This window comes from Mycoplasmopsis verecunda (genome assembly GCF_033546915.1).
GTDB lineage: Bacteria > Bacillota_I > Bacilli_A > Mycoplasmatales > Metamycoplasmataceae > Mycoplasmopsis > Mycoplasmopsis verecunda.
The window spans coordinates 1-57,671 of sequence record NZ_CP137850.1 but is presented as its reverse complement, the minus strand read 5'-3'; the positions used below and the strand labels follow the sequence as shown (position 1 = coordinate 57,671).

The 57,671-nt window shown below is 26.5% G+C and carries 43 protein-coding genes and 1 rRNA gene (1 of these 44 running past the window's edge); 19 read left to right on the top strand and 25 right to left on the bottom strand.

Annotation, left to right across the window (positions count from 1 at the left end; translation table 4 throughout):
• Nucleotides 1–1,640 carry the 5' portion of a hypothetical protein gene (locus tag SAM46_RS00220; RefSeq protein WP_318635598.1) on the bottom strand. Its footprint begins 319 nt before the window's first position, so 1,640 of the gene's 1,959 nt are visible here — the first part of the coding sequence; its start codon is at nucleotides 1,638–1,640; the stop codon falls past the left edge of the window.
• A 173-nt stretch (nucleotides 1,641–1,813) separates the two neighbouring features.
• Here SAM46_RS00220 and SAM46_RS00215 point away from each other — a divergent pair, with 173 nt between their 5' ends.
• The 4 genes from SAM46_RS00215 (at nucleotide 1,814) to SAM46_RS00200 (ending at nucleotide 6,044) form a co-directional block, all read left to right on the top strand.
• Nucleotides 1,814–2,740 (top strand): RluA family pseudouridine synthase, encoded by a 927-nt coding sequence (locus tag SAM46_RS00215; RefSeq protein WP_078747237.1) that lies wholly within the window; start codon nucleotides 1,814–1,816, stop codon nucleotides 2,738–2,740.
• An 8-nt stretch (nucleotides 2,741–2,748) separates the two neighbouring features.
• Nucleotides 2,749–3,783, top strand: a complete 1,035-nt coding sequence (locus SAM46_RS00210) for a hypothetical protein (RefSeq protein WP_078747236.1) — start codon at nucleotides 2,749–2,751, stop codon at nucleotides 3,781–3,783.
• Between the two features lie 44 nt (nucleotides 3,784–3,827).
• Nucleotides 3,828–4,628 carry a YgjP-like metallopeptidase domain-containing protein gene (locus SAM46_RS00205; protein WP_078747235.1) on the top strand — a complete coding sequence of 267 codons (801 nt, stop codon included), beginning with the start codon at nucleotides 3,828–3,830 and terminating at the stop codon, nucleotides 4,626–4,628.
• A 99-nt stretch (nucleotides 4,629–4,727) separates the two neighbouring features.
• Complete coding sequence (locus SAM46_RS00200; RefSeq protein ID WP_078747234.1) at nucleotides 4,728–6,044, top strand: aldehyde dehydrogenase family protein; 1,317 nt, start codon at nucleotides 4,728–4,730, stop codon at nucleotides 6,042–6,044.
• Nucleotides 6,045–6,215: 171 nt separating this feature from the next.
• Here SAM46_RS00200 and SAM46_RS00195 read toward each other — a convergent pair whose 3' ends face one another.
• Both SAM46_RS00195 and SAM46_RS00190 read right to left on the bottom strand, forming a co-directional pair.
• Complete coding sequence (locus SAM46_RS00195) at nucleotides 6,216–7,862, bottom strand: IS1634 family transposase (protein WP_318635597.1); 1,647 nt, start codon at nucleotides 7,860–7,862, stop codon at nucleotides 6,216–6,218.
• 200 nt (nucleotides 7,863–8,062) lie between these two features.
• Complete coding sequence (locus SAM46_RS00190) at nucleotides 8,063–10,447, bottom strand: phosphoketolase family protein (protein WP_078747267.1); 2,385 nt, start codon at nucleotides 10,445–10,447, stop codon at nucleotides 8,063–8,065.
• 234 nt (nucleotides 10,448–10,681) lie between these two features.
• On the opposite strand from SAM46_RS00190, the gene SAM46_RS00185 reads away from it, so the two are divergent.
• From SAM46_RS00185 to SAM46_RS00170, 4 genes are all read left to right on the top strand, one after another.
• Nucleotides 10,682–11,521, top strand: coding sequence for an HAD hydrolase family protein (locus SAM46_RS00185; RefSeq protein WP_078747268.1), 840 nt, complete (start codon nucleotides 10,682–10,684; stop codon nucleotides 11,519–11,521).
• Between the two features lie 100 nt (nucleotides 11,522–11,621).
• Nucleotides 11,622–12,038, top strand: coding sequence for a Dps family protein (locus SAM46_RS00180; RefSeq protein ID WP_159442412.1), 417 nt, complete (start codon nucleotides 11,622–11,624; stop codon nucleotides 12,036–12,038).
• Between the two features lie 107 nt (nucleotides 12,039–12,145).
• Nucleotides 12,146–14,437 (top strand): S8 family serine peptidase, encoded by a 2,292-nt coding sequence (locus tag SAM46_RS00175; protein WP_078747270.1) that lies wholly within the window; start codon nucleotides 12,146–12,148, stop codon nucleotides 14,435–14,437.
• Nucleotides 14,437–16,227 carry a hypothetical protein gene (locus SAM46_RS00170; RefSeq protein WP_078747271.1) on the top strand — a complete coding sequence of 597 codons (1,791 nt, stop codon included), beginning with the start codon at nucleotides 14,437–14,439 and terminating at the stop codon, nucleotides 16,225–16,227. The genes SAM46_RS00175 and SAM46_RS00170 overlap by 1 nt, the downstream gene beginning before the upstream one ends.
• A 31-nt stretch (nucleotides 16,228–16,258) precedes the next feature.
• Here the strand turns inward: SAM46_RS00170 and SAM46_RS00165 are convergent, their stop codons facing one another.
• Nucleotides 16,259–16,927, bottom strand: a complete 669-nt coding sequence (locus tag SAM46_RS00165; RefSeq protein WP_078747272.1) for a DUF402 domain-containing protein — start codon at nucleotides 16,925–16,927, stop codon at nucleotides 16,259–16,261.
• 17 nt (nucleotides 16,928–16,944) lie between these two features.
• Complete coding sequence (locus tag SAM46_RS00160; RefSeq protein WP_078747273.1) at nucleotides 16,945–19,143, bottom strand: MYPU_1760 family metalloprotease; 2,199 nt, start codon at nucleotides 19,141–19,143, stop codon at nucleotides 16,945–16,947.
• Between the two features lie 175 nt (nucleotides 19,144–19,318).
• Between SAM46_RS00160 and SAM46_RS00155 the strand changes: the two genes are divergently transcribed.
• Nucleotides 19,319–19,534: an MAG6790 family protein gene (locus SAM46_RS00155; protein WP_078747274.1), complete on the top strand. Its 216-nt coding sequence runs from the start codon at nucleotides 19,319–19,321 to the stop codon at nucleotides 19,532–19,534.
• 41 nt (nucleotides 19,535–19,575) lie between these two features.
• Here the strand turns inward: SAM46_RS00155 and SAM46_RS00150 are convergent, their stop codons facing one another.
• From SAM46_RS00150 to SAM46_RS00140, 3 genes are all read right to left on the bottom strand, one after another.
• Complete coding sequence (locus SAM46_RS00150; protein ID WP_078747275.1) at nucleotides 19,576–21,258, bottom strand: hypothetical protein; 1,683 nt, start codon at nucleotides 21,256–21,258, stop codon at nucleotides 19,576–19,578.
• 113 nt (nucleotides 21,259–21,371) lie between these two features.
• Complete coding sequence (locus SAM46_RS00145) at nucleotides 21,372–23,279, bottom strand: M13 family metallopeptidase (RefSeq protein WP_318635596.1); 1,908 nt, start codon at nucleotides 23,277–23,279, stop codon at nucleotides 21,372–21,374.
• A 136-nt stretch (nucleotides 23,280–23,415) separates the two neighbouring features.
• Entirely contained in the window at nucleotides 23,416–24,396 is a 981-nt protein-coding gene (locus SAM46_RS00140) for a hypothetical protein (RefSeq protein ID WP_078747380.1), read from the bottom strand.
• A 210-nt stretch (nucleotides 24,397–24,606) separates the two neighbouring features.
• On the opposite strand from SAM46_RS00140, the gene SAM46_RS00135 reads away from it, so the two are divergent.
• A complete protein-coding gene (locus tag SAM46_RS00135; protein WP_078747381.1) occupies nucleotides 24,607–25,506 on the top strand; it encodes a hypothetical protein in 900 nt (299 codons plus the stop codon).
• A 303-nt stretch (nucleotides 25,507–25,809) separates the two neighbouring features.
• Here the strand turns inward: SAM46_RS00135 and SAM46_RS00130 are convergent, their stop codons facing one another.
• Entirely contained in the window at nucleotides 25,810–26,841 is a 1,032-nt protein-coding gene (locus tag SAM46_RS00130; RefSeq protein WP_318635595.1) for an IS30 family transposase, read from the bottom strand.
• Nucleotides 26,842–27,098: 257 nt separating this feature from the next.
• Between SAM46_RS00130 and SAM46_RS00125 the strand changes: the two genes are divergently transcribed.
• Together SAM46_RS00125 and eno are read left to right on the top strand one after the other, a co-directional pair.
• Entirely contained in the window at nucleotides 27,099–27,929 is an 831-nt protein-coding gene (locus SAM46_RS00125; RefSeq protein WP_078747244.1) for a hypothetical protein, read from the top strand.
• Between the two features lie 1,804 nt (nucleotides 27,930–29,733).
• Entirely contained in the window at nucleotides 29,734–31,095 is a 1,362-nt protein-coding gene (gene eno, locus SAM46_RS00120) for a phosphopyruvate hydratase (RefSeq protein ID WP_078747247.1), read from the top strand.
• 94 nt (nucleotides 31,096–31,189) lie between these two features.
• Here the strand turns inward: eno and plsY are convergent, their stop codons facing one another.
• Nucleotides 31,190–32,068 carry a glycerol-3-phosphate 1-O-acyltransferase PlsY gene (gene plsY, locus SAM46_RS00115; RefSeq protein WP_078747248.1) on the bottom strand — a complete coding sequence of 293 codons (879 nt, stop codon included), beginning with the start codon at nucleotides 32,066–32,068 and terminating at the stop codon, nucleotides 31,190–31,192.
• A gap of 64 nt (nucleotides 32,069–32,132) precedes the next feature.
• On the opposite strand from plsY, the gene def reads away from it, so the two are divergent.
• Genes def through SAM46_RS00095 form a run of 4 tightly spaced genes read left to right on the top strand, consistent with a single transcriptional unit; the run spans nucleotide 32,133 to nucleotide 35,396 of the window.
• On the top strand, nucleotides 32,133–32,690 hold the full coding sequence (def, locus tag SAM46_RS00110; protein ID WP_078747249.1) for a peptide deformylase: 558 nt from the start codon (nucleotides 32,133–32,135) through the stop codon (nucleotides 32,688–32,690).
• Nucleotides 32,690–33,928, top strand: a complete 1,239-nt coding sequence (locus tag SAM46_RS00105) for an EI24 domain-containing protein (RefSeq protein WP_078747250.1) — start codon at nucleotides 32,690–32,692, stop codon at nucleotides 33,926–33,928. Before def ends, SAM46_RS00105 begins: the two co-directional genes overlap by 1 nt.
• Before the next feature lie 8 nt (nucleotides 33,929–33,936).
• On the top strand, nucleotides 33,937–34,830 hold the full coding sequence (locus SAM46_RS00100) for an MSC_0882 family membrane protein (RefSeq protein WP_078747251.1): 894 nt from the start codon (nucleotides 33,937–33,939) through the stop codon (nucleotides 34,828–34,830).
• Nucleotides 34,830–35,396 carry a DJ-1/PfpI family protein gene (locus SAM46_RS00095; RefSeq protein ID WP_235645898.1) on the top strand — a complete coding sequence of 189 codons (567 nt, stop codon included), beginning with the start codon at nucleotides 34,830–34,832 and terminating at the stop codon, nucleotides 35,394–35,396. The genes SAM46_RS00100 and SAM46_RS00095 overlap by 1 nt, the downstream gene beginning before the upstream one ends.
• Nucleotides 35,397–35,460: 64 nt before the next feature.
• Here the strand turns inward: SAM46_RS00095 and SAM46_RS00090 are convergent, their stop codons facing one another.
• The 5 genes from SAM46_RS00090 to SAM46_RS00070 all read right to left on the bottom strand — a co-directional run bounded on the left by SAM46_RS00090 (nucleotide 35,461) and on the right by SAM46_RS00070 (nucleotide 41,445).
• On the bottom strand, nucleotides 35,461–36,276 hold the full coding sequence (locus tag SAM46_RS00090; RefSeq protein ID WP_078747252.1) for a PQ-loop domain-containing transporter: 816 nt from the start codon (nucleotides 36,274–36,276) through the stop codon (nucleotides 35,461–35,463).
• A 98-nt stretch (nucleotides 36,277–36,374) separates the two neighbouring features.
• Nucleotides 36,375–37,214 (bottom strand): Cof-type HAD-IIB family hydrolase, encoded by an 840-nt coding sequence (locus SAM46_RS00085; protein ID WP_078747253.1) that lies wholly within the window; start codon nucleotides 37,212–37,214, stop codon nucleotides 36,375–36,377.
• Between the two features lie 420 nt (nucleotides 37,215–37,634).
• Nucleotides 37,635–37,955, bottom strand: a complete 321-nt coding sequence (gene hinT / locus SAM46_RS00080) for a histidine triad protein HinT (protein ID WP_078747254.1) — start codon at nucleotides 37,953–37,955, stop codon at nucleotides 37,635–37,637.
• Nucleotides 37,955–39,226, bottom strand: a complete 1,272-nt coding sequence (locus SAM46_RS00075; protein ID WP_078747255.1) for a HinT-interacting membrane complex lipoprotein P60 — start codon at nucleotides 39,224–39,226, stop codon at nucleotides 37,955–37,957. The genes hinT and SAM46_RS00075 overlap by 1 nt, the downstream gene beginning before the upstream one ends.
• Entirely contained in the window at nucleotides 39,226–41,445 is a 2,220-nt protein-coding gene (locus tag SAM46_RS00070) for a HinT-interacting membrane complex protein P80 (protein WP_078747256.1), read from the bottom strand. Before SAM46_RS00070 ends, SAM46_RS00075 begins: the two co-directional genes overlap by 1 nt.
• A 69-nt stretch (nucleotides 41,446–41,514) precedes the next feature.
• Between SAM46_RS00070 and SAM46_RS00065 the strand changes: the two genes are divergently transcribed.
• The gene (locus tag SAM46_RS00065) at nucleotides 41,515–42,051 is read left to right on the top strand and encodes a hypothetical protein (RefSeq protein ID WP_078747372.1); all 537 of its coding nucleotides are present in this window, start codon (nucleotides 41,515–41,517) and stop codon (nucleotides 42,049–42,051) included.
• Nucleotides 42,052–42,108: 57 nt separating this feature from the next.
• Here the strand turns inward: SAM46_RS00065 and rrf are convergent.
• The 7 genes from rrf to rpmH form a co-directional block, all read right to left on the bottom strand.
• Nucleotides 42,109–42,214 (bottom strand): 5S ribosomal RNA (gene rrf / locus SAM46_RS00060).
• Between the two features lie 133 nt (nucleotides 42,215–42,347).
• Nucleotides 42,348–45,812, bottom strand: coding sequence for a type I restriction endonuclease subunit R (locus SAM46_RS00055; RefSeq protein ID WP_078747373.1), 3,465 nt, complete (start codon nucleotides 45,810–45,812; stop codon nucleotides 42,348–42,350).
• Between the two features lie 95 nt (nucleotides 45,813–45,907).
• On the bottom strand, nucleotides 45,908–47,086 hold the full coding sequence (locus SAM46_RS00050; protein ID WP_318635594.1) for a restriction endonuclease subunit S: 1,179 nt from the start codon (nucleotides 47,084–47,086) through the stop codon (nucleotides 45,908–45,910).
• A gap of 2 nt (nucleotides 47,087–47,088) precedes the next feature.
• Nucleotides 47,089–48,660, bottom strand: coding sequence for a type I restriction-modification system subunit M (locus SAM46_RS00045; protein ID WP_078747233.1), 1,572 nt, complete (start codon nucleotides 48,658–48,660; stop codon nucleotides 47,089–47,091).
• A 154-nt stretch (nucleotides 48,661–48,814) separates the two neighbouring features.
• Nucleotides 48,815–50,938 carry a membrane protein insertase YidC gene (gene yidC, locus SAM46_RS00040; protein WP_078747232.1) on the bottom strand — a complete coding sequence of 708 codons (2,124 nt, stop codon included), beginning with the start codon at nucleotides 50,936–50,938 and terminating at the stop codon, nucleotides 48,815–48,817.
• Nucleotides 50,925–51,263: a ribonuclease P protein component gene (gene rnpA, locus SAM46_RS00035; protein ID WP_078747231.1), complete on the bottom strand. Its 339-nt coding sequence runs from the start codon at nucleotides 51,261–51,263 to the stop codon at nucleotides 50,925–50,927. Before rnpA ends, yidC begins: the two co-directional genes overlap by 14 nt.
• An 8-nt stretch (nucleotides 51,264–51,271) precedes the next feature.
• Entirely contained in the window at nucleotides 51,272–51,418 is a 147-nt protein-coding gene (gene rpmH, locus SAM46_RS00030) for a 50S ribosomal protein L34 (RefSeq protein ID WP_078747230.1), read from the bottom strand.
• 317 nt (nucleotides 51,419–51,735) lie between these two features.
• Between rpmH and serS the strand changes: the two genes are divergently transcribed.
• On the top strand, nucleotides 51,736–53,001 hold the full coding sequence (serS, locus tag SAM46_RS00025) for a serine--tRNA ligase (RefSeq protein ID WP_078747229.1): 1,266 nt from the start codon (nucleotides 51,736–51,738) through the stop codon (nucleotides 52,999–53,001).
• Between the two features lie 224 nt (nucleotides 53,002–53,225).
• Complete coding sequence (locus SAM46_RS00020; protein WP_078747228.1) at nucleotides 53,226–54,545, top strand: HAD family acid phosphatase; 1,320 nt, start codon at nucleotides 53,226–53,228, stop codon at nucleotides 54,543–54,545.
• 78 nt (nucleotides 54,546–54,623) lie between these two features.
• Here the strand turns inward: SAM46_RS00020 and SAM46_RS00015 are convergent, their stop codons facing one another.
• The 3 genes from SAM46_RS00015 to dnaA all read right to left on the bottom strand — a co-directional run bounded on the left by SAM46_RS00015 (nucleotide 54,624) and on the right by dnaA (nucleotide 57,504).
• Entirely contained in the window at nucleotides 54,624–54,845 is a 222-nt protein-coding gene (locus SAM46_RS00015) for an RNA-binding S4 domain-containing protein (RefSeq protein WP_078747227.1), read from the bottom strand.
• Nucleotides 54,845–55,966, bottom strand: coding sequence for a DNA polymerase III subunit beta family protein (locus SAM46_RS00010; protein WP_078747226.1), 1,122 nt, complete (start codon nucleotides 55,964–55,966; stop codon nucleotides 54,845–54,847). Before SAM46_RS00010 ends, SAM46_RS00015 begins: the two co-directional genes overlap by 1 nt.
• Before the next feature lie 134 nt (nucleotides 55,967–56,100).
• Complete coding sequence (dnaA, locus tag SAM46_RS00005; protein WP_078747225.1) at nucleotides 56,101–57,504, bottom strand: chromosomal replication initiator protein DnaA; 1,404 nt, start codon at nucleotides 57,502–57,504, stop codon at nucleotides 56,101–56,103.
• Nucleotides 57,505–57,671: the final 167 nt, after the last annotated feature.

Sequence of the window (57,671 nt, the reverse complement as noted above, 5' to 3'; positions counted from 1 at the left end):
GCACCGTATTTACCATATGCTTTACCTTCTTTTAATAAAGTTTCTTCAGCATTTTTTAATTCATCAGCACTTAATTTAACTTCAACATTAAGTTTGTCAGCTTTGTCTTCCATGAATTTATCCATTTCATTTACATAAACTGACTTTTTAAGATTATTTACTTCAAATGAAAATCTTCCAACTTTATTAGTATCATCTAATATTGAACCATATTGTCCATTGGCTAAAATATAATTGTAAACATTTTTATCATTAGCATTTTGTTTTAATGAAATTTCAACATTTACAATAGCTTTTTCTTTATCATTTTCTTCAGCTGCTACTAAGTCAACAGAAGTAACTTTTAAATTGTATAAATCACTGAATTTATTTTCTTTAAAGTTATAAAATAATGAACCTTTCTTAATAGAAGCACTATTAGATAATTCCATTGTTTGTTGAACAATTGCAGGTGTTAAGTCTTTCCCTTCGAGATCACCCATAGAACTTTTACCGGTTGCTTTTAGTACTTTTTCTTCATTAAGATCTAAAGCATGTTGCATATTTAAAAATGTAGGGAATGCTAAAGGCGATATTAGTACTTTAGGTAAATTAGAGATTGTAAATTCTTCAGCACCTTTTGGATCTTGTACAGGATTAGGACTAAGTTCCAATTCATTTTTCCCTTTATACATTAAATATGGTACATTACTTTGTGGGAATTTAAATGAAACACCAAAATTTACTCTTACTGAGTTATTATTTCTATCAACTTGTTTAACAGACATTGCTCAATCTAAGTTTTGATTATGTATGTTAATGTTAATATAACCATCATCAGCTAATTTGTTGTAATCATAATCTCATCTTAATAATGAATCAAAAGTAGCATTTGTCTTTTGTTCAAGATATAGAACACCATTTTCATAAGGTTTTGTTGTATCTACCTTAAATGTTTTAAGTTCCTCAGCAAATGTCTTTTTAATATCTTCAAGCTTCATTAATTCAGATACTTCAAAGTCTACTTCAAAATCTTTACCAATTGTTGGATATAAACTTTGTTGAATTCTTAAAGTTGCATGAACTTTAGTTTTCCCTTCTTCTACATAAGCCTTTTCATTCTTTGATGAACCATAGGATTTTGCATATTTTGCATAAGGTTTTTCGACTCTAAACCCTTGTGGTTTAACAATAATTTCTGTAACATCATCTACTTTAATATGATCAAAATCTTCAGGCATTAATGTTTCAGGTATTAATTTTCCTTTTTGTTGATTTTTAATCATCGGATTGTGGTTTTTTAAATAAGTTGTTTTAAATGATTCTAAAGTTAAAGCATTAATTGCTTTTCTGCTTGAAATTAATTCCTTAATATGTTCAAGAAATTCCTTATTCGCCTTATTTTGTGAATTAATTGCATCTTCTGGAACATCTTTACTCTCTAATAATGCTTTTGATGTAGCAATATATTTATCTAAATTAGCTTTGTATTCTGTAGCATCTTTTACATCATTTTCAGTTGCTAATTTAACCATTTGCTCATATTGTTTAGTTAATGTTTTTGTTCCATCTTCATGCCCACATTGTGCAGCCACAAGTGGAGCAGTAGTTAATAATATTGTTCCTGTTGTTAAAAGAAACATAGATTTTTTCAATTTCATATTCGTTCTCCTTTTTATTCGATGATGTTATTATAAATATTTTTTTGTCTTGAAAATAAAATTTCTAAAATAGACAAAATTTTTGATTTTGCGTAAAATTTATTCTTTATCTTTCTTTTTTATAGATAAATATCAATCTTTATAAAATAACAAAAAACTATATAATTCATTTTATGAAAGAAATAGAAGTAAAATATAGCGAAAGATTAGATAAATATGTATCTAATAATTCCGATATATCTCGTAATGATATCAAGACGCTTGTCGAACAACATTGTGTTTATGTTGATGATATCTTGGTTAATAAACCAAAATTCACAGTTCGTGAAGGACAAATAATTAAAATTACCAAAATTCTTGATAAAGAAATCAAGATTGAACCAAAGGAAATGGAGCTTGAAATTCTTTATGATGATGAATATTTATGTGTAATTAATAAACCTAGTGGATTAACTGTTCACCCTGCGCCCGGTCATTATGATGATACATTGGTTAATGGTCTTCTTTACCATTTTAAAAATAATTTATCAAATGAAAATGGATTATTAAGACCTGGAATTGTGCATAGAATTGATAAGGATACTAGTGGATTATTAGTTATTGCAAAAACTAATGAAGCACATAATTTACTTGCTGATATGTTTGCAACTCATAGTATTAAAAGATCTTATTTAGCAATATGTGATGGAATAATTGAAAATTCAAAATTAAAATTAATTCTTCCAATCGGACGTTCAGCTAAAGATAGATTAAAAATGGAAGTTACAAATCATAATTCCAAACCAGCAGTTACTTATGTCACATTACTAAAAGGGTTTTATATTGATGGATTACCAAAATCACTTGTTAAATGTGAATTAGAAACTGGAAGAACACACCAAATCAGAGTTCATATGGCACATATTAAAAATCCTGTTTACGGTGATCCTGTTTATAATAAAGCAATTGATGATAAGGGTCAAAGATTGCATGCTTACAAATTAACTTTTAAACACCCAGTTACAGGAAAAGAAATGTTATTCTTTTCAAAACCGCCAAAAGAATTTAATGTTGCAGATTTCGATTTTGATGCATTCATTAAATCAGAAAGTCAAAATTAGGAGGTAATATGTTTGTTGATAAGAAAAATATAAATTTAAATAATTTCTCATCTCAAGAATCAATATTTGATAAATATAAAAAACAATTTACATTTTGAGTTTGAGTATGATTTGCTTCACTTTTATTAGTATTACTATTACAATTAAGTGTATTTATTCTTTATGGTGTATTTTCTAAACCATATGTAACAGAAGGAATATATGTAAAAGGTTCTCCTACTTATACAGCTATTCATTCCCAATTACACGGGGCTGGAGCTTCTGCTTCTGCAATTGATGGTTATAGACAAGGTATGCTAATATGAAATATGCTTTATAATGCAATATTTATTGTTATATTCGTATATATGTTAGTTATGCTTGTTAAAGCATTTATTAATATTTCTAAGAAAAAAGACTTCACAACATTCCCGCTTGCTTTGAATACTTGAACATTCTTTTTAGGCTTATTCAGTATTTTCTCATTATTCCAATATGCTACAGAAAACAATAGTGCGGTGCAAGATTATGTAAAATCTTACTTAGCAATCTTTATTATCAATATTATTTTTGCTACTTTAAACATTGTTATTTGAATCATTCCTGCTAGACAAGTTAAAGCATTAATTACCATTTCAGCTAGATATGCTAATCATAAATTTATGATGGAATTTCAAGAAAGATACTCACAAATGCTTAAAAGTGGAATTAATCCTTTTGAAGCTTTAAGTGCAGCTGCAGGTGCTGGTTCAATGGCTGATGGATTCGGTATGAATCAAAGCGATCAACAACCTTTATATGAATCTCATCAAGAATCAAAAAATAAAAATGAGACATTAAAAGAACAAGTTTCAAATGCTGATTTAGAAAAACAAAAATACATTGATCAATTAATGCAAATGCCAAATTCTCAATTATTCCAAATGGCTCAAATCTTAAACATTTCTGGATATGAAGATATGTCTAAACAAGAATTAGTTTCATTAATATATAATTACACAAAGCAAGCAGAAAAAGCTTACAAAACTGTTCAAGACGATTTAAATAAAGAAGAAAATAAGTAGTTTAAAAAGCTACTTTTTTATTCCGATTTCGTTAAAATATCTATATGCCTATTCAAATAGATAATAATAAGATATATAAAATTACAGTTAATGATAAAGATTTCTTTTATAGATTAAAGGATGCAGATACAATTCATTTCAAAAATCCTAATAAATCTTTTTATCTCTTAACAACAAATAACTTTGAAAATATACCTGTTTACATTAGACCTTCTAAATTTAATTCATTAGAAGAAGTAGAACAATGCTTAAAAGAATATATTTTAAAGAACTATCCACACTTTTATACTTTGGAAGATTGAAAAAACTGGTTTTATTATTTAGGTCAAAAATTATATTTTACATATAAAAGCTCTGGTACTGTAATAATTAGACTTTCAGACAATGATAAGATATTTGATATTTTCAATTGCTTACCAAATAAACAAGATGATAATCAATATATTTGTAAACAAGTTAGATCTTTTCTGAGCAAAAAATTTTTAGAATTAATTAAAGAAATATCAAAAGAAATTTCTCAATTTTATAATACTGAATATATAGTTCCATCAATAAAATTAAATATTTCTAGCTATTTAGGAATTTGTAAATATCGTACAGATTCTGGCGAATGTGATATTAATTATAATTTTGATTTATCCGTTTTTCCAATTCATGTTGTCTCTTATGTTGTTGCACACGAGATATCACACTCAATTACTATAGGACAAAAACATAATAAAGTATTTTGAAATACAGTTGCTAAATATTGTCCTAATTACTTAATTTATAAAGATTCATTGAAAACACTAGATAAATGATTTAATCTTATTACATCGCAAAATGATGATAATCATTCAAAATAATAATTAAGTCTACTAATAGACTTTTTTTATTAATTTTGTCCCTTTATAATGAAAAATAAAAATATATCTTTTATTAATTGATAATATATAATTTTTATTATGAAAACAAAAGTAATAAAAAACACACTAAAAAAACTAAAAAATGAAATTTTTGCAAAAAAAGAAGAGATTTATAAAGCTTTAGCTCAAGACTTAAATAAGTCAATTAATGAAGTTGAACTAACAGAAATTTTACCTATTATAAATGAAATTAATTACTATCTTCGAAATCTAAATAAATGAGCTAAACCTAAAAAAGTCTCAACACCTTTATCTTTAGCATTTGGTAAATCATATATTTATCATAAACCTTACGGAACAGTTGTAATACTAACACCTTGAAATTATCCATTTAATCTTTCTTTTATTCCGATTATTAATGCTTATGGTGCTGGTAATAATGTATTAATTAAATTGCCTGAAAGAGTTCCTAATACATCTCAAGTAATATCTAATATTATTAAATCAGTATTCCAAAATAATGAAGTAGATATTATAAATGGTGGTGTAGAAGAAATTAATCAAGCGATAGATAATAAAGCTGATTTTGTTTTTTTCACAGGTTCTCAACGTGTAGGAAATTTAGTATATCAAAGAGCTTCTAAAAAAATGATACCTTGCATTCTTGAATTAGGAGGAAAAAATCCAACCATTATTACCAGTACAGCTAATATTAAATCTGCTGCATGAAATATTCTATTTTCTAAAATTATGAATGCTGGCCAAACTTGCTTAGCACCTGATCATTTATATATTCACTCATCTATTAAAGAACAATTTATCAAGGAAATAAATGAATCTTTAAATTTACTATTATCAAAAAATCTAGATGAAAAACAACTAGCAAGAGTTGTAGATGGTTCAATGGAACAAAGACTTATTAATTTTAATTCTAATTTATTCAGCCCAGAAGTACTTCAAAAATTATCTATTATTGAAATAAATGAAAATGATAAATTAATGAGCGAAGAGATATTTGGTCCAATATTACCTTATATGATATTTGATGATCTTGATAAATTAGTTGAACAAAAATTAATGGATAAAGAAAAACCACTAGCTATTTATTTATATAGTAACAATAAAAAGGATTTTGAATTAATTCAAAATACTCTTGATACAGGAAGTTTAATAATTAATTCAAATTCTAAATTTATTTACAATAGTAAGTTGCCTTTTGGTGGGATTAAACAAAGTGGTATTGGAAGATATCATGGTAAAACGGGATTTGAAACATTTTCGTATGAACAAATAGTTTATAAAGGTTCTAAAATTCAATTTATATCTTCTGAAAAAATGACAGATATTCTGATTAGTAAAGAACCACACTGAATTATTAAGCTTATAAATAAATTAAAAAAATCTTTTAATCATTAAAACTAATATAAACACTCACTCTAACATTATTAGAGTGAGTATATTTTATTTAATTTATTTATCTGTGTATAGCTTTACATTTGAATAATTTTCCTGAGTTTCCAAGTTAAATAATATTAAAAATCATACAATCCTACAAAATAGAGCTGTATGATTTTTTAATCATAAAAATTACATACATAAAATATTATTTAATGCTTTGTTTACAATTTCATAATCTGATTTATTATCAGAGCTTTTATTTATAAATGTTTTTCTAACAATTTGATTATTTACCAATTCTTCAACCATAACAGCTGATTTTATTGATTCAATTAATCTATTATTTGTAAATTTATCAATTACTCCATATTTATGTAAATATTCATTAACTTTATATAAAGAGTATTTTAAAACTACTAGAGCTAAAAAACATAATACAAAGTGTCCTCGAATATGTTTATCGTTTCACACATAAATTGGTCTAACATCAAGTGAGCTTTTTAATGTTCTGAAGTTTTCTTCTATTTGTCATTGTTTATGATAAATATTTTTTATTTCCTCAGGTGATAAGTCCATTCTTGAAGTTTCATATACATAAATACCATCAAATTTCTTATCTTGTTCAATCTTTTCATAATTAAGAACAAAATTTATAGAGTCATTTGTTTTAAAGAACTTATATTTTTTAATTCCTATTAAATCTTCACCTTTAACAACACCATTTTTGTTTTGTTTTTTAATGAAGTTATTAATTAAAACATCTCTGTCAGCTTTATCTTTTTTAGCTCTTTTTTCACTGAAAGTTACAATTCTTCTTCTTTTATGTCCATTTAATCTCTTTTTATTTCACATTGACGCATATTCTTGTTCTTTATATTTAAATTCACCATTTTCAATTCAATCACTTTCATTAAAAATATATTCTTTAAATTGATTTGAGCCAGCTTTTGCACAATATGAAATTATAAAATCAATTCCTAATTGCTCTAAAAATCTGATGTTTCTGTTTGAAGACATACCTCTATCAGCTATGATGGTGATATTTTTAACATCATAAGTTTGAGTCATTTTAATGATAAATGGAATCATAGTTGAAGCATCCATTGTATTACCTTTGAAAAGCTCAAAATGTATAGGAATACCATTTGAATTGTTGCCATGCCTAATACAACTTAATCCTCTTTGATTTTTTCCATCTTTAGAATAACCCGGAAATCTTAAACCATCTCTTTTGAAAGTTTCAAAATATACAGTTGATGAATCATAAAATACTAATTCAATTTCTCTTTTTGTCTTTTCAGAAATAACTTTGTTAACTCTTTTTAAAATGTCGACTTTATAATCATCGAGTAAATCTAAAACATTATAAAAAACTACTTTTTTTAAGCTTGATTTCACTGATGAAATCATCTTTTTATTGAATGTCTGAATAATGCTGTCAGCTTGTATGATTCTTGAGGAAATAAAATATTCCAATAATTGTTCTAGCTGTTTATGCTTGGTTTTAGGTAGTGAATTAAATATTTCTAATTCTTTTATAATTGAATATAAGTTTTGAATGCCATAGTTAACTAATCTATTTTCAAAATATCCATTATTTAAAGAATTAATTAATTGTTCTTTTACATATTCTTTTTCAGAGTCAATCGGAATCACCTTTGCATTTTGCTTTAATATATCCAATGCATTAGGATTTAATTTCTCAAGTTCTTCCAAATATCCTAAACCAACAATTCTTTTATATCCTTTTCCAAAACCTAAAGTTTTACAAACTGATAAATATATTTTGTCTTTGTTTTTACTTTTCATTATATGTAACTTAGCTTTGCTTTCCATATAATTATTATACCACTTTATGAATGTAATGAATATATAAAAAGTAAAAATTTTTTTGTTGTTTTATACTATGTATAAAAGGCGTCGAAAATTAAATAAAAAGAGCTTCCAACTTGGAAACTCAGGTCTGTGTATAGCTTTACATTTGAATAATTTTTATAAAAAACCTAACCCGTAGGTTAGGTAATAATAGAAATTAATTATTTATTAAGTCCTTCTCATTTTCAGAATCTAACTTCGTCAATATCAATTCCAACTTCTTTAATGTATCTGTTGTGGTATGCAATTTTTTCTTCCATTAAAGCTACAAAGTCGTGTGCTTTATCTTGTCCATATACTGCATTAGCTGCTGTAATTGACATGTGGAATCTATCCATTTCAGACATTAAACGAATATCGAATGATGTTGTAATATCTCCGTTTTCTCTGTAACCGTGAACAAATAAGTTGTGGTTTTTACGTGAGAAGAAGATATCACGAATTAATCCTTCAAATCCGTGGAAAGCAAATAGAACTGGTTTGTTTTCAGTGAAGATTGTATTGAATTCTTCATCACTTAATCCACGTGGATCAATACTTGGGTGACGTAGTCTTAATAAGTCAACTACATTAACAAATCTAATTTTTAGATCTGGGTAGTATTTATTAAGTATTGAAATTGTAGCAAGTGCTTCTAAGTTTGGTTCTGTACCTGAAGCAACTACAACAAGATCTGGTTCTTGACCTTCTTTAACTGTTGATGCTCAATCAATAACTTTAAGTCCTTTATCAACTAATTCTTGAGCTTCATCCATGTTGTAGAATTGATCTCTTGGTTGTTTTGAAGCAACGATTAAGTTAATAACATCTCTTTCAGCGAATGCTTTATCTAAAACTGCAAGTAATGAGTTTGAATCAGCTGGTAAGTATTCACGAATTAATTCAGGTTTCTTGTCAGCTAAGTGTCCTAAAATACCTGGGTCTTGGTGTGTATAACCGTTGTGGTCTTGTTGGAATGCTGTAGATGTAGCAATAACATTAAGAGATGGGTAATCTTTTCTTCATGAAATTTTACGTGCTTTAGCAACTCATTTCATGTGTTGTGTTAACATTGAGTCAACAACTCTTAAGAATGATTCATATGATGCAAAGAATCCGTGACGTCCTGTAAGAACATATCCTTCTAAGAATCCTTCTGCTTGGTGTTCTGAAAGTTGTGAGTCAATAACTCTTCCAACGGGTCCAACAGCTTCATCTAATTCAGCATCAACTCTTTCAAGTCATTGTCTGTTTGTTAATTTAAGTACTGCATATAATCTATTTGATTTTGTTTCATCTGGTCCAAATACTCTGAAGTTATCTGGGTTTCTCTTAATAACATCAGCAAATCATTTACCAGCGTTAACCATATCTTGGTCTTTTACTTCACCTGGTTTGTTAATTTCTAATCCAAATTCTCTTCAGTTTGGTAAGTTAAGAGCTCTAGGGTTTACACCACCATTTGTAATTGGTTGCATTGCCATTCTCATATCACCTTTTGGTGCAATTTCAGCATATTCAGCTTTGAATTTACCATTTGCATCAAATAATTCATGTGGACGATATGATTCTAATCATTGTTGTAATTCACCTAATAATTTTGGATTTTCTGATGTAACAGGAAGTGGAACTTGGTGTGATCTAAAGCTTCCTTCAAATGTTTCACCGTTAATTTGGTGTGGACATGTTCATCCTTTAGGTGTACGAACTACAAGTGCTGGTCAAATAGGTCTTGTTGCAACTTCAGCTGGTTTTTTTCTAGCTTCTGCTTGGATTTCTAAAATCTTTTCAACAGCTTTGTCAAATGCTTCAGCCATGATTGTATGAATACCTTCTTGGTCAAATACATTAGCTTCAACAAAGATAGCTTCTCATCCGTATCCTTTTAACATTGCAGAAATTTCTTCATCTGTTTTACGAGACATAATTGTTGGGTTTGAAATTTTTCCACCATTAATGTGAATAATTGGTAAAACAGCACCATCGTTTACAGGGTTAATAAATGATGTTGAGAATCATCCTGCTGCAAGAGGACCTGTTTCAGCTTCACCATCACCGATAACTGCAGCAGCAATTATGTTAGGGTTATCTAAAATAGCACCTGTTGCATGTGAAAGTGAGTAACCTAATTCACCACCTTCGTGAATTGAACCAGGTGTTTCAGGAGCAGCGTGAGAGGCTGTTCCACCAGGGAATGAGAATCTTTTACACATTTTTCTAATTCCATCTTCATCTTGTGTGATTTCTGGGAATAATTCTGTGTAACTTCCGTCTAGATATGAGTTTGAAATCATAACTTGTCCACCGTGTCCTGGTCCTTCAATGTAAAACATGTTTACACCGTATTTGTTAATTACCCGGTTTAAGTGAGCATAAATTAAGTTTTGTCCTGGGATTGTTCCTCAGTGACCGATTGGGTACATTTTAACGTCTTCAGCTTTTAAACCATCTTTCATAAGAGGGTTATTTCTTAAGTAGATTTGTGCTACTGAAAGATAGTTTGCTGCACGCCATCAAGCATGTACTTTATCTAAATATTGTTTTTCATCAAATAAAGTCTTTTTCATAATTTTCCTTTTAAAATTTCGTAATTTAACACATTAAGTTTAATGTACAAAAATTCCAACTCAATATGTAGCTATATTTTACATTTTTTTAATATTTTATACACTTAAAAAATAGTGCTTTTTATATTGCTAAAATAAGCATTTTAGCTAGAAAAAATGAATATATTTATTAATAAATATAGTTAAATTATTACTTTTCATTAGTATAATTTACACATAAATAAAGGAGTTTATATGAAAAAACCTGAAATTATTTTTATTGACCTTGATGGTACAACTTTAGATACACCTGAAAAAAAATTCTATGAACGTTCAGCTACTGCATATACTAAACAAGTTTTAACTGAATTAAATAAAAGTGTTCCAGTAGTTATAGCTACTGGTCGTGGTGTTTCAGAAAAAACTTCAGCTTTAGTTAAAGATTTAACGGGAACTGATACATATATTGCTTGAAACGGAACTAAAACTGTAGAAAATGGTGTAATTGTTAATGAAGAAATTATGGATAAAGAAGTTGCTCAAGAATTATTCAGCACCTTAGCCAAACATTTCTGTTTTATGATTTATAACTCAAATGTAAAAGAACAAGCATTTGTTAAAAACAGATTATTTAGATGATTTATGAATGGAAATGGAAAGTATTCTGCTAAATCATATAAAGAATACAAAAATGATTTTCCTGTATACAAAGTATTAGTATGAACATTAACTGGACACAAAATCAGAAGATTAGCTAAAAAATGAGAAAAAGAATTTGCTGGTAAATTAGAAATTGCTTTAACTGGCTCAAAAAATAATATTCTTGAAATTACAAAAGCAAATGTTTCTAAAGGCACAGAAGAAGTTCGTTACTGTTTATCAAAAGGAATTGACCCTAAAAATGCAATGCATATTGGAGACTCTTTAAATGATGCTTCAACTAAAGGAAAAATCGGAACTTTAGTAGCAATGAAAAACTCAGTTGATGAATTAAAAGCAATGGCTGATGATGTAACTGAATTCAATTGCAGCGAAAGCGGACTCGCTAAATACTTAGAACAATTTTTACCCGAAAAATCTCAAGATAATAAATAAGACAAAATACAAAAAAATTATTTTTATATGATTTTTGCATATATTAATAACTTTGATATGGTTTTTGTAAAATGATAAAATTATTATGAAAGAAGGTGTTATGAATAACAAACAAGATTTATTAAAATTACAAGCAAGTTTCTTAATATTACAAACTAAGGTTAAAAATTTTCACTGAAATCTAAAAGATAAAAACTTTTTTGAAATTCACGAACAATTAGACAAATTCTATGATGATGTATCTGAACAGCTAGATGCTTTAGCAGAAAAATTACTAATGCTTGATCACAATGCATTAGGAAGCTATAAAGATTCATTAGATTTATCATTAATACAAGAAGCTGAAACACAATATTATTCTGCTGCTCAAGTTTTCGAAGCTGTTGTTTATGATTTAGAAAAAATATTAGATTTTATCGGTAATATGAAAGATATTTCTTTCAGAGTGCAACCATTAATTGACGAAGTAGTTATTATGGTTGATACTTGACTATGAAAATTTAAAAAATCAATGTAATTGATTAGTTTATAATGAAATTCATTCGCTATTTCAACTTATAAAAATCTAATTGAAACCAACTTTTAATTTAATAAAATTAAAGTATAGAGATATATGGAGATATTATGAAAAAAATAGTGAAATGACTCTCATTATTATTTGCTTCGGTAACTGTACCATTTTTTGGTGCAGTTTTTATTTCTGCAAATATTAATAATAATGAAACAAAAATTAAATTAAATCCAAAACAAGATATTTACTTATCTAAGTATGAATATGATATTTTAAAAAGTTTTTATAGCCATTACTATGATAAGTTAGGTTTAAAATATCATTTGAATGATACAAGCAATGGAATATTAGATCAAAATTCCCCATATAATAGAGTCGGAATTGTTGAAATTAATAAAAATAAGTATTTAGATTTTATACCTTCACAATTAAAAAATTTTAGTCTTAATATACACAATGTAGATAGTGAAGAAGATTCACATGGAGAAGCAGTTTCATCTATTATTGGTGGTGACACAGGAATTAATAAAAAAGCTAATATGTTTTATTCTGTTTTAGGTAATGACAGCATTTCTTCCGAATCGCAAATAAGACGTTCTATCGAATATATGATTAAAAATAATGTAAGAATCATAAACTTTAGTTTAGGTGGAGCAGATATTTTTAATTTGAAACGTTTTGGCGGGAATTATGTAGAGAAATTTGAAAGTAAATTTGGTGTTCCTTTATTCCAAGAAAAAGTTCATTTGGCTCGTCGTCAATATAATCAGGAAACTAAAACTTATAGTATTGATTACTCATACAAAATTTTAGATTGAGTTAATATTAAACCATATGATGAAAATAATTATTATTATAAATTAAATCTGAATGATGATTGGTTTATCAAAGGTTTAACTTCATGATTACTTACTTATTATTTTATTAAAGGTAATGAATCGAATTATGAAGACTTGATAATAAATTCATACTTTGATGACTTGTTAACTAGAGTTATTGATGAATACTCAATTAAAAATGATTTAATTTTTGTTATGTCTGCTGGTAACGGTCGCAGATATTTAAATTATTTTGAAAGATATGGATCATCAATTCTTTATAATTTTGAAGATTTTATGTCCTACTTTATACACTTATATAATAAAAGATTTCAATCTTCTGTTCGAAAGCAATTAGAATTTATTCATAGAAATAATGTGTTATTGAGCAAGATGTTTAATGAATGACACCAAACAAATGGCAATCATTATGCAAATGCAGATAAATTCATAGAACAATTTTTCAATAAAAGAGCTTCTAAGAATGCAATTTATGTAGGAGCTGCCGACTACAATAATCAACCTACTGCTTTTTCAAGTTATAATTTTTATCCTAATACAATAAGTCCGCTTATAAGTGCATATGGAAATCATCGTAATGAAGATGATTTAATTATTAAAAGAATGACTAATAATGATAAGTTGACCAGAACTTATAAATTGAATCAATTAAGTCATTATAAATCTAACACTAAATTCTATGAATATTTAGAATTTATTAATGATTTTGACGGCACCAGTATGGCTGCTCCGATGATTACTGGTTTAATATCTTTATTACATACTCAATTTCAAAGAAATTTCTCTGTTAGCGAAATAAAAAATTTATTAGTTAGTTCTAGTACATATGCGAATACTGATACTATTAAATATTCTTGACATCACTATCCATATGATTATCAAGATGTTTGAAGAAAAAATAGATCTAAATCAAAAACTGGTTTCGGAATTCCAAAATATTTTAAAATGGTCCAACTAGTTAAAGATAATAAATTAAAGCAATTTAAAAAGCATAGAGAACCTGCAGAGAAATATCATGAAAGCGATATATTATTATCAATGGGTCAAAACATTTATTCACAAAAAAATATAATTCAACATATAACTACAACTGTTTCATTTAAATACATTGACACATATTCTGTTATAAAAGATTATTTAAAGCAAAGTGCCAATAATATGAATGATTATGTCAAAATGGAAGTTTTATCTAAAATGCTAGATAAAGCTGAGAGACTTATTCCTAATATTAAAGATGAATTTACAACAAATATAATTGATACTTTTAGTTATATTTATGATGATAATTGATCTAGATTAAGACAAAGCCAATCACCTGACGCTTCTGTAGAAAGAACTTATTTTGGTAGTCATAAGCGAAAATATCTTGAACATAATGTATATGTAGACTTAAAACAATTAGTTGATATAAAGGACTTTTTCAATCGCTTTAAAGATAAAATAAACGATTGAAATATATTACCTAATTGGCTAACTATAGAACATATACAAGAAGCAATAAGCAGAGTTTATCATAATTTTATCGATAGACATTTAAATCTTCTTTACTACAATGAGGTAATATAATGAAATTTAATGAATGAAAATTTATGTTTGGTTGTGTTGTAATGACACCTTTATCATTAACAATATCTTGCAATAATAAAACAACTCAAGATGATAATAAATATAATATAGAAAATGTATATGCTAAATTTAAACACAAAATTAATGTACTTTCAGACATAAAGAAAGACAAAAATAATGTTTTGATAAACGAAATTAATAATTCAGCATTTGTTAAAGAAAAATATAAAAAACTTCTAAATTTAGATATTGAAAATCTATTGAATCAAGATGCTTTATATTTGTACGATTTTAATCTAATTAATTTGTTTATCGCTGAATTGCAAAAAATATGGAACGGTTATCTTACAAGATTTGATGTATTTAATAAAAAACACGATATAAATAATCGTTTTATTAAACCTACTCTGACAGAAGAATATTTTGAGCCAAGTGTAAAAGAAAATGACATTACTTGAATTTTTACAAAGTTATTTCTTGATACATTGAAAAAATATCATTTCATCACAAGTGATGAATATAAAAAATCTAATAATAAGACAGATATATATCACGAAATCAGTTTATTTAATAGTTATGTTTCATATTTATTTGCAAAATATAAAGAATATTATTATGGAGAAATAGTAAATAAACAAAGAAATGAGTTAATTTCTAGAAATTCACTTCCGCTAAATAAAGTCTATTACAAAGAAATATTTAAATATTATGGATATTCACCTTCAATAGTAAAAGAGCAATCAATGATTGAAAATTATTATGATGGTTATCATTCTAATGAATTAATGAGTCAAAACTATTTCATGAGTTCGAATTTAGCTAACAAATTATCTTTTATCGAAATTGTTAATCCCTTAATTTATAGTTTTGAATCAACTAACGATAAACAAATGCTTCCGTTTAGTAAAGATGAATATAAAATGTTTGTGATGGGATCAGAATTTGATAATTCATATAATAATGTTACAAATCTTGATAGTATTAATGGATTAAATTTTTATAGCAATCTTTCTACCAATGAAAATAAGTTTATTAAAAAAATTTATTATGATCGTGTGTCAGAGTCCCATTATTATGACTCAATCGGAGCAGATCCCGAAGTATGATCTAAACATTATGATACATTTGATCATATATTTTGAATAAATTTTGATGGAAACATAGCAAAAAATGATAAGCAATTAATTAAAAGAGAATTAATTGAAAAATCTCATTCGGAGTTTGATTTATTTCTTAACAATGAGCAAGAAAAAGAATGAGAGAAATATATCAATCAAGGTGATTGAAACAATTCTTTTGTAGTTGAAGATATAGAAAAACTTCTATCTTATAGTGAATTTAAAATTGAATATACTCCATTAATTAATGCTTTTTCTAAGTATGCTGAAAGCATTATGCGGCCATATTATGTAAATACAAAGACAATAGAAGAAAATCAGAAAAAAAGATATACTGAATGAAATATAAATGATGATATGAAAACTAATAAAATTAAGGAATTCATTTATTATGTTAATGATTTTTCAGAATTGGAAAATAATATCAAGAAACAATACAAAGAGCTATTGAAAAAAGACAATTATAAATGAATAACCCTCAATAGCAATAATATTAACGGATTCAAAGAAAAACATTCAAAAATTCAAATCAAAACTCAACATTTTCTTCAAGTTCCTTGAACAAATGAATTAATCTCATTCAAAATAGTTGATCCAGATTATAAAACAAAATTTTATGTTTATAATGATAGTCGTCGTGAAAATCCTGATTACTATAAAACATCTCGCTAATTGCGGGATTTTTATACAAAAATCGTCCTTTTTATGGACGATGTTTGTAGTGATAATTACCTTTTCTAGCAATTTGTCTAAACATATCACCTTCTTCAGAAAAATGTTTCTTTTGACTTATTCTAGTGTATTTTTCTGCAGCTTTATCTGTTATTAATTTATCGGCTCTTAAAACTTCTAAATAGTAATTAATAATTTCTGAATTAAAGAAATATTTATATTCACTATAAAGTTGCATAATATTTTTTAGCTCTTCATAAATCATTGATTTTAGTTCATTTGGATATTGCATTTCTTTAGCATGCAAGTTAAATTCATCTCTATCAACAACTTGTAATTCTTTATCAGGATAACATTTAACATCTAAATCATAATCAATAAATTTGATTGTATTATCTTCAAAAATTGGTCTTGATGACATATTTATATAGTAATAAGGTCCAGATTCCTTTAATAACACAATAGCATTATACATTGCATCTTTAGGTATAAATCAAATGGCATTTTCATTATATCTTCAACCATTTACATCTTTTTCGTATTCGGCAACTTTTGTGTTTTTTAGAAATAACACAATATGTCTTTTATTATGAAAAACAACTTTTGCTGAATTTCATTGACGATATAAATAACCATTGTGTTTATATCCTTGGACATTTATCATTGAACCAACTTTTAGTTTAGTAAAATCTCATTCCATTGTTATCCTCCTTTATTTTAAATTATACCATTTAGCTTTTTATCATTTCATTGAATTCTAGTTTTATCACCATCTTTATATACTTTGTATCAATTAATTGGATTTTCTGCTCTATATGTTGTTACTCATCTTTGAGTTGGTAAAGTAATTTCTTTTTCCTTGTTAATTTCATTTTCTTGCACTAATCCGTCGTTATTCAAATCACTTCATAAATAAATTAATGAAGCTCCTTGCACATTAACGTAATCTGTTTTATAAGCCACATTGAAATCATTAGGATAAATACGATTATCTAATTGAGCTTGTCTTTCAGTATTAACTTGATTATCTAGACTATATAATCTAGCTCCTTTATCAAAATCCTTATGCCCAAAGAAATTAAAGACATCTAGATATTGAATATTTGTTTTAGCTATCACATTACCATTATCATTAAGAAACACAAATCCAGTATAATCTTTATTATCTAAATACCCACTTAGAGATATTTTCATAGCATTCTCATCATCTTTTGAAACAGAATCAAACTTTGTATTTTTTCATTGTCAACCTTCATTATCATAATAAATTTGAGAAATTGTTTTTCCATACCCCATAGTATCTAAAAATAAGTTATAAAAATCATTTGATTTATTAGTAATAATATTTTGATATTGAGATTTAGTTAAATTATTCGATTGTGTTTGATATGAAGGTAATGCAAATGGAGTTGCAGGAATCATTATAGAATTTCCTGTAATCATTGTTGGTTTACCGAACGGAAAATCTGGCGACGATATTTCAGGTCCGTTATTTTCTGTAATATATCATCCACTTCTATCAAGAGAATCAAAGTTGTTCATAAATACTTTACCGTAATCATCGGCAATAGAACTAGGTCTAATTTCTGTAGTTAGTAATACGGCATTTTTATATCTAAATTTCATATCACCAAAAAATCCAGATGAAAAATCTTTTTTATTATTAATTGCTATTCTAGCTGGATTTGGTTCGTTTATATTGTAATATGATTCAAATCCATATTTTAAATATTCTCTAGGTACTAATTCAGTTAATGAATAATAGTATCTTAAATCACCTTTATTCAAACTAAATTTTTCACTAGGTGAAAATCATACGCTATCTGGTGCATTATTTCATAATCTATTAAGGCTAGGAGATAATCTAGTATTGTTTGATACATTTCACAAGTCAGCAGGCGAATAATTATAATATAAGGCATCAGAAACATCTAAGTATTCATCAGAATAAACAGGGTAATATCTTGCTCTCAGTAATTGCAAGATTTCAGGTTTTATATAAGATTTTGCTTGTACATCATAATTTAACAATGTTCTAAATTTGGAAGCAAAGTAACCGTTTCAATATTGTTGAGCTCCATGATTATGATAGTTATCCCCATATTCATCTGTAGAAGAAGGTTGATAATATCTAATATAAGCAACCTGTTTAGCATTAATATCACTTTGTTTCCAATTTTCTTTAGGATTAATTATATTATCTGATTTAGAAGCAATTTCTGCATAATTATTTGCTCAATGATGCATGTATTCATGAAATAGAGTTTGCATTATTGTTGCAATAATATCATAAATACTTGCATCCGTCTCGCACAAGAAAGCTGCATTAATATAAATATTTTTTACTGATGGTATATATAGCCCATTAGCTGTTTGCGGAATAATTTTAAAATCATTAACATTTATTCCTTCTAAGTCAAAAATTTCAGGTCCAAAAGGTACTTTTCTTTTAAATTCTTGAGCTAAATATGCTAATCCAACGGTTCCTAATAAATATCTATTATTTTCAGGATTTTCATTATCAATATAATATGCATAATCTTTATATTCTACCTTAGTATAAGGATCAACATATTTTACATATGTGCCTTGTGAATTTTGATATTGAGTATTATCTAATTCCCCCACTTGATTAATAGCTTGTAATGCTTTTGTCTTATTATCTTCATTTAAATCAGGAGATAATAACATTTCTCTTTCAGATAAATTAATCCAATGATTTTTGTTTATGCTAGTTTGTCATTTAGGTGGAGTGAAATCGGGATTAATTTTTATCGTTCCATTATCAGTACTATTATTATCTTTATTAAACAAAGAATTAATAGCAAAATATGTACCAGCTACTACTGATGCACTGGCTAAAACTGTTACTGTTCCGATTAAAGCATATAATCAATTTCTTGTACTCTTTTTCATATTAATATTAATTTTAATACTTTTTTAATAAAGGTGGTAAATTATAATTTTGAGCCTTAAAAATAGTGATTTTAATCTATTTTTTTAAATGTGGAAAAATATGAAAATATTTTTATTTTTTGGTTTTTGACATGTAATTAGATTATAATATTAATGTAATAAATGGAGGTCATTTATGTATAAATACAAAGCAAAATTAGTCGCAAATGGCGAAGTAGTTGCTCAAGCAAACACAATCGAAGAACTTGAAGGACTAATTAAGGGATACCGTCGTGGACAAAAATACGGTGTTCACACAAAAAGCAATGAAAAAATAGAAATAATCTCTGTTGAAAGAGACCACTTAAGAGGTAAAGAAGCTTCTAAAGAAGTAAAAATTAAAGTGGTATAAATTTGATATAAAAATTGAGAGACAGTAATGTCTCTCTTTTCTTATTTACTTCTTAAAATAGAATACATATGTGCTGTTCCTGGTACAGAAATAGTTTGAGTAGATTGTGATCAGGAAGTTGCATTATTTATTTCTATTTCTAAATCATAATTTCAATTAAAATCAACTCTTGTTTTATCATCCGAAATTGAAGTGAAATTGTTTAAACTTGTAGTATTTAACATTATTCTGTCAACTTGAAAACCATTATCCCCTACAGTTCTTTGATTTGCGTCAACTTCTTGAGCAAAAGGGGTTCCATTAAATAATAAATCTACATCTTGAGCAAAATCTTTTTCAGCATTATCTGATGGAATGATTACTGGATCAATTATTAGTTCATTTTTTTCATCAGTATACGCAATTCTTAATGAAGGAGCATATTTGGCACCTAAAATCATTTTTGCTTCATCTGGTGTGTATGATAAAGTCTTTTGTTGTTCTTTATCTAGTGAATTATATTTAGTAACTAACTTTTGATAATATTTTTTAACATTAAATGCTGCTGGATATGGTACAAAGGTAAATTGTTGCTTTAATGTATCTTCATTTAAAGTTTTAAATCCTGTTATTTCTTTATTTATATAATCTGATGTTATTGGAACATCTGAATAAGTTTCATTATCATATGAAATTTGAGCCGATAAATATAAAGTACCAGTTAAATCATTTGAATAATATTCAACATTCATACTTAGTGGAATCTTATTGTAATTCTCATATTTATCATTAATTTTGAAAATTAGATTTCACATATCTATTTTTGCTTGTTTTCTTCCTGTAAAGTACGATGCATAATAATTTGAAGCAGCTTGGTTATTCATTACAACTTCTACTTGATTATTTAATACATAATTTAAATAATCTCGGTCACTATAAACAAGATTTGTTGGGTTTTCCATAACTCTATTAAAAACTGTATATGTAGAAGTTGGTTGTTGTAATACACCATTTTTCATCGATAATTCTTTTGCTTGCACCAAGATATTTAAGTTATATTTTTTATTATATTTTGTTGAATTATCACTTATAGAGAAATTAGTAATTTCAAATGCAGGATTATTTAATATAGATATAGTCATATTATCAATTGATATTTCAAAATTATTGATATATTTTTTCACTACATCAAAAGGTTTGTCCACAAGATTACTTGCCGTAATTTGTTCTTCCATCATTTTATTAGTATTAAACTCTAATTTAGCTAATGTACTACTATGTGGTATTGTCTTAGCAAACCCTGTAACTTTAAATACATCTTCTCATAATGTTTTATCTTTATAATTCCCAATTACTTGGAATGTCATTTCTGATTTAGCATCATCAAAATCAGTTACTATTACTTGGCTTATATTATAATTAGCATTTTTAAATGATTTTCGGTCAATAGCATAATAATTGAATGAAGCAGGCATATTACTATTTAAATTAAGCAATTGAATTATTCCCTTATACTTATTTATTTTTAATCCATTTAATTCTCCACCTTTTTCTTCGTCTACAATTGGTTGCGGTTCTTTAGGTCGCTGTGGTTGTGTAATAGGCGGTGTTGGCACGGGTGTTGGTTGACTAACAGGATCTTGTGGGGTGCTTTTTGTATCATTATTACATGCTATTGCAATAATAGGGGTTCCTAATAAACTTGTTGATGAATATTTAATTCATTTTTTGACACTTTTTCTCATTTATATCTCCTTAAATATTTAGTTTTTATTTCTATATTTAAATATTATTAAATTTTATTGCTATTTTATATCAAAATTTTGAACAAAAAACTGGCTATATAACCATTTTCTCATTATCAAATTTTTATTCTTTTGTCTGGTGCTAAATACATTTTATCAGTTTCTTTTAATTCATATGTATCGGCAAATAAATCTAGATTCATCATTAGAACATTTCCACGTTCTTTCGCAGGTGAATGCACATCTGTTTCTAATAATCTTCTAATATATCCTTCTCCAGCTTTCATTCTTCAAACTCTTACTCAGTTTTCAAAGAATTTTTCAGCATCAAAATCTTTTTCTTTTTGAGCAGCTTCTAATGCACATGCAACTCCACCAATATCTGCTATATTTTCAGATACAGTCAATTTACCATTAACTTTTCCAAATGGTGTTTCTCGAGTACTGTATAACTCAATAACAGCTTGAGTTTTTTCTGCAAATTTTTCTCTATCGTGATCTGTTCATCAATTTACCATTGAACCGTTTTCATCAAATTGTGAACCATTATTATCAAATGCATGTGAAATTTCATGAGCAATTACTGCACCAATTCCACCGTAGTTAGCTGATGAAGATTGATGAATATCATAGTATGGAGCTTGTAAGATTGCAGCAGGGAACACTATGTGGTTAGCAAATGGGTTGAAATAAGCATTAATAGTTGCAGGTGACATTGATCAATATTTTGGATTTACATTTTGTAAATATTGTGACATTTCATATTTATAAATAATTGAATCAAAATTTAATATATTTTCATAAACATTTGATCCTTCTTCATATGTCTTAGTAATAAATTGTGCATAATATGGCTTAATTTCTTCAGGATATCCAACCATAACACCTAATTTAGAAAGTTTTAAGATTGCTTTATCTTTAGTTTGTTGTGTTAACCAGGTATTTTCTTCTAAACGTTGTTTATAGACATCTATCATGCTTGCTACCATGTGCTCTACATCTTTTTTAGCTTTTTCTCCGAAATATTCTTTAGCATAATACATTCCTAAAGGCATAGAGAAGTATTTTGTAGCTGTATCATATGCATATAATTCTAATTCACGTGGTTTAGCAATAGAATATAATACATTTCTAAAATGTGAAGCTTTTAATCTAATTGTTTCGCTCATGAAGTTTGCTGCATGTAATAAGTTTTTAATGAATAATAAAGCTCTATAAGCTTCAAAATTATCTTCATTATAAATTCTGTCAATATTTTCAACAAATCTTGGATTTGAACACGAAATTTCTTTAACTTCTTTATTAACTAATGATTCAGCAATTTTCTTAATATCAAAACCTTTTACTTTTTCTTTATATCATTCAACATCTTTTAAGTTATATAAAGATGTATAGTCAGCTTTTTCTTCATTTGAAAGTACAAATTCTACTAAGAAATTATCAAATTCTAATGCTTGTTGCACAAGTCTATTAGCTTGTTCTGTAGTCTTACCATATGAAATTAATAAATCAAAAGTCATTTCTTTTCATGCGGTAATTAATTTTTCTTTTTGAATAGGATTACCATAAGTTTCTTTGGAACCTAAGATTAATCTTGGATCTTCTAATCATAAAATATATTTTTTGTTATCTATGAAATCCTCACCAATGCTAAATGGTAAAGGTAATGATGAATAAGAAGTATCTAATTGAGCATAATTTTCAGCCAATTCATTAAAACTTGTAATTTCAAATATTTTATCAAGATGTTTTCTAGCTGGTTCTCAACCTAATTCTGCTCTTTTATCAGCATTTATTAACATTTGATAAAGTTTGACATATTCATGAATCATTTTATCAGTAGGTAATGGCTTTTTCCCACTTGCTCAATCTGCTGTAAGTCCTTTAAGTAATTTTTCTAATTTAATATCAAGCTCACCAAAGCATGAAATTGAGGGACGATCAGCAGGAATTTCGGTATCTTTTAATCATTCGAAATTCACGTATTCATAAAAGTCATCTTGTAATCTTGGTTTGTTCATTTTTCTCCTTAAATATATTGATATACAATAGTATATTAATTATACTTTACTTTCGGTATTAATTTAATATAGTGTTGTGTCTATAATAATTAATGTTTAACTATCTTTATCACATGTAAACTACTTTCTATTATGATTATTCATCATTTACATCAGCTAAAATTGTTAGCAGCTTATATAAGTTGATGCAATACTTACCATCAATATATTCTAAAATTTTTGTTGCTTCATTTCTTTTGTTTTCTTTTAGTATTGTCATTCGTGAAATAATAAATGATAATGCACGAAATGTTTGGTTTGTATTGTTGTATCAATAATAGTAAGCATATCTATGTATGTTAGAAGAGTTAAATTTACTCTTATAAATTGTTAAATAAACTATGAATTCTTTTTTTAATTGAAACATTGTATCTATAGTTTTAATTGTATCTTTTACAAAATTGTTATTAATTAGTTTTCTTATGGTTTTCAATACAATGTCTAAATCATTGGCTAATTTGTTATCATCAATAGTCTTTTCTAAATAATCAATAAATGCACTTTCAAGTAAACTATTATATGGATTATCATTGTATATATACATTTCATACGATACATTTAAAAAGATTGATATTTTAACTACTTCTACTAAATCATTGATATTTATATCTCCATATCAATCTAAAATTAATTTTAAATCTAATAAACAATTAATTATTTTTTGCATTCTAGGATTAGTTTTGTTTATAACATAGCTTGTTAGAAGCTGACAAATTTTAAATCCTATCATCAAATTTACTTTAACTATCTTTATTCCATCAATTTCTTCGATATATTTTGATGGTACTGTTTTAAATTTCATACATTCTAAGTTAATATTGTTATTGTCTACTTTTATATCAACAGAATTATAAAATTCATGATTAGTAAATTCGTTAATTATCTCATAATTGCTTTTACACTTTTCTCAGTGTTCATTTCGTTGAAACAAATTACCTTTAGTGGATAATAAAATATCTATGTCATTAGGCAGTCTTTTTATAATATCTCTTACATATAGTGAATAACTGCCTTGTAATATATAACTATTATCTCAATGTTTTATGGTACTTAACAAATTAACTATTTTACTATTCATTTTTTATAACCGCCACTCTTTTAATAGAACATATTCTATATATTATTATATATGCCTAATAATAAAGCTTTTTATTATTTAACTACTATATATTTATTAATTAAATTAATTTATGGAAATATATGTGGAACAGTTATTTTTCAATCACACTTATATAGCTTTTAATATAATTTTAAGTAGTGAAAAATAAAATAAAAGAGGAATTTATATATGAAAAATGATTTATTAAATGCAGTTGTTGCAATAAGTAACACAGCTAATGCTATTAACCCGTTAAATAACGGTAATATTCAAAATAATGAAGAATTATTAAAATGAATCAAACCATTAATTGATACATTTAGTGAATATGATAAAAATATTATATTAACATATTACGATACTATAGACAAAGTTACAAGTAATAACTTCTTGAAAAATTCATGATTATACAAATTAATCGAATCTACTTTATCATCCGAGAGATATCATTTTATTTCTAAAACACTACAAGATAGCGATTTAGATGATGTAGAAATGTTGAAACATTTATCTGAGAAATTAAATAATATACTTATAAATAAAGCTATTGAATACAATAATATAGGAAATAAAAAAATAAAAGATGAAAAAATAACACTGGCCGCAGGTAATGCTGGTGCTGGATTATTAGGTGCGTTCTTATTTTTTGCTCCTTATATTGCTGCTGCAGCCGCTATTGCCGCTAATACAGCTGGCGGACTATTAATTTCAGAAGGAAAAGAACTGAAAACAAAAGCTGCTGATTTGGAAATTCAAGTTTCATCAATGAAAAACGATTTTTCTAAGTTAGCCAATAATTTTTCAAATGCTTTTACTTATTCAACAATATTAGATTTATCACAAAAAGAAAAAAATGATTTTAAGAATGTGCTACATAAAATCATTGATAATTGTGACTCAATTCTTCAAAAAATATTAACTATTTCGAATAATATTGACGACAAGTATCTTATTAACCAAATTAATAATGTCAAAAATGTTATAAATCGTTTAAGAAATTCTATTATTATTGAGTTATCAATACTAAATAATAACAAAGATAATACAACTAATAAAGATGAATTTGATAACTATGCCGGTATTAATTAAAAAGTTGAAAGTCCACCTAAGTGGTAAATTGAGTAGTTCCTCAATATTGCTGTATAAATTTTACAAAAATGTTCCAAAAGCGTGAAGAAAAATAAAGCCTAAGCTTAAAATTCTTTGTTATTTAGACGAAACTGTTGAAATATTTAGAAGTTTTTAACCTGATTATTCTGCCTGTTTTATCATCAATAAAATCACGATATTGATCATTTATTGCGTTGAACATTTGTGAAATATATTCAAAATTAACATATCTCGGAAACTTGCCTTTTGGTAGAAAGTTTCTGATTTTTTTATGAGCATTTTCTATGCTTCCTTTTGTAATGATGAATATGTATCGCACTTGTAAATAACAGGAATTTCTCTTATTTCATTTAACTTCACATTTTCCGAACCATTGTCTATGGTTAGAGATAAAATGGTTAAATTGTGATGATTAATCAATTTAAGAAGTGATTCTTTTATTGAATCTGCATCTCGCCGAGTTAATATCCCAAATAACATTCTTGTCTTTCTTTCTAGCAAGGTAAGAATGCAATATTTAGCTCTTAAATTAAGAATTACTGTGTCCATTTCATAATGTCCAAATTCTTCTCTGTTTCTAATTGTTAATGGTGCGAGATGAATAGAAATACCAAAGTTAATTTTCTTAGATTGCACTCCTTTAGGCTTTTTTCTTCTTGCCACGTAGTTTATCTCAATTAGATTTTGAAATACCTCTTTTGATTTCAAAATAAAAATAGAGAAATCAACATCTTTAAATATTCTTAATCCATAAAAGTAATAAAAAGCTTGTGGCGTAGGTATAAAAGCATTTTTATCCTTCAATTGTTCTTTATAGTAATCCAAGAATGTCGTTACTGATATTAGTGGTTCAAATTTCTTTTCATTATCTGAAAGTAAAATACCTTTAGATAATTTTCTCTTAACGATTCTGTGTTGTTTACTTCAAAACCTTCAGAAGCGAACAATATCATCTCATTTTGAAATTGTGTTTTCATGAATTTGTTGAACTGGATTTTGAACATTTTGCATTTTGAGCTGAACTCATTCACGATGTGAAACTTTAAAAATTGTTGTTAGTCTATTTTTTACAATTACTGCAAAATTTGTATGAGTCTTCTGCTGTGTAATTCACATAGCTAGTTTTAAATTTTGCTTGAGAACTTTAGCTGATACGTTCATTGTTTTTGAAATATCATTCAGTGTTTCATGTGTTGCGAAATTTTTAAACATAATAGCTAGCTTTTCGATGTTGAAATGAGTTATATTTTGCTCTCTGAGTTTGTTTATGTCCTTATGGATTTTGTTTATTTCGTTATCATTTAGTGAATCCATTATTGCAAAATGATAATATGCTTCTCTTTGAGTTTTTGATATAACCGTTTGATATACTTTTTCCTCAATTTTTATGCAAAATACTCTTTTTTGTTATACTTCAAATCTATTAACATTATAATTAAGTTAGTTCCTTCCTTTAGATTTGCAATTTTATTATACAAGGATACAAAAAAAGCTGTTAGCTCACGATTAGGTGGATTGACAGCTTTTTAATTTATAGATAACTATGCCGGATATTAATAAAGTGAGGGTTTATGATAGTTTATACAAATGATACAAATTACAAAAAAAGTACTGATCAAGATAACTATTTAATTTATTCATATGTTGTAAATTTATTTTATTCTTTACCCGAAGAGTATTTAAATGATTTTTTAACAAAAATAAATCTCACAGTTGATGAATTAAATAATACACTACCTAACTGAATAAAATTCAAAAATAAAGATATTAGTAAAAGTGATAAATTAGCGATTATTGAATTCAACAAATTCTTAATTTTTTTAGCTGATGAATTGGAGAAAATCAATAGAAAGAACAACCTTGAACTACACTCTTATAACGATGATAGCAATAAATATAAATATAAAAAGGTAACCTCTATTTTTTTAAGTGCGCTATTCTCATATATGCAATATATGGCAAAAACAACAGCAATTAGAATGGCCGGTAGTTGATTAAGTTGAGTTTCACTCATATTAACATTAAAAGATGTTTATGATTTTGAAAAGAAATATTCTGAATTTGATAAATTGATTAAAAAATCAAATAAATTCTATGATTTAAATTTTAATTTATCAATGTCAGTCGCTAGATTTTTTTCTTATATCAAAGATAATCCGGATAATACAATAAATACTTATTTAGAGAAAATTGAAAGATTGGATAAAATATTAACTAATATAAAGCATATGTCTCTTTTTCTGGATAAAGAAAATATCTCATATAATAAAAATTCAGATATTTTATTTGGTATTAATACACTAAAAAATATTTTTTCTGATGAAAAAAATAATATTATTTCAGAAATGAATAAAGAAAAAAATAATACTGTGTTTGATGATGATTTTGGACCTGGATATTAAAATGAAACACGAAAGTGCTTGAATAATTTTCTGTTTTTTATTTGTAAGCTTTTTTTACATAATTTTCTTATCATTAGCAGTAGGTTTTCCTTTTATATTTAAATTTACATTCGGTCATAAAATTAATAGCATTGTCTTTTTTGTTAATTATGGAATTATTATGCCCCCTGTATTTTTAATTACTATATATCGTATTATTAATGATTTTAATGTTACAGTAAGATTATCAAAAAAATTTAGGAATCAAGACGTTAGGTTCAAAAGCAAAAATAAAAATATAATAATTTATTGAATTTATAAACATATTTATCTTAAGCCATTAAATGTAAAGAATAATGAAATGAATCATCAAACAATTGATAATAAAACTAAAATAAAGATTCAAATTTATATTTTCTTTTATCTATCGTTAATTATTCTTGCATCAAACCTTATAATAAATGTATGATATACAATTTGATACTTTACCACTGAACACAGGAATGTATCATATGGATGAATATTTTGATTCTTTGAATTTGTTTCTTTTTATGGCTATGTAGTTTTTTGAAGATGTAGAACTTACCATTATTGCAAAAATCACAATTTAACAAAGAAATCATTTGAAAGCAATAGACTTATTACATGGATTATTTCGTCAATCCCATCATATCCATATAAACAATTTATTTTATGCAAAAATGCTTTTCATTGAAATGAAGAATTTGAGTATAAAGGTCGTATTACTGATTCTTGAATAATATATAGATAAATTAAAAGATAAAAGTTATAAATTATAAAATTTAGCAAATAAGAATTTAGAAGTTAGGATATTATAATGAAACATGAAAATGCTTGAATAATTTTTTGTTTTTTGGTAGTTAGTATTTTCTATATTGTTTTTGCTGTATTATTGATTCTTATCCCTTTCTTGTGAGGATATAAGCTTTTTACAGAACCTAATGAAAAAATACGAGATATTGTTTTTTTAATTAATTATATAGCTTATGCTCCACCAATAATTTTGTTTATCATACATCGCATTATTAATGATTTTAATGTCACAGTAAGATTATCCAAAAAATTTAGATATCAAGACATTAGATTTAAAAACAAGGATAAAAATACAATAATTTATTTAATTTATCGCCATATTTATCTTAAACCTTTAAATATAAAGCATAATGAAATTCAACATAGAGATAAAAAACATAATATGACTAAAATAAAAATACAAATTTATTTTTTCTTTTATCTTACACTACTTATTTGAATAACAACGCTAATAACTAATATAAGATATACCTCATGATATATTATTTATTACCAAGGGACTGATTATTACAAATGATGATTTTGAATAATGGAATTAATTTCTGTAATTGCCTATGTGTTTTTCTGAAAAGGAAGAACATTCCATTATTGTAGAAATAACAACTTAACAACAGAAATGTTTAAGGATGAACGGCTAATTAGATGAGTTATTAAAGTTTTTGGTGGATGACCATATAAACATTTTATATTATGTAGAAATGCCTTCCACTGAGATGAAAAATTTGGGTATAATTGCGATGTTTTTGATGTGTGATTGTTTTACAAATGATATTAACTGTCAAACTAGACAGTTTTTATTATCCGATTTACAAACATTTTATACTATCTATAATAGATATAATCGAATAGGTATAGTTTAATTATACATCTATCTTTTTCTATAAAATAGCATCATAATCACTTTTATAATAATGCTATAATAATACTAATCTTTAAAAGATTAATTATTTGCAAATAACACAAAATCTTAAATAAATAAAGGAGACAAAAAATGTCAGCAATTACAAAAATTCATGCACGTGAAATATTAGACTCACGTGGTAACCCAACTGTTGAGGTTGAAGTATTTACAGAATTTGGCGGATATGGTATCGCTAAAGTTCCATCAGGTGCTTCAACAGGTTCACGTGAAGCTTTAGAATTAAGAGATAAAGGTTCAGAATATGAAGGTAACTGATTTGGTGGAAAAGGTGTTATGTTAGCAGTTAACCATGTTAACAACGATATAGTCCCACACATCTTAGGAATGGAAGTTACTCAACAACGTGAAATCGATATGAAAATGGTTGAACTTGATGGTACAGAAAACAAATCAAAATTTGGTGCTAATGCTATTTTAGGAGTTTCTTTAGCTGTTGCTAGAGCCGCTGCTAATGAGTTACAAATTCCACTTTACAAATACTTAGGTGGGTTTAATGCACACGAATTACCAGTTCCTATGTTAAATGTTATCAACGGTGGAGAACACGCTTCAAATACAATTGACTTCCAAGAATTTATGATTATGCCTGTTGGTGCTAAATCATTTAGAGAAGCATTACAAATGGCTAACTTTGTATTCCACAACTTAGCTAAATTACTTAAAAAACACGGACACGGTGTTCAAGTTGGTGATGAAGGTGGTTTTGCTCCAAACTTCAAATCACACGAAGAAGCATTAGATTTCTTAGTTGAAGCTATTAAAGCAGCTGGTTATACACCTGCTAAAGAAGGTGAAAAAGCTGTAGCTATCGCTATGGACTGTGCTTCATCAGAATTATATGCAGATGGTGTTTACACATTCAAGAAATTAAAAGCAGCTATCGAAGAAGGAAAAGCTGGATTTGAACATTTAGAAGGTGTTAAATTAACATATACTTCAGACGAAATGGCAGAATACTTAAAATCACTTGTTGCTAAATACCCAATCATTTCAATTGAAGATGGTTTTGCCGAAAGTGATTGAGCTGGATTTAAAAAATTCACAGCTGAAATGGGTGATAAATTACAAATCGTTGGTGATGACTTAACAGTTACAAATACAGCTATTTTAAAACGTGCTATTGAAGAAAAATCAATGAACTCAATTCTTATTAAAATTAACCAAATTGGTTCAATTACTGAAACATTTGATGCTATTCAAATGGCTCAAAAAGCAAACATGACAGCAGTTGTTTCACACCGTTCAGGAGAAACAGAAGATACTTCAATCGCTGATATCGCTGTTGCTATGAACACAGGACAAATTAAAACAGGTTCATTATCACGTACAGATAGAATCGCAAAATACAATCGTTTATTAGCTATTGAAGAAGAATTAGGAACAGTTTCTGAATTCAAAGGTATCAAAGCTTTCTACAACATTGTTAAATAATACGAGAATAATATATGGAATTGCCTTAATGGTGTTCCATATTTTTATTTAATAAAAAACATCTATTCGGTAATTGAATAGATGAGTATATTAATTAGCTTTTTTTTAAATTGATTTTTCTCTCTGTACCACTTATTAATCTTTTTATATTAGTTCTGTGAGTTAATAAGATTAATCCTACAGCTCCTAAGTAAATAAATCCATTAAATATTGATCCTATTGTTAATGTGTAATTAAAAATATATATAAATAAATGTTTTTGATCTACTGGAACTCAAGGCTTTAATTCGGGTAATACTTGCCCATGCACAGGATTGGATACAAAAGCATCATTTACTATATTATTTAATCAATTGAAATTTGTGCCTCAAGCTATTACACTATTTGACATTCAAGGTACAAATACAAAAGGAATTAATAAGATAGCTGCTACCATACTTGCAAGAGATACATATTTTTTTCAAAATGCAACAGCAAAGAAAAATACAGCAGCAATCGGTAATAAAACAATATTGTAACTAATTATTAATCCAATTGAACAAGCAACTCCTTTTCCACCTTTAAATCCATAAAATACTGGAAAACAATGACCAAGCACAACTCCGAATCCTGCTAACATTGGCACAGCAACAATTGGTTGAGCTTGATAAACCACTGGAGTCTTCGCAATTTCAGCAGGCATTCGTAATTGTGGAGTTATATTTGCTAAATATGCAAATCCTGTGGCTATTGCTACAGCTACTATTGTTTTTGCTATATCAACTAATAGAATAATTATTCCTATTTTTCTTCCAAATACCCTAGAAGAATTGGTTGCACCTGCATTTTGGGAATGTTCTTCTCTAGGATCTTTCTTAATTATCTTGCCTAAAATTATTGATGTATTTAGCGAACCAATTAAATATCCCATCACTATAAATGCGATATTAATTAGCACACTACTAAATATCAGAATTGATAAATTTCCTTGCATTTAGTTACTCCTTATAATTAATATATTAATTATATTTTAATTTTAGTTATATTATAATTTAGTTATGAATAAAAAATATAATATCAAAATAGTACAACTACCTGATACTGTACTTAGAAAAAAATCACATGATGTACCAATTCCTCTAACAGATGAAGATATTGATCTAGCAGAAAGAATGATATATCACATCGATGACTCACAAACTGAAGGAACACAATTCCGTCCCGGAGTTGGTGTTGCAGCAGTACAATATGGAATACTTAAAAATGTCTTTTATGTTTATGTCCAAGACGCAAATGGAAATGTAATGTTTAAGGATGTTATGTTTAATCCTCGCATTGTCGCTAAAAGCGATCGTAAAATTGCTCTTGAAGAAGGTGAGGGATGTTTATCGGTTGATGAATCTTGACCAAATCAAGAAGGATTTGTTCATAGATCCGATAGAATTGTTGTAGATGCTTATAGTTATAACGAACGTAAATGACTACGTTATGAACTTACTGGTTATTTAGCAATTGTATTCCAACATGAATTAGATCACTTAAATGGTCACTTATTTATTGACCGTATAGCTAAAAAAGATCCATGAAAAAAATTAGCAAAGGCTAAATACTTATAATGAATAATATATCTTACTTTTTTGAAGCTACTGAACAACAAAGTTCTAATTCTAATAATGGTTTAGATACCATAATTAACTTCTTAAAAAATCTCTCTGATAAATTAAATGGAGCAACTGTTTGATTGCCTATTGTAATCACTGCATTAATTGCTATAGCATTTCTTTTAGGTTTTTGATTTAATTACAAATGAACAATTTTTAAGGTTGTAGCAATTGTTATTACTATTGTGGCAACAATTTTATTTTATAATCTAGTATCTGAACAAATTGCTAATCGTCTAAAAGATGATGATACAACTAATACCACGGTTCAATCGGGATTGCCGTTCATATCAACTTTAGTTGCTATTATTATTTACTTGTCTATTAGAGTATTTTTCTTCTTTATTACATTAATAATTCAATTAGCTACAAAAAAGAAACGTAAAGAAAAAGCTGCATTAAGAAAAGAATCAGGACACAGAGGGAATAGAATTTGAACTCGTGTTCTATTTGGTGGTACTAATGCTATTTTAACTATACCCGGTACTTTACTTATCGCTAATGTTATAACTACTGGAATTCCAACAACTAACTCAACAACTAAATCTACTAGTTTAGGTGTTAAAATGATGACTGGTGGAAAAGGTGCTTCACTTTCAGGTCTAGGTGCTGGAGTAATTGCCGGAATTGATTTATTTAAAAAAGGTAATACTTTATTTGAATTAATGCAAAAAGATCCTTCTAATTTATCTAAAAAAGATCTTGATGAACTAACACAAGCTCTTGGTGCTACTACAAACATTTTAAATAATGAAGATGTGCAAAATGTTATAAAAGAAGTAGCTACAAGTTATGTTAAAAAAGAGGTACAAGTTATTAATAAAACTTTAAACACAGACGAGTACTTAGATAAATTGGTTCAACATGTTGAAGAAACAAACTCAAGTTATAAACTTGCAGATGATGCACAGAAAAAAGACATTCTAACTTCTTATGCTATAGAACAAATTAATAAAAAAGGTGATGAATTTATGGGCCAAGCAGAAAGCGCTTCTGCTAAGGAATACTTAAATGTTGCAAGATACGTTATCTCTTCATTAAATAAAGATACTAGAAATTCATTAGCAACAATTTCTGCTTCTATATTAAATATGGATCCTAATATCGAAAGTAAAATCAATACTGAACAAGTAACCAAAGCTATCTTTAATAAATTAGCTGAATTTAAATATCAAAAAGAAGTAATTGAATAGGAGGTAATATGTTTAATGTACCAAATAATGGTGATTTGCAACAAGTTACTACTCCAGTTCCTAATACTTTAGAAGTCACAACTGAAACCAAGGTTAAAAAAGATCCTTTAAAAATTATTCCTGATGCTATTAATACAACATTACAAAGAGAAAAGACGTTAAATTTAATCCAATTCTTATTTTGATTTATTATCTTTTTAGCTTCAATTGCTGGTATATTAACTAACTATTTTCTAAATACTGCGGTTGACAAAAATAAAGGTATTGGGTGGTATGTATTACTATCATTTGTATTTCTTTTATCACTAAGTTTATTTGCTAAAGCTTTAACAAAACAGAAATCATGAAGACATGCTATTTCAATGTGTCGCGAAAATTATTCTCATGGTAATATAGCAGCAGTTACTGTTATTCCAGATACTTATCGTGCAATTAGATTAAAAATTCTTCGTTACACTTGATTATTCGCTTTCTTTATTACTTATTTCGCTTTATTTAATGGAGTGCTTTTATTCTTATTAAATGTATGAGATGGTGTATGAAATATTGAAGTTAATAATCCTAATTTAAAATTTAATATTAATATTCATTGAAAAGAAGTTCTTGATAATGCATTTGGTAATGTTTATGTTCTTCTATGAGTTGATTTTGGAGTTGCACTAGGATTTACTGCCATATATGTATTAGCATTAATGTATGATAGAAAAAGATACACTGAAGTTGCTACTTTACTAGGAGCTGATGCAGCTACAATTAAAAATGCTGTTAACGCTGAAATCAAATCTGAAAATAAAGCTTGAATTAAAGCTTATATAATCATTTTCATAATTGTTGTTCTATTACCTATAGCATTATTATGCTACTTAGTATGAAGAGGAATTATTAAAAGAGGTAAGAAATAATGGAAAAGTTAAAATTACTTGTTGTACTAGAAAATAATTTTAATGATATTGAATTAAACTCAACTTTATCAGTTTTACTTGCTAGTGGTCAAGTCGAAAGATATGATTACTTTATTCCTAAAAATAATGTTGCTACAGGGCAATTTGGAGTGGTTAATATAATTAGTCATAAAAAAGATATTAATCTTAATGATTACAATGCAATCTTTATTCCTGGCGGCCGTGGAGCACAAGAATTGAGACAAGATACAGAAACATTAAATTTAATTAAATCGTTTTATGATGCTGATAAATATGTTTTCGCTATTTGTGATGCTCCAAATACATTAATGGAAGCTAAAGTAGTTCCTAATGCTGTTGTTTATTCTTCATATCCATCACAATGATCAATTCCTACTAGAGGATTAAATCGTTCAAAAGAATTAACTAGTGTTAACAGAAAATATATTACAGGTAAAAATGCTTTAGCAGCAACTGATTTAGGTTTTAGAATTATTAAAGAGCTTTATGGTCAAGATAAAATGGTTGAGTTATATAATAAAATTAACGGTTTAGAGTCACATTAATTGTGGCTCTTTTCTATTTCAAAGGTATAAGAAAATCACCCAAGCGGGTGATATTTAATTCAAACTATTTTCCGGTTTGAACACTACGATCTATTCCTTTTGATAATAAGTATTTATCATGTAAAGTAAATCCTAATTGAATGCTAAATAATGCTAATGAAATAATTTGTCAGATTAATCCAGCAATGATTGAACCGTAATTTGGTTCTGGTTGATATGATTGTTGTACTAATCCTAAAATTCATCAAATAATTCATACAATGTTGTTTATTACATATAGAACATACATTCAATATGTAACACCTTGTCATTGTTTTGTTTTGAATGAACGAATTAATTGAGGTGTAAATGCTAATGTAGTAGCTGCAGGGAATAAGAATCCCATAATTGTTGATAAAGTATCTGGAACTTTAAATAGCACAGCTTCTGGACCACTATTGTAATCTACTCCGTAGAACACAATAAATAAAGTACCAATAATTCATGTAGCAAGAACTCCTAAATAACCATATAGTTTCTTTTGTTTAGAAAACTCTTTTTTGTGTAGGTAAAGCAATCCAGTCATTACACCATTTACATATAGTGCAATTCCGTCCGCTACCATAACATTTAGCATACCATGATTTAATTTATTAGTAGCTCCCCAAATAACTCATAATAAAATACCAATGTGGAATATTCAGAATGATGTAAAACTTACATCTCCAGTTTTTCTATCTTTGATTAATTTGAATAATTGAGGAAGACTAAGAGAGATAATAAATACTACTGATAGTCATAAAAACACAGTAAAAGCTGTATCAACAGGCGTAGGTAACATACCTCCTGTAACAACTTCATTCTCTGGTGCCTTATTAAATAATTTAATTAAATTTTGCATACGGTTATATTTTAACTTATTTTAATCATTACAATATTTATTTTTAGCACTATAAATAAGTGCTTTTAGTTTTTAAGCTAATTATAAAATAAAGATGCCTAGATTAAAGCACCTTCAATTATTTGCATTAAGGTTTGACCAATTGTTCCTGTTTGATGATCATCTATTACAAGGTTAGCAACTTCTTTGGCTTCTTTAGTAGCATTACCTAAAGCAATACCAAATTTAGCACCTTGAATCATATTAACATCATTACCGCTATCACCAAAAGCAACAAGATTTTTATCACTTAATCCTATCATTTCTAGCACTTTTTCAACACCTACAAATTTAGAAATATTTTGTGGATTAACATCAGTATATACTGAATTTGTTAAATATACTACACAAGGTAAATTCTTAGTTGCTTCTTTTATATCATGAGTTATTTGCTTTGCTTTTTCTAGTGGATTTCTTAAAGCAATTTGAGTTATAACACTATCTTTTGATAAAACAACGCCTTCAAGGTAATCTAATGTTGCAACATTTAATATATTCATATCCATTATTTGCTCATTTGACATTCAAGCCGGGAATTTATCATTTGGTAAATAAGACCCATTATAATCAATTGTATCAACTGTTAAAATTAAATCATTTTCTAATGCTTTATCTTTTAATACATAAAACACTTCATTAGGCACTGTATTTAATACAGTTGTTTTTTTATTATTTACATCATATATTAGTGCTCCATTAGAACACACTAAGTAATCAATATATTTTATTATTCCTTTATCTAATAAAGGTAAAACTTTTTGCAACCCTCTTCCAGTAGCTATGATATTTACATGTCCTTCTTTTTGAACATTTTCTAATGCTTCCATTGTAGATGGATGAATAGTATTATCTTTTCTTAATAATGTTCCATCTAAATCGTAAGCGAATGCTAATTTCATAATACCTCACTTTTCCTATGAAATTTTACTTTATTTATTATTTTAACCTTATAAAAAATTCATTTTATATATTTAGATTACAATGATTTTATACAAGTAATTTTTTGTATTAAAAAACTTATATCCCTTAAAATAAGAAATATAAGTTATAAATAGTTATTTAACTTGGAAACTCAAGTGCCACAGCTGCAGCAATATTTGTTATTGGAATTGAAATAATACTACCTAATTTCATTTTTCTCCTTTACATCTCTATATTTTAATTATATCTATACTATGGAAATAGTATCATATATTGATACTCATAGGGCTGTTAGTGCATACATTTTATATAAGTAATGTTTGCTATAAAAAAAACATATACACCTTAAATATAGGTATATATGTTATTTGATTATTATTAACTTGGAAACTTAGTTATTAATTATCATAAGGTATTACATGGATATGTGTGTGAAAAACTTCTTGGCCAGCTGCTTTTCCTGTGTTGATAACAATTTTAAATCCAGCTCTATTTTTATCAATTATTTCTTTTTGAGCTAATTCTCTTGATATTTTCATAGCATAAAGAAATTCTTCTTCTGTGTTTTGAAGTATATTGTCTTTTTGTACTTTTGGAATAACTAAGAAATGTCCTTCATTCTTAGGAAAAGCATCATAAATAGCTATTACCTTATCATCTTCATATAATATTTTACTTGGTATTTCTCTTTTAATAATTTTTGTAAATATTGAATCCATTATTTAATTATAACCATTCCTTCAACTTGTGATTTAATTGCATCATCAACTTGAACTTTATATCCTAAAGCAGCAAATGCTTTTTGAGCAGTTTTGTATAAGTTTTCATCATTAATAGCTAATAAAATACCTAATTTACTTAAGTTTGAAGCGAAAGGTGTTTCATCAAATGAAAGAATCTTACTTTGTTCTTCGACTTCTTTTCCGTCTTTAGTTACTTTTTTAGTAATTGTTTTGCCTACTGGTATAATTTGTCCCATATAAGCTACATCAATATCTTTCCCGCCTTTAGATACTAATATTGGTGATGCTAATTCTTGGTTTTCATTTACTTTGACTAATTTGCCATTTACTGAGTCGTAAAATCCTACAGCAATATCACTAGCAGTTTTATTTAATAAATCATCTACTGTATATGACATAGGGAATGGATTAGATGTAATACCTTGATATCCACCCATAGTTACTTCATAAGGTGCATTTTGATTAATTAATAATTGAGGCGATGGATTATCTGAAGCAATACTTGAATTTAGAATTAAATCATTGTAATCTTGTACTTTATCAACTGTTATATTAGCCATTGAGAAGATATAGTTTTTATTTGAAGTTTGATATCTTCATAATTGCACAGTTTTATTAGTAATTACATAATTAATTAAGTTAAATTGATCTAATTGGAATTGTGTTTTATATAGCGAGGTAGCTGATGGATCCATTTTTTCTAAATTAGCTAAATTACTTACTTGGAAATATTTATTAACTAAAAGGATTTTATTAACTGTATATGCAACACCTGTTTCTTTATTTGCATATAAAACATTAAATTCATTTTGATTAATTTCGGCTTTATAATAATTTGAATGTTGGTCATTTTGTACAGTCTGTGGGCTTAAAAAGTCACCAAATATTTCTTGTTCACTTTTAGATAAAATACCTTCTGAAGCTCATTTCTTTAATTGTTCTAATTTATAAAAAGGATTATTTTTTAGATTTTGATATGCAATAAATGATTGATAAGCATTTAAAGCATCAGTTTTATATGTTTCATTAGTTGTTAATTCAGCACTTTGTTCTACACCATATAAAGCTTTTAAAGTACTATTTAATCAATCATTTTCAATAATTGTAGCTATATTATCGCTTTTAAAATCTTTATCTTGAACTTTTTTAGCTTCTGTATCGCGATCAACACCACAAGATGTCATAGCTAATGGTAATAAACTAGCAGGAGCTATTAATAATGCTTTATTTCAGAATTTAAATTTCATTATTTGCTCCCTTCTGTTTCATTTGTTAATGGTGTTATATTTTTAGCTGGTTGTGTTTTTCATAAGTTATTAATTAAATATGAATAAATGGTGTCTAAAGCACTTGATTGACTTGTAACAAGCGGATTATATGAGTAAACAATTTTTGGTACACCATTTTCAACTGTAAAGTTGTAACTAGTACCTGTGTTAAATTGGTCTTTAATTCATTTATCAACTGATTTTAAGATGCTTAATAATTTATCAGATTGTTTTCCAGCAATAATACTTTGTACATTGTTAGTAATTTCATTTATTTGTTCTTGTGTGTAGTTGGTATTATCATTATTTACATTAGGAGTTTGTAACATTTTGTTAACAAAATCTGTATCACTTAATAATGATGAAATAATTGCTTCTTTATCAGTTGTACCTGATAATTTATTTGTTACATTAAAGTATGTTTTATTTCCAGCTGCATAGTTTTGAGCATCTTTAGTAATAAATGCCTTAAATTCATCTAATGAAGGAATTTCTTGATATCTAGCTAACAATAAGTCTTTATCTTTGATAACAAAGTAAGCATTCGGCATACCTTGTGCACTAAATAATACAGGTATTTTATTATCTGCTTGTCCTTGTGGCCCTGTCGCAACATTAAAGCTTCAATTTGAAGTTGATACGAATAATCTTCCATATAGATCTTTATCTGTGTTGTCAAATTGATTATCGACGGCTTTATTTAATTCATTAATTCTATTAATTAAATCAGCTTCTGTATTTGCAGATTGAAGTGATGCTAATAAAAATCGATATGTATTATTTCATGTAGTAAATATACTTTCACCATTAGCTGAATCTGGATTTGTTATATTAAATCCCGGAATATTGCTTGCATTTCCATTACCAAGTAAATCTTTTGCAAATAATGCCAATCCTTCATCAATTGAATTAGTAAAGATTTCTTCTGCTGTCGTTAAACCGGTTGTCCCTAAGGTTGTTGGATCACTTTGTGTTAAAGCACCTAAATATGTTTGGTAGTATTCTTTAGTAGATTCATATTGTTGTCCACTTTGTCCTTGTGTTTGTAAAGCATAGTAATCAGCGGTTTTAAATCCAGCTAGAATATCTAAGTTTGAAACAGCTTCATAACCAGAACCATCTGCTTTCTTTCTTAAACTATATTTTAATAAATCAGCAAGCGCTTCTTTATCTTTATCACTATTTGATGATAATGGGTGATATATATTGTTTTTATCAATTTGTCCAGGCATTTTATAAACTGTTGGTAAAATAACTTTATTTTTATTAAAGTAATTTTGAATAAAAGGCGTTGGGCTTTTTAACGCTGTAACAAATGATTTAGTTAACAATGTCGTAACATTGTTCGCATTATTAGGATCAACAAAGTAGTTTTCTCCTTGTACGAAGTAAGGGAATACATGTTGCCCTTTTTTAAATAACACAATTGGTTGTCCAGTAGAATCTTTAACTTGATTACCATTTTCATCTAATTTATAAATAGTTGTATTAGCTGTACGATTAATGTAATCCATTGTTTGTTTTTTGTATTCTAATTGGTATCTTCTTTTTGCTTCAGATTCTATTTGTTTAAATACTAAGAAATTAATTGCTTGTTCTTCATTTAAACTGTTACCGTATTCATCTTTACTAATAATTTCGTTGAATTGTTTTTCTCAGTTTTCGTATCCATAGTTTTTCTTAAGATTTTCTTTTAAATCTTCAAGTTTATTTGTTTCATCTTTTCTAATATCTTCTAATGATCTTAAGGCTATTGAATTATTAACTGATTCACCATTTTGTAAGGATGCATTTCAAATTCTTTGAAACTCTTGTGAAGCTTCATATTCTTGTTGATAAAGATATTCAATTGCTTGTCTATAAAATGCATCAATTTTCTTTTCTACTTCTATATTCTTTGAATTTACTGCTTGTTGTAATTGACCAGCATTAATTGCACTAAGTTTTTGATCATTTGGACCATAAAAGATAGCAACCTCACTGTCTTGTGGTTTTGCTTCTTTGTAATTAACTTTTGTTACATTAACTGTAAGCGGAATAGCAATAGCAGCTACAATACCTACAGCAATAGTTGCACCAACTGCAATCGTTGCTCTATTTCTTTTTGATTTATTTGTGGTATTCTTCTCATGTTTTTCGTCATGTCTATCATTTAATTCAGTCAAACGTTCGAAGAATGATTTTTGTCTTTTGGCCATGAATACCTCTTTTTTCTAATTTAAAATATATTTTAAATTATAGCAAATTTATTTATTTATAATTTTAATATGGAATATAGAGAAATACTAGATAGCTTTGCTCAATTAAACGCATTAGCTAAAGAAGAACAGTTTGTTTATTCATTAACTTCTAATAGCTTACAGCAAGCTTTAAAAGGAGAAAAACTTAATTTACCAATTGATATAGCAATCACTTTTTCATCCTTATTGAAACTAAAGTTTTTTCATCCTGAAAAACTAACTTTACCTAGTGAAAACTCACTTGAGAATTTTTTTCCTATTTTACAAATAGGTACTGTTTCTTATCGATTATTTATTCTTACTGAATCAACACCCGAAATATTATCTTCTAAATCAATTAGTAAGATTTTTGATAAATTAAAATTAAGTAAAGACATCGATATATTTCTTGTACTAGACCAGATATTTAGTGAAGAACCTTCAATTTGATCTTATTTATATAAAGATACAAATGATGAAATTAAACTAGATAAAATCACTAGAATGAATCCTAATTATTACAATGTTTTAAAACTTGATGATGTATCAGTTCCTTATTTAGAATATTTTAAAAATAAGCAATAAAAAAATCCGGAGTATTATTGTCTCCGGTTTTAATTTATACATAAACAAAAAGAATAAAAAAAGCGACTCCCTATTTTCACATCTCTGCTATCGTCGGCACTAAAGGGCTTAACTACTGAGTTCGGAATGGTATCAGGTGGTCCCCTTTGCTATAATCACTTATATATATTATAGAGTAAAAATTCTAAAACAGAAGTAAATTTTTAATTTTTTGATAAAAATTTTATTCATGGTTTTTACTCAGAAAATTTGTGTAATAAGTATATAACTAAAGTCACTTTTTTTATCCAAAATAATTAATTTTTATCATCTAATTCACTTATTGTAAAAATTCTATTAGTTACACCATTATATGAATTAAAGAATTGTTCTAATGCATCACGAGCTTCTTCTCTTACTTGGTTATTTGCTTCAGTATCAAACATATTTGTTGGTTTATAAATATTTTTAAATTTTTCTCCATATCACTTGATTTCATCATTCTCAAATGCTTCTTTTAAAAACTTATATGCGGCTTTTAAATTAAATTGATATTTTTTAACCATTTGATAAAATTCTTCAATTCTTTCATTATTATTTGATTGAACAAATTCTGTTAATATATCGGACACATTAGAATTATTCTCAAACTCATTTATTTTTTCATTATAATCTATTTCATTGTGTTTTTTATCAAGAAAACGATTTATAAGATCAACTTTGCTTCAAAGTAAAGTAGATGAACTAGCTGCTCTAAGAACTTCACTTTTATATTCTTCAAAATTGGTATTTTCTTTAAATGATGCTAAATTAGGATCTTTAATTTGTTGCATGTATTCACTAAGTTTATCATTAATAATTTGAGATATTTTTTCAACAGTTATATCATCTGTTTTTAATAATTGTATTTCGAATACTAAATCATCATTAATTTGTTCTTTTTCATTATTTGTGATTTTGTTTTTGTTTTTTCATTGTTGATAAATATCATTATAAATAACACGACAGTTTCCTAATTCTCTACCTGAAATATATTTCTTTTCTTCATTTAAGAAATTATCAAACGAAACTAATATATCTCTTAATTTTAATAATCTGTTGAATAATTTAACGAAACTTACTTTTTCATCCTGACTTATATCATTTATATCGGTATTAGGTAAATGTAAACCACAATTTAATACATCCTTTGCGGTTTGAATGAAACCAGCTTGATATTTACCATCTGAATCAGTAAATCCATTCATATAATCATTATAACTTCTTAAACAAGCTATTTCTTTTGCTTTTGCTTTTCCATATAAAGCGATTGCGTAATTTACTTCATCTTGGATATTTCTAAATGACACTATGTTTCCATACATTTTATTAGGATAAGTTCTATTAACTCTTGAAAATGCTTGTATTAAATTATGAGATTTAAGCGGTTTATCAACAAATAATGTATTTGTACTTGGAGAATCAAATCCAGTTAGTAACATATTTACAACTATGATTAAATCAAGTTTTGAATCAGCAACTTTATTTTGAATATCACTATAATATTTATCTTTCTCCTCGATAGAATAACTTGTCTTAGTTCCATCTTTTGATAAGCCTAAATTGTTGTAATCATTTATAGCTTCAATTAAAGCTTCTTTTTGATTTGGTCTTAAATCCTTGGTATTGAATTCTTCTTCCATATATTGATTAGGATCATTAGGATTTCCTGCAGAAAATATCATTCCTATTTTATATTCATGATTTCTTCTTTTAAACTCTCTGTAATATAAAATAGCTTGCTCAATACTTTCAGTTGCAAATATTGCATTAAATGGTTTTAATATTTCGTTTTGTTGTTCAGATAGATTAGCTTCTTTAATAGCTTTATTAGTTTGAGTTCTATGGCATAAAATAGGTAATTTCTCTAGTATTTGATCTACTATATTTGAAATACGATGTGAATCATAATAAACTGATTTAGTATCAATACCTGTTACTTCTTTATCAACAATATTATCTTTCTTATGGAATGTTGTGTGATAACTAATTTTATAAGGTACTACATTATTATCTTTTACAGCATCAATTATGGTGTAAGTATGAAGTCTTTTCTTAAAAATATTAATAGTTGTAGATAAATCGTTTTTATTGATTGAATCTGATAAAGCAACATCTTCAAAATATTTTACAAATGAAAAGTCTTTATTTTCATTTTTATACATGATATTTAAAATATCACTTTCGACATCTTTCTCTGAAATTTTTTCTCCAGGGAAAACTTTAGTAATTTGTTTAATTACTTCTAATTTAGTTTTTGGATTTTCAATATTATCAAATATTGGTGTTCCTGTAAAACCAATTAAATAATGTTTTTTAAAATATTGTCTAATGTTTGCTAACATTGAACCAAAAGTAGATCTTTGACATTCATCAAAGATAAATACTATCTCTTTATTTTTAGCTACATCTTTTAATTTGTTGTTTTGACTACTATTACTCTTTATATAATTCTTAATAACATCATTAAGTTTATTAATGGTTGTTATAACTATTCTATTATTCTTTGACGAATATTCATTTGTTAGTATTTTAGCTAAATGGTCCGAATTTATGGCATTACTTATACCTAAATCAACACCTGAACATTTATCATATTCATCGGTTGTTTGACGATTTAAATCTCTACGATCAACGACAAAAACAACTTTATAAATTTGGTTATTTTTCAGATCATCATCAAATTTTAAATCAGCAAGTAATTGACAAGTTTTAAAACTCGTTAATGTTTTTCCTGATCCTGTTGTATGTCATATATATCCTTTAGCTTCATCACTTCCAGCTTGTTTATTTATATGAGCTAATTTAACTCTTTTAATAATTGCTTCTACAGCGGCTATTTGATACGGTCTTAAGATTAATAGTTTTCTGTCTCCATGTTCATCTGGTTGTTTTAATACAGAATATTTAAAAATAATATTAAGTACTACTCTTCTATCTAAGAAATATTTTGTAAAATCTTCAATTTCTAATATTCTACGGTTTTCAATATCTGTTCAAAATGAAGTTTCTCTATAATGTGCTCTATTTTTACCATCTATAGCACTTTTATATGTAGTGTTAGAGAAATATTTCGTATATACACCATTTGAAATAACAAACATTTGAGTGTAATTAAATAAATTATTTCTTTTATGAGAGGCAAAGGATTCATTATGATATCTATTTACTTGAGAAAAAGCTTGTTTTAATGAATCTTCGTTCGTTGTACTAAATCTTCTTTTTAATTCAATATGAACAAGTGGAAAACCATTAACTAAAATATTAACATCATATCTATTATTATCATTTACTAATTGATTAACAACATATACATTGTTGTTAATAAGGTTTTCTTTATCAAAAATAATTATATTTTTGATATTATCATCATCCATTTTTAACTCAAATACTTTTTTGTTGTTATCTTGAACTAATTCTGTTGCTGATATTTGAGAATCAAGATTTAATTGATATTTTAATCTATTTCATTCATTATTAGATAATGTGTAACCATCTTTAAAATTTAATCGATTTATATTTTGTCTAATGATGTCTCAGATTTTATCTTGTTGTTCTTCTTGTGTTTTTCCTAATTGTAAATAAATATAACCTTGAGCAACTAAATCTTTAATTAATTTTTCTTCCATTTTAGCTTCAGATTGAAATTCACCAGTAGTCTGTGCTACAGATTTAAAATCAGCTCTCACTATTGATTCATCACTTTGTGATAGTATAGTAGAAATGTTGTCTACTTTTTTCATATTTACATCCTTATGTATGTAATTTTCTGTGTAATTATTTTAACAAATATCTATATTTAAGGGTTAAAGGTATTTTAACCTATGATTCTTGGAAACTATTTTTCTAATTTTTTGAATGTTAGTAATTTATTCATGTAGTACTTGGTTTGTTTTTTACGAAGTTGAAGTTCTTGGGATAATGAACCTGAATTGTTCTCATATAATTCATAGAGTTTATCTAATATGTTTATTATATAATCCTGAATTTCAATACTAGGAACTTTTATAGGATATTCACTAATCATAGGTTTTCTTAATGATGAAACAGTTCCGTTGAAAATTGTGCTTTTTAAATAATCAGTAAAGAAAGCTTTAAGGTTATAGTAAATGTATTTGTTCCTTAAAACATTTGTATCATTAGACGAAACACTAAATACTCTTTGGTGTAATGCATATTTTCCATTAACATAATGGAAAATAGTTCCTATACCACCCTCACCAGGGATTAATACCGCTTCATTATCCATCTCTCATTTATTTGTTCTTAATATATCTTTCGATCTTACATATAATGGATATGTACCATTTTCAATTGAATCATCTCTATTAGATTTTCCATTTTTTATTGATATGAATTTACTTAATTCAATTAGTGGTAATTTATTATCTAAACTTTGTATATATTTTTTAATGAAAGGAAACTCATTTTTACTATTCATTTGTGATATATTTTTTAAGATTGATTGAATAAAATTATTAGATAATTCTAGCTCTTTTTCTAGCTCTTTTTCTAGCTCTTTTTCTAGCTCTGTAAATGTATCTAGTATTCTAACTATTTCATTTTGTATTTCAAGTGGCGGAAGAGGGATTTTTAATTGACTATATTTTGAAATTCAATGTCTTTGATGAGATTTAGGTTGATAATTCATTATATTCATATAATAATAAACATATTTTAAATTACATTTATTTTCATTTTTTACTGTTAACATTTTTTGTGTTGAACTTTTTAATTTAAAATCAAAATCAACTCATTGAAAATTGCACATAAAATCTTCAAATAATATTATTGGACTTAATGAAGCTCTATATATATCATTAGTCTCATTAGTATATCCAACAATAAATGTTTTACCTGCTATGATTACTGGTGTTTTGCCTTTAGATAATAGATTTTTTTTAAGATTATGAATAATATATTTTGTAGGTTGTTCATAATCTAAGAGATTATCTAATTTTACATATTCCACCCCATCAGGACATATTTTTTTTATTAATCGTTCTAACTTAGACATAACTATTTAGTTCCTTCAATTTCACTAATAATTTGATCTATTTGTTTTCTTAATTCATTTTGTTTAGCTACACATTTAGCTATTTGTTCATTTAATTCTTTAATATCAATTTCTTCTTCAACTACATTACTTGTTACATATTTATTAATACTTAAATTAGCATCATTTTGTAATACTTTTTCATTAGGAATAACAGCAACTAAATTATCAACATTTTGTCTATTTTTATATAAATCTAAAATATAATTAATATTTTCTTCAGATAATTTCTTCTTCTTATCACCTTTAACAAATTGCTCACTAGCATCAATAAAAGCTATATCATGAGTTGTTTTATTTTTCTTTAAAACAATAATGCAAGTTGCTATTGTAGGTCCATAAAACATATTAGCCGGTAATTGGATAACTGCATCAATAAAATTATTTTGTACTAAATATTGTCTAATTTTAGCTTCATTTCCTCCACGATATAGTACACCTGGGAATTCTACAATAGCGGCTGTTCCATTAGGAGCTAGAGAAGATAATATATGCATAGTGAAAGCTAAATCAGCTTTTGATACAGGAGCGAGAACTCCAGCTGGAGCAAAACGATCATCTTGAATTAATAAAGGATTAGATTCTCCTTCTCATTTTGTTGAATAAGGTGGATTAGATACAATAGCTTCAAATGGTTCTTTATCACGATGTTGAGGATTGGTTAAAGTATTAGCTTTAGCAATACTAAATTTTTCGTATGAAATTCCGTGTAGAAACATATTTATACGACATAGATTGTATGTGGTTGGATTTATTTCTTGACCATAGAAGTTAGAAACATTATCCTTACCTAGAATTTTTGCAAATTTAAGTAATAAAGAACCTGATCCACAAGCTGGGTCATATACTGATTTAACTTCTTTTTTACCAATAGTAGTTAATCTAGCTAATAATTCAGATACTTCTTGTGGTGTAAAGTATTCTCCACCAGATTTACCTGCATTTTGTGCGTACATTCCCATTAGATATTCATATGCATCACCAAAAACATCAATATCATTATCATGATATCCACCTAGTTTCATATCCGCTATAGCATTTAAAATATCGGTAATTAATTTATTTCTTTCTACTACAGTGCTAGCTAATTTATTTGAATTTAAATCAATATCATCAAATAATCCTTCAAAATCTTTATATGAATTACCTAATTTAGATGATTCTTCAATATCATTAAAAATTTGTTTAATTTCTTCGTTTAAAGATATTTCTGAGCTTTTATCTCTATTGGCTCTTTTCACAACATTTTGAAACAATTGTGATGGTTTCATAAAGAACCCATAATCATTTACAATATTAACCTTAACTTTTTGTGCACTTTCATCATCAAATTGTGAATAATCAAAATCCACTAGTCCAGCACTAGCTTGATATTTATTAATTTGATTATTTAAGTATTCAGATATATAACGGTAGAATAAAAATCCCAAAACATATTGTTTGAAATCTCATCCATCAACTGACCCTCTTAATGAATCAGCTATATTTCATAATGTCTTATATAATTCAGTTTTTTGCTCATCTTTTTTATGCATTTTAACCCCTTGGAATAATATTTAAATCATAAATGATTTAATTTATTTAATTTTATCATATTGGTGTAATCAATACTATGTTAAATGCAAAATGTCGTAAAAAAATACAACTTAAAGCAAGTTGTATTCAATTATTATTTATTCTTAATAAATTTTAATTACGCATTAATTTTTTATTAAGGTATTTTTGTTTAAATCATTGTGATTGAGTTAAGTAATGAATTACAAGTGTTTGTAGAATTGTTCATATAGAACCAAAGATTCAGTACACTTGCACACCAGCTGAGAACATAACTGTAATAACAGTAAATACTATCATCATAATCTTTTGAGTTCTCTCTGATTTCTTCAATGCTTCGGCTTCAGCTATTGTAGTTCTTCTCTTGAATTTCTTTTTATTCAATAATCTAGGTAACATCATTGAAAGAATTTGGAAAATAATAACAGCTGCTAGTACTCATAAGTAAACTCATTGTCCATCAAATAGTCTCTTATATGAGATTGAAGCGAAGTTAACTCCTAATCAAGTGGTTTCTTTAATTTCTGGAATACTTTGAATAACCCTTCACATAGCGAAGAACAGCGGCATCGAAAGTATTAAGGTTCCGAATTGATCGGCTGGGTTAATATTGTATTTAGCATATAAAGCTTGAAGTTCTTGCTGCTTACGCATCTTCATTGCTTTATTTGTTTCTAACCCTTTATATTTAGCTTCAATAGCTGCTTTTTTATGTTTTAACTCTTCCATTACTTGTTGCATAACGGTTGATTTAAATGTAATTGCTAATCCAATTAAACGAGTTAGGATAATAGCTATTAAAATAGCAATAATTGAAGCTCAACCATCTCAGCTAGGCATTGCTTGACGTAATGATTGAATTAACACAGAAAGTGGGTAAACTAATAATCCATAAAATGGTCCATATTGTCATGCATATCCCCAATTTGTAATTGGTTCAAGTTTGTAATCACCACTAAATACTACAGTTTCAGCATTTTGTGAATATAAAATGTTTTCATTGTAGTTATATTTATTAGCTGCTTTAGATTTAGATGCTTCTTTTAATCATCTGTCTAAATTATTATCTTTGTTATCTCTATTAAAGTAAGCTAATTCATTCATGTAGTTAGACATTGTAGTTTGATATTGTTCTAACATTGCATATTGCTTTGGTGTTAGTGTAAAAATAGGACTTTGACCATCTGATACTTGGTTTTCTTTATTAGTTGTAGACATATTATCAATTAAATTCTTGATAAATTCTGAAGGCGTTGCACCAAGTTCTTTCGCAAAAGCAGAATCTTTTCCGAATGAATATTCGTAAAATACTTGCAACACATCTCTAGCAAACATTCTATTTGCATTGTATACTACTAAATCTCTATTTGTTGTTTTAGTTTCAGGGTTAGTGATTGTTACTTCCATATTATCTGGAGTATTAATCATTTGAACACCTGTAATATCAACAATTGGAATATTACCATTTACATCTTTGATAGGAATTGTTTTGGTAATTTCTTTACCATTTTCATCTTTAATTGTAACTTGTTGAGTTGCTTTTTGTAAAAATGGTCTACTTGGTCCATTTGTTAATACAGAACCAAGTTTAACATAGCTTCCATCGTTGTTTTTTTCTTTATTAAATTCATAATCGAAAGCAAACACATAAATAGGATTATTTTTAGCATCTGTTACGTATTGATATTGAGTAGCATTTCCTGATCTAAATAAGTATCTGATATTTTTAATATCATTACTTTCAGTTCCTAAAATACTATCTTTATCAGTAACTAATCCTGCTTGAGATAAAGAAGATGATTGTGGTAATTGGAAAGCGACCATATAGTTGTTTGAAACTCCGTAATTACCATCATTTTCTTTAGTTTGTTTTCTTAATTGACTTAATACTTCTTGATTACGAAGATAGAAGTTTCCATCTTGATCTACTGTAAGTGTATTTAATTGATAAGTTGATTTAGCTTGGTTTTCACTATTTTCTGATGTTACATATTCAATTTTGTCGTTTTTATTTTTTAAAGTATTAACTCTAGGGGCTATATCATTTTCATTGGTATAGAATTCTATACCATTCCCTACGTTGTATGAATTTCTTAACGCAAAGGCTTGAACACACCCTGTAATTGTTAATCCAAAAACAAAAACATAGAAAACTATTTTGAATCATTTTAAAAATGTTTTAAAAGTCTGTTTTCTCTTTTCTTTTGGATCAACACTATTGGTAAAATATTGAAAATTATTATTTTTAGATTTTTTCATTTTTCCTAAATTTCTCAAAAATCTTACAGATAGCTGCTTTTTTTACAGCATATTTTGTTTCTATAAAATCTTTGCGCACAATTAGAACAAAATCATAATTTAAATCATATAAATTTAACTCATGCACAATTGCTCTTAATTGTCTTTTGTATAAATTACGACCTACTGCATTAGCAAATTTTTTCGGAACCGTAATACCCGCTCTAAATGAATTGCTCTTAACATAATAAACAATCAGATATTTATTTGCAATACAATTCTTTTTGCCAGAATTTAATACATTATTAAATTCTCAGTTTTTTCTAAGTCGATATTGTTTTTTCATTGTGAAAATTATTTATCAGAAACTGTTAATCTTTTTCTACCTTTAGCTCTTCTTCTAGCTAATACTTTTCTTCCGTTAGCTGTTGCCATTCTAGCTCTAAAACCATGTACTTTAACATGTTTACGTTTGTTAGGTTGGTAAGTTCTTTTGCTCATTTTTCTTCCTCCTTGTGAATGATTTTTCAATAATTATATAAGCGTGTTTATATTATACACAAAAAGCCATTTTTTATTATGCTATATACAAGTTGATAATTTAAATCAATAAAATTTATTTTTTATACTTAAAAATAGTTGTAAAAATGTTTTTAGTGTAATTAACTTCATTAAAATTTTTCTTTTGTTTAATTGAAATATTAGTAAAAAATTTATACTCTTATTTACATAATAAAATACTAGTTTTTATGCTTATTTCTCTAATAATATAACCGCATTTATTGTTGTATAATTACCACATTAGAATAGAGGTTTTAATGTTAGATTTAAAATATGTTTTAAATAATGAAGAAAATGTTAGAAAAAACCTTATTAATAGAGGTTTTGATATAGCTATTTATGATGAATTTGTTACTTTAGCAAAACAACGTGGACAATTAATGAATCAAGCTCAAAGTAAAAAAGCTGAATTAACAAAATTATCTAAAGAATTTGGTAAATTAAAAAATAATCCTGAAGCTTTAGCTACTTTAAAAGAACAAATTAATTTAATTAAACAAGAAGAAACTCAATTAACTACGCAATCTGAAGAATTAAATGAAAAAATTCAACATCTAATTCTTCAAATACCTAACGAAACTTTACCTGAAGTTCCTGTAGGATTAGATGAAAACGATAATGTTATTTTAGCTCAACACCCAAATCTTGGACGTGGTTTAGTTAAAGATGTTTTACCACATTATGAAATTGCTAAACAATTAGATATTATTGATTTTGAATGTGGTGTTAAATTAGCCGGTTCTCGTTCTGTTGTTTATAAAAATGCTGGCTCAAGATTAGTGAGAGCTTTAATTAATTTCATGCTTGATTTACATACTTCTAAAGGTTATAATGAATTTAATACCCCTGTTATTGTTAAAGAAAAAATGTTATATGGAACAGGACAATTACCTAAATTTAAAGAAGATTTATATAAATTAGAAGGTTTAGATGAATTCTTAATTCCTACTGCTGAAGTTACTTTAACAAATATTTACAATGGTGAAATAGTTGATTTATCTACACCATTTAGAGCTACAGCATATACAGAATGTTTTAGATCTGAAGCTGGTTCGTCTGGTAAAGATACTCGTGGAATTTTAAGACAGCACGAATTTAAAAAAATTGAATTAGTTAAAGTTACTACTGAAGTAGATGCTATTAAAGAATTTGAAGCAATGTTACAAGATGCGAAAGATGTTTTAGAAAAATTAGAAATTCCTTATCGCGAATTACTTTTATGTACAGGTGATTTAGGATTCTCATCTCGTAAAACTATTGATTTAGAATTATGATTACCATCAGAACAAAGATATAGAGAAACTTCTTCTGTAAGTTATATGGGTGATTTTCAAGCTCGTAGAGCTATGATTAGATATAGAGATCAAGACGGTAAAACAACATATGCACACACTATGAACGGATCTGGTTTAGCTGTTGATAGAGTTATAGCTGCTATTTTAGAAATTTATCAAAATGCTGATGGTACAGTATCTGTTCCCAAGGTTTTAGTACCGTATATGGGTATGGAAGTTATAAAATAATGTGGTTTGTTCCACATTTTTTAATAATTTAACTATTCAGTTTAGATAACTAATATTACTTTACCATAGTGATAAAAATTGGTTTTATAAAATTATTGTGAATAATATAAGACTTGTTTTTTAAATGTGGAAAGAAATATTTCCACATTTTATTATTTCCCTATATCACAAGCAGAATTTAATAAAATTATTATGTAAATATTTTTACTAAAATAAGGAGATATATGAATAAAATTTCAAAATATTTATTAGCAACAGGAGGTTTAGCTACATTGGTTGTTCCTACGGTAGCAGCTTCTTGTGATGGATCAGAATTAGAAAAGAAAGATAATGAAATCAAAGAATTAAAAGAACAATTATCACAATTACAAAATTCTAAAGATCAACAAACAACTTCTTTAAATCAGTTAAACCAAAAAGTTGCTGAGTTAGAACAAATTAAGAAAACTATTGGAGAACAACTAAAAGCATTACAAGAACAAGGTAGAAGTCAAGATGTAGAGGCAATTAATTCATTAAAAGCTGAAAAAACTGAATTAGACAAAAAAATTAAAGCACTAGAAAAAGAAAGAAACAACATTGCTTTAGCTTCTTCTAATTTATGAAACAGTGTTTCGGGTGAAAAACACATCATGGGGCAACAAGTTTACGCTAGTGCAAAAAGATTATTTGATAAAATGGTTACCCAAGAAAATGTTGAGTTAGATAAAGTTAAAAAAGATGGAGAAAAAGTTACTGTTGAAGCAACTTCTGAAGGTAAATTTATCCCGGTTGTTTTTATGGATATTGATGAAACAGTTTTAAATAACTTTAAATATCAAAACTACTTAATGGTAAATAGACTTAATCATAGTTCTAAATTATTTACAGAATACATTAATAAAGCAATTTCAACAGAAGTAAATGGTGCTATTGATTTTATCAAACATGTATGATCTAAAGGTGGAGTTGTTATGTTTAACTCAAACAGAACTCAAACTGGAAGTAATTCACATGTTGAAAAATCTAAAGAAAATATTGTTAAATTAGGTTTAGAACCTAAATTAATGCCTGAATGAATTTGATGAATGCGTGGAGATGATAGAAAACAAGGTATTGAACAATATTCTCAAACAAATAAGTCACCTAGAATCTCTAAAGAAGAAAGAATGCATTGAATCAATACTCACAAATTAACAATTGATGGTAAACAAGCTCAATTTAAAGTTGTTATGAGAGTTGGGGATGATATTTCTGACTTCAATGATAACTATACAAAACAACCTAAACAAATTTCTTCTAAAGAATTAGTAGATACTATGAAAGATTCTTCAGTTGGTTATGGTGTATTATTTGGAAATGATTCGTTAGATAATAAATCTATTTACTACAATCCAAAAACAAATAAATGAGAAAAAGAAGATTTTGCAGCAAGTTATGTTTTAATTCCAGGTAACTCATCACACGGAAGTTGAATTAATCAAGCTTTAAACGATTATTTCGATCTTCAAAAGGTTGAAGAATTATTGAAAAAAGATTTCATGTACACACCTGATTCTAAATAAATATTTAAATATTCACAGAACATTTAGTTCTGTGTTTTTTATATAAAAAAATCATGTGAGTATACACATGAAATTTAATTATTCATCATCTTCTAGGATCGATATTGTATAAATAGAATTGTTAATTCAAACTATATCTCCTACTTTAATTTTCGAAGTTCTTCCTTTAGGTTCTTGACCATTAATTGTTATTTTATTTACTTTAATAAATTCTTTTGCTTGACCACCGGTATCGATTTCGTCTATTTTTTTAAGAAATTGAGATAGTTTGATTGAACCACCTTTAATTTTAATTGTCATTATTTATACTTTCTTAACGGAGTGATTAATTGAATGTGGTTTTGGTCATTTTCTGAAATAAATAGAATTTTATCTTGGTTTTGTGAAACAAAAATATTTAACATTCCAGGATCAAGAGCAGAGACAGCTTCTTTAACATAAATGTAATTTAAATGTAAATCTAATCCTTCACCTTCGATTATCTCTAAAGCTTTAGATTCAGCATTAGCTATACCGACTTCAGGAACTTCATATATAAGTTTTAGATCATGATTATTAAAGTAAAATTCCATTTTCTTATCTTTTTCTGTTTGATAGAATAAAGCTTTGTTAATTGTTCTTAAAAACTCTTCACGTTCGATTTTAAAGTTTCTAGTATATTTAACTTGGAATAATGAAGAAACGTCTACGAATTGTGTTTTATTAACTGAAGTTCACACTACAGTATTTTCATAAGATACACCTAATTTGTTGTTATTAAAGAATAATGTAACTTTTTCAGGCGCATCTTTGGTAATAAGTTTTTTAAGGTTTTTTGCATCAATAGTTAAATCTAAAGTAACAGGTTGATTAACTTGTATTATTTCACTTGATAATCTATATGAGTCAGTAGAAAGAAATCTTAATTGATTTGAATCTTTAGCAGATATATTAATACATTTATAAATCAATGAGTTTAATCTATCGTTTGAAGCACTTGTTGAAGTAGAAACATCATAAATAACTTTTTCAAATTTATATGAATCAATTTCAACATTATTTTCAATATCATCAAATTGAATGTTAGGAAATACCCCCGCATTAATTTTAGTTAATGTGAAAAATGTAGAACCTTCATAAATATCAATTAAATTTTCTTTAGCTTCAAAAGTAATTTCTTTATCAAATTTTTTAATAATATTTTTTAATAAAGTAACAGATAAATAAAAGTTACCAGTTTTTTCTAACTTAAGTTCTTTTTCATCTATAGGAATTATTTTTCTAGCAGCTAAAGTCGAAGCAGCACCAACTAAAGTTAATTTTTCTGAATCGATATTAAAGTAAACACATCTAAAAGGTATAAATGTATCATTACTATCAATATAGTTAGATAAGAATTCAATTGTTTGATCAATCTTAGATTTAGAAATTGTGAATTTCATAAAATCTCCTTTATATAAGTAATAAGTTTTGTGGATTAGTGGATAACTATAAAAAGTTATATTTCACTATATTTTTAATAAAATAATTAACTTTTTAATCAATTTATTTAAATTAGTTAAATGTGGATAACTTGTTAATTAATTTTATATATTTGATTTTTAAGTTCTTGAATAGTTCGTTTTAATGACTCATCATCAGACTCTTTAAATTTTCTTAAAGCATTTAAAACTGTTGAATGATCTTTTTTAAACACTTTTCCTAATTCGGTAGAAGAGTAATCAAGTTGAATAGATATCATATACATAGCTATATGTCTTGCTACAACTATTTCAGCTTTTCTTGAGTTGGATAAGATATCTTTGGTTGGTATTTTGTAATATTTTGATACCGCTTTTATAATTACATCTGGAGTTATATTTTCTTGTTGTTGAATAACATCTTCAAAAATACTTGTAATAGTTTTATAAATGTATTCTTGAGGAGTGTTTAATATATCTTGTTTGTAATGAGAAATACGTTTTACAGCACCTAAAAGTGTTCTAACTGAACCAGTGTGATTTCGAATAATAAAATCTTTTGCTTCTTCAGAAATAAGGTCACTATTTAAATCAATATCATCCAAGAAAAAGTCAAGTATTTTAGATAAATCATCTGTATCAGGTTGTTTTATTTTTGTTATAAAACCTGATTGAAATCTTGTGATTAACCTATTATCAAACATAGAAGCAATTTGATTAATATCTCTATCAGAACAAAAAACAGTTATTTTATTTCTTTCCATTCTTCCATCTAAAATTTGGAAAATAAAATCTTTTGTTGATTTTTTATTACCTTCTCCAAAAAGTTGAAAATCATCAAAAAGTACCAAATCATAGTTTTCTACTAAACTTTTATGAATATTTAGTAATTTCTTTTGATCGTTTTCTTTTAATAAACTAGTTAAAGAATGAGTAAAAGTATTAGGATTAACTAAATAAACTTTTTTACCTTTTTCAATAAAATCATTTTCCAAAGCTTTTAATAAATGCGTTTTTCCTAACCCTGAATTACCTGAGATAAATAAAACATTAAATGTATAATCCCCATCAGCAATTGCTTTACAAATATTTAAAGCTTCTTTATTAAATTTACTTTCAACATAATTATCAAATGTATATTGTGAGTTAATAGAAGATGAATTTGTTTTCTTAACAAAAGTATCAGCTTTTTTGATTGCTTTTTCAGCAGTTTTACTTGCTTCTAAATAATCTTTATCAATAACTTTAAATGAAACACCCTCACCAAAAACTTCATTAACAGCTTTTGTGAATGTATCGTTATAATATTTTTTAAAATTATATAAATCTGGATATACTTTTGGAAAAAATATAATAACTTCATTATTTTCAAACGACATTATCCTTAAATTTTTGAAGAAAGCTTTAAATAACATATTATCTTGAATTTCATTCTTCATATATTCAATAAAAACATCATTTAAAACATTAAGTTTAACATCATCTTTATCTATCTCTTCGTTTTTAATTAATGCATTCATATAAAGTAATTTTATAAGTTTTCTAACACTATGTTAATAAATATATTTTTTTAATATAAATCCACTTTTTACAAACATTTTTATCAACAACTTTTATAACTAAAAATAAGATAAAAAAGATAGTTATCCACAAGATAATTAAATAAATTTATATATGTGTGAATAAA